The organism is Geodermatophilus sp. FMUSA9-8 (genome assembly GCF_037034165.1).
Taxonomy (GTDB): Bacteria; Actinomycetota; Actinomycetes; order Mycobacteriales; family Geodermatophilaceae; genus Geodermatophilus; species Geodermatophilus nigrescens.
Genome location: NZ_JBAGKE010000001.1, coordinates 1 through 57671, shown reverse-complemented (window position 1 = coordinate 57671; position 57671 = coordinate 1). Strand labels below are relative to the sequence as shown.

Sequence of the window (57671 nt, the reverse complement as noted above, 5' to 3'; positions counted from 1 at the left end):
CGGCCGTCGTCGGTCACGTCGGCGACCAGCCGCCGCCGGCGGCCGCGGGGGCCGACGACCAGCCGGACGGTGATCGTCGAGGCGTCGGCGTGCTTGACGCTGTTGTGCAGCGCCTCGGCGAGCACCCGGTAGACGTCCTCCAGGAGGTCGCCGTCCTGCGCGGACAGCTCGTCGTCGGGGTCGTGCACGTCGAGCGCCACGGCCACCCCGGTGCGGGCGGTCGTGGTGTCGACCAGCGACTGCAGCGCCGAGTGCAGGCCGTCGCCGGTGGTGGCCGCCGGCCGCAGCTCCACGACCATGCCCCGGAGGTCGGCCAGCACGGCCTCGGCGCTCGTGCTGAGGTCGTCGGCCACCTGGGCCACCCGGTCCGGCGTGGGCGGCAGCCCCCGCTCCACGAGCACCCCGAGCGAGCGGGCCTGCATCATCATCGAGAAGACCTGCTGCACGACCGAGTCGTGCAGGTCGCGGGCGAGCTTCTGGCGCTCCTCCCGGCGGGCGACGTCGCGCTCGCGCTGGCGCTGCGCGGCGTGGTCGACGGCCATCGCCGCCTGCTCGGCCATCGCCAGCAGGAACTCCAGCTCGGTGTCGCCGACCACCTGCCCCGGCGCGTAGAAGGCGTTGAGGATGCCCACCGGCTCCCCGCGGGCGAGCAGCGGCACGCTGACGAACCAGTCCCAGCGCGGGTGGCGCAGCAGCTCGTGCAGGGGCGCCCAGGCCGGGTCCCGCATCGTCTGCTCGTACCGGTCGGGCACCACGAGCGGCTCGCGCCGGCGCAGCGCCTCGAGCATCTTGAGCTCGGCGCCCAGGGCGTGGCACTCCATGAGCCGGTCGAAGAAGTCGGCCGCCCGCCCGAAGCCCGCGGCGCCCATGACGTGCAGCCGGTCGCCCGAGGAGTTGACGGTGAGCACCTGGACGCCGGCGAGCGCGTCGGTGCCCGCCACCTCCTGCGCGAGCGCCTCGAGGGTGCCCACCAGCGAGCGCTTGGACGCCACGCTCGACGCCGCCTTGGCGATGGCCGCGAGGCGCCGCTCCCGCAGCCGGCTCAGGGTCACGTCCCGGAAGGAGACGACCCAGCGGTCCTCCCCGGGGACCGGGGCGAGCACGTAGGCGAACTCGCGCCGCTGCCCGGGACCGGGCTCCCAGGCCACGGTCAGCTCCCCCGGCCGGGCGGCGGCGGGGTCGTCCGGCACCGGGAACGGCGACGGGGAACCGGCGACGGCGTCGGGGTCGAGGCCGCACAGCAGCACCGCCGCGGGGTTGGCCTCCACGAAGCGGGCCCGGCCGTCGACCACCGCGAGGCCGTCGGGGGCGCGCCGCACCACCTCCTCCGCGGAGGTGACCGTCCCGGGCGCGGCGGGTCCACCTCGTCGCACGTGTCGCTCCTCCCCGGCCGCACCTCCCGGGCCGTCCGTGACGCGGCTCACCACGGGGGAATGCTGACACGCCGGCACCCGGCCGTCGCCGCCCGCGGCGCGGCGTCCCCGCACCGCCACCCGTCCGGGCCCGCCGACCGCGACGATTGACCCATCCGCTGCTGCCGATCCGGCCCCTGCGGTGCCGTCATGGCACCGTGCCCGGAGGGGCGTGGCGCAGGTCACGATGGACGACGGCAGGTTCCGCCCCACCGTCGGAGGAGAGACCACGTGAAGCGCTCGCTGGCCGTCCGGGACACGACCACCCGGGCCACGCTGCGGCACGCCTTCCAGGGCCTCGGCTACGAGGTGATCCCGTTCAAGAAGACCGAGCAGTCGGTCCTCGCGCACGTGCCGAAGGACGTCCGCCTGACCGTGACGGCCTCGCCGGCCAAGGGCCAGGACGCCACGATCGACCTCGCTGTCGCGCTCGCCGCGCACGGCTACTCGGTGGCCCCGCACCTGTCGGCGCGCCAGGTCCGCGACCGCGCGCACCTCGCCGACGTCGTCGACCGCTGCCGGGAGGCCGGCATCACCGACGTCTTCGTGGTCGGCGGGGACCCCACCGAGGACCCCACGGAGTTCCGGCACGCCCACGACCTGCTGGTCGCCCTGCACGAGCTCGACCACGGCTTCACCGACATCGGGATCGGCGGGCACCCCGAGGGCCACCCGAGCGCGGCCGAGGACGTCATGTTCCAGGCGCTCGTGGACAAGGCGCCGCTGGCCACGCACATCGTCACCCAGATCGTGTTCGACCCGGCGGCCATCCTGCGCTGGGCGCGGGAGCTCAGGACCCGCGGCATCGACCTGCCCGTGCACGTCGGCGTCCCCGGCGCGGTGCACCGGCAGAAGCTGATCCGCGTCTCCGGCGGCCTGGGCATCGGCGAGTCGGCCAAGTTCCTCAAGAAGCAGCAGAACCTGCTCTGGCGCTTCTTCGTCCCCGGCGGCTACCGCCCGGACAAGATCATCAAGGGGCTGGCCCCGCACATCGGGAAGCCGGACAACGCCATCGAGGGCTTCCACGTCTTCACCTTCAACGACCTCGAGCCGACCGAGGCGTGGCGCCGGCGGACGCTGGCCGACCTCGCCTGACGGCGGTCCACGACGCACGCGCCGGCGCGTCCCGCGCGGCCGACCCCCAGGAGGACAGCACGGTGACCGCACGGGTGATCGACGGCAAGGCGGTGGCGCGGCGGGTCCGCGAGGAGGTCGCGGCCGGGGTGGCGGAGCTGGTCGCCGCGGGCGGCACCGCCCCGGGCCTGGCGACCGTGCTGGTCGGGGACGACCCCGCCTCGGAGGTCTACGTCCGCAACAAGCGCCGGCTGTCGGTCGAGGCGGGCATGCGCGACCTCCACCGGCACCTGCCCGCCGACGCCGGCCAGGAGACCGTGGCCGCGCTCGTCGACGAGGTGGCCGCCGACCCGGCGGTGTCCGGGATCCTCCTGCAGCTGCCGCTGCCGGCCCACCTCGACGCCGACGCCCTCGTCGCCCGCATCCCCGCGGCGAAGGACGTCGACGGGCTGACGACGGACAACGCCGGCCTGCTCGCCCGGGGCCGGCCGGGGCTGCGCCCGTGCACGCCGGCCGGGGTGATGGCGCTGCTCGACGAGTACGAGGTCCCCCTCGCGGGCGCCGAGGCCGTCGTCGTCGGCCGGTCGGTGCTGGTCGGCCGGCCGATGGCGCAGCTGCTGCTGGCCCGCAACGCGACCGTGACGATCTGCCACTCGCGCACCCGCGACCTGGCCGAGGTGTGCCGGCGCGCGGACGTGCTCGTCGTCGCGGCGGGCATCCCCGGGCTCGTGGGCGCCGACGCCGTCAAGCCCGGGGCGGTCGTCGTCGACGTGGGCATCCACCGGGGCGAGGACGGGCTGCGCGGCGACGTCGACCACGACCCGGTCGCGGAGGTGGCGGGCGCGCTCACGCCGGTGCCCGGCGGGGTCGGGCCGATGACGATCGCGATGCTGCTCGCCAACACGCTGGCCGCGGCACGGGCGCAGCAGGGCATCGAGCAGGGCGTCGAGCAGGAGGTCCCGCGGGAGGTCCCGGCCTGATGGCCGCCCCCTGGGCACGGTTCGACGACCTGCGCGCCGCGGAGGCGCTGCTGTGCCCGCCGCCGTCCCGGGTGCTCACCGCGGTGCACCCCGACGAGGTCGCCGGGGTGCTGCGGGAGGTGCACGACGCCACCGAGGCCGGCAGCTGGGCCTACGGGTACGTCGCCTACGAGGCCGCCTCCGGCCTGGACCCCCGGCTGCCGGGCGGCCCGACACCGCCGGGGCAGCCGCCGCTGGTGTGGTTCGGCCTGTGCGGCGAGCCCACCCGGGTCGAGCCGGTGCGGCCGCCCGCGGCCGCCGCTGCCCCGGGCCCGGGGTGGCAGCCCGACCGGACCGACGCCGAGCACGCGCACGCGGTCGCGGTCGTCCGCGAGCGGATCGCCGCGGGCGAGACCTACCAGTGCAACCTCACCGACCGGCTCCGCTCCCCCGCCGCCGGCGACCCCGGCGCCCTCTACGCCCGCCTCGCCCTCGCCCAGCGCGGCGCGCACAACGCCTACCTCGACCTCGGCCGCCACGTGGTCGCCGGCGCCAGCCCGGAGCTGTTCTTCGAGTGGGCGGGCGACGTCGTCCGGACCCGCCCGATGAAGGGCACCGCCCCCCGCGGCCGCACCACCGCCGAGGACGCCGAGCGCAGCCGCGCCCTGCTCGCGAGCGCCAAGGAGCGGGCCGAGAACCTGATGATCGTCGACCTGCTGCGCAACGACCTGGGCCGGGTGGCCGAGGTGGGCAGCGTGGTGGTCGACGAGCTGTTCGCCCTCGAGCGCTACCCGACCGTCTGGCAGCTGACCTCGCAGGTGAGCGCCCGGGTGCCCGCCGGGACCACGCTGCTGGACCTGTTCACCGCGCTGTTCCCGTGCGGCTCGGTCACCGGCGCCCCGAAGCGGGCCACCATGCGGCTCATCGGGGAGCTGGAGCCGGCGCCGCGCGGGGTGTACTGCGGCGCCGTCGGCCTGGTCGGGCCGCCGTCGGCCCCGGTCCGGGCGCGCTTCTCCGTCGCGATCCGCACCGCCGTCGTCGACCGCGCCACCGGCGGGGCCGTCTACGGTGCGGGCGGCGGCATCACCTGGGACTCCGACCCCGCCCGCGAGCGGGCCGAGCTGCACGCGAAGGCCGCCGTCCTCACGCACGACGTCACCGAGCACCGGCTGCTCGAGACCCTGGCCCTCACCGCCGGCGGGGAGCTCCGCCACGCCGCCCGGCACCTCGCCCGGATGGGCGACTCGGCCGACTGGGCCGGCTTCCGCTTCGACCCGGCGGCGGCCCTCGCGGCGCTGCACCGGGCGGTCGCGGGGCACGCCGGGCCGGCGCGGGTCCGGCTCCTGCTGTCCCGCGACGGCGACCTCGACGTCGAGGTCGGGCCCGCGCCCCCTCCGCCGGCCGGGCCCGTGCGGCTCGCGCTCAGCGACGACCCCGTGGACGACGCCGACCCGTGGCTGCAGCACAAGAGCACCCGCCGCGACGTCTACCTGACCCGGGCGCTGGCCCACCCGGAGGCCGACGACGTCGTGCTGGTCAACCGCCGCGGCGAGCTCACCGAGACCACCACGGCGAACGTGGCCCTGCGGCTCGGCGGCCGGTGGTGGACCCCGCCGACCTCCTCCGGCTGCCTGCCCGGCGTCGAGCGGGCGCGGCTGCTGGAGCAGGGGCTGCTGGCCGAGCGGGTGCTCACCGTCGCCGACCTGCGCGCCGCCGAGGAGGTCGCGGTGCTCAACTCGCTGCGCGGCCGGCGCCCGGCGCACCTCGTCCCCGCCCGCGAGCCGGCGGTGGCGGCGTCCCCGGGCGGCGGCCCGTGACCGCCGGCCGCTGCGTCGTCATGGGGGTCCTCAACGTCACGCCGGACTCGTTCTCCGACGGCGGCCGCCACGCCACCGCCGAGGCCGCGGTCGCGCACGGACTCGCGCTGACCGCCGACGGCGCCGACTGGGTGGACGTCGGCGGGGAGTCCACGCGGCCCGGCGCCGGGCGGGTGGACGCCGGGGAGGAGTGCCGCCGCGTCCTGCCGGTGGTCGCCGCCCTCGCGCGGGCGGGCGTCGCGGTCAGCGTCGACACGACCCGCGCCGCGGTGGCGACGGCGGCCCTCGGGGCGGGCGCGGCGATGGTCAACGACGTCAGCGGGGGCCTCGCGGACCCGGACATGGCCCGCGTGGTCGCCGACGCCGGCGTGCCCTGGGTGCTCATGCACCGGCGGGGCGAGAGCCGCGACATGTACGCCGGGGCGGCCTACGGGGACGTGGTGGCCGACGTGCGGCGGGAGCTGTGCCGGCGCGTCGACGCGGCCATGGCGGCGGGCGTGGCGGCCGACCGGATCGTCGTCGACCCCGGGCTCGGGTTCGCGAAGCTGCCCGGGCACGACCTCGCGCTGCTGGCCGGGCTGGACCGGATCGCCGACCTCGGCTTCCCCGTCCTCGTCGGCGCCTCCCGCAAGCGCTTCCTCGGCGCCGTGCTGGCGCCACCCGGCGGGCCTCCCCCGCCGCCCGCCCGGCGCGACGCCGCGACCCTGGCCACCACCGTGCTGGCCGCCCGCGCCGGCGCCTGGGGCGTGCGGGTGCACGACGTCGCCGGCAGCGCGGACGCGGTCCGCCTCCTCGCGGCCGTGGACATGGGGCGCCCGCTTCCCGATGCTCGACCGCACAGCACCCACCACGCAGGAGAAGGAAGGGATCGATCCGCATGACGAGCACGATCGACACGGCGGCCCCGGTCACCACGGGGCTCTACATCGGTGGCGAGGCACGGACCACGGCGGAGGTGCTCGAGGTCGTCGACCCGGCCCGGCCGGGCGTCGTCGTCGGCACCGCGGCGGCGGCCACCGCCGACGACGTCGCCGACGCCGTCGCGGCCGCCCGGTCGGCCTACCCCGCCTGGTCGCAGATGCCCGCGACCGAGCGCGCCGCCGCCATGGCCGCCGCGATCGAGGGCCTGGCCGACGAGCGCGACGAGGACGCCCGCGTCCTCTCGCTGGAGAACGGCAAGATCGTCCACGAGGCCTGGGTGGACGCCCTGGTCTTCGAGATCCGGTGGCAGCTCGCGCTCTCCCTCGCCGACGAGGTGGAGGCCACCAAGGTGCTGCCGCCTGCGCCGGGGATCCCCGTGCAGACCACCGTCGCCCACCAGCCGCTCGGCGTGGTGACGATCATCGTGCCGTTCAACTGGCCGATCGCCATCCTCGCCGCGTCGCTCCCGCACGCGCTGCTGGCCGGCAACACCGTCATCGTCAAGCCGCCGCCGTCGACGCCGCTGGCCACCACCCGGCTGGTGCAGCGCGTGGCGGAGAAGCTGCCGCCCGGCGTGGTCAACGTGGTCACCGGCCGGGACAGCGAGATGGCCGGGCTCATCGAGAACCCCGCCGTCGCCAAGGTCTGCTTCACCGGCAGCGTCAACGGCGGCAAGAAGATCATGGAGATGGCCTCGCGGAGCCTCACCCGGGTCACCCTCGAGCTCGGCGGCAACGACCCGGCGATCGTCCGGGCCGACGCCGTCCTCGACGACGAGCACCTGGACCGGCTGTTCAGCGCCGTCTACGACACCACCGGCCAGATCTGCATGAACGCCAAGCGGATCTACGTGCACCGGTCCCGGATGGACGAGCTGGTGGCCGGCCTGTCGGCCCGGCTCGAGCGGACCGTGCTGGGCCACGGGCTGGCCGAGGGCACCACGATGGGCCCGCTGCACCAGCCGGCGCAGAAGGCCTTCGTCGCGGAGATCATCGAGGAGGCGAAGGACTCGGGGGCGACCGTGCTGGAGTTCGGCGAGCTCCCCGGCGGTGAGTTCGCCGAGGGCAACTTCCTGCGCCCGGCCGTCGTCGTCGACCCCGACCCGTCGCTGCGCGTCGTCACCCAGGAGCAGTTCGGCCCGGTCATCCCGGTGCTGCCCTTCGACGACGACGACGAGGCGGTCCGGCTCGCCAACGACACCTGGGCGGGCCTGTGCGCCTCGGTCTGGACCGCGGACGCCGACGCCGCCAACCGGCTGGGCGGGCGGCTCGAGTGCGGCTACGTCTGGGTCAACGACCACGGCGCGGCGCGGCTGGACCTGCGGGCGCCGTTCGGCGGCATGAAGTCCTCGGGCATGGGCCGGGAGCAGGGCATCGAGGGCGTCCGGGCGTTCCAGGACACCCGGTCGATCGCCCACGGCGCGGACGAGACCCGCGAGGCGGGGGCCGCGCACTGAGTCCCGCCGGGCCGGCGGTGCGCATGCCCGCCGGCCCGGCGTCGACACCCGGGCGCACGGACAGGACGGTGCCGGGCGCCGGCAGCGGTACGGTCCCGCCTCGGGCGCCGCGGGACCCGACGCCCTCTCCCCCTGGTCGCCCGAGGAGCTCCCGTGAACCGGACCGGCACGGTCGCTATCACCACCGGCAGCGGGCGCTGCCCTGGCGGCGCCACCCGGCCCACCCGCCGGCCGTCCTCCTCCGTCCCACCGGAGGACGACGCCGGGCGGCAGCTACCGGAGCCCCCGACGTGAGCACCCCGACCGGACTCGACCTCGACGCGCTGGTCGCGATCGACGTCCACGTGCACGTCGAGCAGGACCTGCACGGGCACCGGTCGATGGACGACGAGCTGCTCGACGCCGCCTCGAAGTACTTCAAGGGCGACCCGTACCACCCGACGGTGCCGCAGATCGCCGAGGACTACCGCTCCCGGCAGATGGCCGCGGTGGTCTTCACGGTCGACAGCGAGCTGGCCACGGGGCACCCGACGCTGTCCAACGAGGAGATCGCGGCCGCGGCTGCCGAGCACCCCGACGTGCTCGTCCCGTTCGGGTCGATCGACCCGGCCCGCGGGGTCGCCGGCGTCCGGGCCGCCCGCCGCCTGGTGGAGGACCACGGGATCCGCGGGTTCAAGTTCCACCCCTCGATCCAGGCGTTCGAGCCCAACGACCGGCGGCACTACCCGCTGTACGCCGAGCTGGAGTCCCTGGGCGTCCCGGCGCTCTTCCACACCGGCCAGACGGGTATCGGCTCCGGCCTGCCCGGCGGGCGCGGGATCAAGCTGCGCTACTCCGACCCGATGCTGCTCGACGACGTCGCCGCCGACTTCCCCGGCCTGACGATCATCATGGCCCACCCCTCCGTGCCCTGGCAGGACGCGGCGATCGCCGTCGCCCAGCACAAGGCCAACGTCTACATCGACCTGTCCGGCTGGTCGCCGAAGTACTTCCCGCCGCAGCTGGTCCGCGCCGCCAACAGCCTCCTCAGGAGCAAGGTGCTGTTCGGCTCGGACTACCCGCTCATCCGCCCCGAGCGGTGGATCCGCGACTTCGAGGCCCTGGAGATCAAGGACGAGGTCCGGCCGCTGATCATGAAGGAGAACGCGATCCGCGCCCTGGACCTCGCCCCGGCCGCCCAACGGTGAGGAACGCGGGCCTGGGCTCCTGGCCGGAGCGCCGGCTGCGCATCTCCCCCGAGCGGGACGCGGTCTGGTTCGAGGGGACGACGACGTCGCACGGGCGCTTCGCCGAGCGCGTGCGCCGGGCCGCGGGCGCCCTGGCCGCGCTCGGCGTCGGCCGCGGTGACCGGGTGGCCTGGGTCAGCGGCAACCACCCGTCGGCGCTGGAGACGCTCTACGCCTGCGGGCAGCTCGGCGCGATCTGGGTGCCGGTCAACGCCCGGCTCACCGCGCCGGAGGCCGAGTACGTACTCGGCCACTCCGGCGCCTCCGTCGTCGTCCACGGCCGGGAGCACGGCGGGCTGGCCGACGCGCTCCGCGACCGGCTGCCCGCCGTCCGGGCGTGGGTGGCGGCGGAGCCCCCGCTCTCCGGCGGTGCGGACTCGGCGCCCTACGAGCAGCTGCTCGCCGCCGCCGACCCCGAGACACGTGACGAGCCGGTGTCCCTCGAGGACCCCTGCCTGGTCATGTACACCTCCGGCACCACCGGGCGGCCCAAGGGTGCAGTGCTCACCCACGGCAACATGACGTGGAACGCGGTGAACCAGTCGCTGGGGTTCGACTTCTCCGCCGCCGAGCGCACCCTGGCGCTCGCGCCGCTGTTCCACATCGGCGGGCTCAACGGCACCGTCAACCCGACGCTGCTGCACGGCGGCTGCGCCGTCGTCGTCCGCCGGTTCGACCCGGCCGGGACGCTGGAGGTCGTCGAGCAGCAGCGGGTCACGTCGTTCTTCGCCGTCCCGACGATGCTCGACGCGATGGCCCGCGAGCCCGGGTTCCGGACGCGCGATCTCTCCGCGCTGCGCACCGTCGGGGCGGCCGGCGCATCGGTACCGCTACCCACGCTGCGCACCTGGCTCGACCGCGGGATCACCATGCAGCAGGCCTACGGCATGACCGAGGCCGCGCCCGGCTGCACCGTGCTCGATTCCGCCGACGCCGTGCGCAAGGTCGGCTCGGCCGGGCGGCCGGTGTTCTTCACCGACGTGCGCGTCGTGCGGCCCGACGGCAGCCCGGCCGGCGTCGACGAGGTCGGCGAGGTGGTGGTCTCCGGCCCGAACGTCATGGCCGGCTACTGGGACGACCCCGAGCGCACCGCCGAGGTGCTCGTCGACGGCTGGTACCGCACCGGCGACGCCGGCTCGCTCGACGACGAGGGCTTCCTGTACATCCGCGACCGGTACAAGGACATGATCATCTCCGGCGGGGAGAACGTGTACCCCGCCGAGGTCGAGTCCGCGCTCCTCGAGCTGCCCGGCGTCCTCGAGGCCGCGGTCATCGGCGTGCCGGACGAGACCTGGGGCGAGGTGGGCCTCGCCGTCCTCGTCGTGGCGGAGTCCGCCGACCGCGATCCCGACGCCGTCCGCGCCGCCCTCCGCGAGCGCCTGGCCGCCTTCAAGGTGCCCCGCCACGTCGTCGTCACCGACGACCTCCCCAAGACCGCCACGGGCAAGGTGCGCAAGCCCGTCCTCCGGGCCCGGTTCGCCGCGGGGACCCCCGCCTGACCGCCGCGACCCGAGCCCGTCGCGCACTGACAGGATCGGGCGGTGACCGAGTACGACCTGCCCGGCATGCGGGTGCGCGAGCACACGGTGCCCGTGCCGCTGCACTGGGACGCCGACGACGGCGCGACGATCGACGTCTTCGTGCGGGAGCTCGTCCGCCCGTCCCGGGACGCCGACGACGTGCCGCTGCTGCTGTTCCTGCAGGGCGGGCCCGGCGGCAAGGGACCGCGGCCGGTCGGGCGCGGCGACTGGGTCGACCGGGCGCTGCGGGACTTCCGGGTGGTGCTGCTCGACCAGCGGGGCACCGGCCGCAGCACCCCGGTGACCGCCCGGCGGATCGGCGCCCTCGCCGACCCGGCGGCGGCCGCCCGCTACCTCATGGCCTTCCGGGGCGACTCGATCGTCGCCGACGCCGAGCACGTGCGGGCGACGCTCTACGGCGGCCGCCGCTGGACGACGCTCGGCCAGAGCTACGGCGGCTTCCTCACGCTCACCTACCTCTCGCGCGCCCCGCAGGCCCTCGACCGCTGCCTCGTCACCGGCGGGCTGCCGGGCCTGACGGCGGACGCGCGCGAGGTGTACCGGCGCACCGGCCCGCGGGTGGCCGCGAAGACCCGCCGCTTCTACGAGCGGTTCCCCGGCGACGTCGACCGGGTGGCCGCGGTCGCCGACCTGCTGGCCGCCGGGGACGTCCGGCTCCCCGACGGCGACCGGCTCACCGTGCGCCGGCTGCAGACCCTCGGTCACGCGCTGGGCACCGGGACCGGCGCCGAGCAGCTCCACTGGCTGTTCGACGAGGCGCTGGTCGACGGCGCGCCGTCCGCCGGCTTCCTCGACGACGTCGCGCGCCGGACGTCGTACTGGGACAACCCGCTCTACGCGGTGCTGCACGAGAGCATCTACGGCAGCGGGCCGGGCGCGACCGGCTGGGCCGCCGAGGCCGAGCGCGGGCCCGACCTCTCCCCCGACCTGCGCCCCCTGCCGTTCACCGGCGAGATGGTCTACCCCTGGATGTTCGACGAGATCGCCTCGCTGCGGCCCTTCCGGGACGCCGCGCACGCCCTGGCCGCGCTGCCGGAGCACCCGCCGCTGTACGACCCGGCGCGGCTGGCCGCCAACGAGGTGCCGGTCGACGCCGTCGTCTACTTCGACGACATGTACGTCGACGCGGACCTGTCGCTGCAGACGGCGGACGCCGTCGGCAACGTGCGCACCTGGGTCACCAACGAGTTCGAGCACGACGGCCTGCGCGCCGGCGACGTGCTCGACCGCCTGCTCGGCCTCCGCGACCGCTGACCGACCGACCGGCACGGGCCCGCGCCCGCGCTCAGGTCTGGCAGCGGGGGCACCACCAGGTGTGCCGGCCCTCCGGGTCCTCGCTCCCCTGCTCGCTGAACAGCAGCGCCGTCCCGCACCGCAGGCACGGCTGGTGGGTGCGGCCGTACACCCAGTACCGGCGGCCGGGCCGGGTGTCGCCGGTGGTCACGCGCCCGGGCCCGCCGGGAGCGATCGCGAACCGCATCGCCCGGATCGCCAGCCGCACGAGCGGCTCGGGATCGACCTCGCCGACGGGCGTGCGCGGCAGGTGCCCCCGCAGGAAGCACAGCTCGTTGACCCAGACGTTGCCCAGGCCGGCCACGGTGCGCTGGTCGAGCAGCGCCGTCACGAGGGGCCGGTCCGGCTGCGCCGCCAGCCGGCCGACGGCGTCCGCGACCAGGTCGTCGGCGGAGCGCCCGGGGTCGAGGAGATCGGGGCCCAGGTGCCCGACGACGGACTCCTCCGCGTCGGTGGGCAGCAGCTCGACCACGGGCATGCGCAGCGCGGCCGCCGTGGGCCCGGTCGTCGTCAGCACCACCCGTGCGTCGGCCTGCACGCGGCGGGGCAGGGAGCGCCCGGCCGCGAGGACCGTCCACTCGCCGTCCATCCGCAGGTGCGTGTGCAGCGTCAGCGCCTGGCCCGCGTGGTCGAAGCGGGTGAGCAGGTGCTTGCCCCGGGCGGTCGTCCCGAGCACCGCCGCGCCGGTCAGGTCGGCGGTGGCGTGCCGCGGGACGCGGAAGTCGCTGCCGCGGACGGTGGTGCCCGTCAGGACCCCGAGACGCCGGGCGAGGCGGTGGACGGTGTCGCCCTCGGGCATCGCTCCCCCTCGCGTCGCGGGCGGCAGGACCGGCCGGACCCGCCCCCGGAAGGCCGTCGAGGGCCGCCCCGGATCGCTCCGGAACGGCCCTCGACCTGCTCTGTCGGGCTGACAGGATTTGAACCTGCGACCCCTTGACCCCCAGTCAAGTGCGCTACCAAGCTGCGCTACAGCCCGAGCGCCGGGCGGCTCGCACCGCCCGATCGCTGCGCCGACGAGGTTACCGCACGCCGTCGGCCGCCCTCCGCGGTGGTCGGGGCGGGAATGCGCGGCACCCCGGAGGTGTCACAGTTGCTCGTGACAACCGGTACCCGCGCCGCGGTGGGACTCCGATCCGAGCGCGGGCCCGTGCTCGGGGCGGTCATGCTCAGCACCGCCCTCATCGCGCTCGACAGCACGATCATCGCCACCGCCGTCCCGGCCGTCGTCGACGACCTCGGCGGGTTCAGCCAGTTCCCCTGGCTGTTCAGCGTCTACCTGCTCACGCAGGCGGTGACGGTGCCGGTCTACGGCAAGCTCGCCGACGTGCACGGCCGCAAGCCGGTGCTCCTGTTCGGCATCGCGGTCTTCGTCGCCGCGTCCCTGTTCTGCGGGCTGGCGTGGTCGATGCCCGCGCTGATCGTCGGCCGGGCGCTGCAGGGCATCGGCGCCGGCGCCGTCCAGCCGATGGGCATCACCGTCATCGGCGACATCTACACCGTCGAGGAGCGCGCCCGCGTCCAGGGCTACCTCGCCTCGGTGTGGGGCATCTCCTCGGTGCTCGGCCCCACCCTCGGCGGCCTGTTCAGCGACGCCCTCTCCTGGCGCTGGATCTTCCTGATCAACCTGCCGCTGGGCGCCCTCGCGTTCTGGGCCCTGTCCCGCCGGTGGACGGAGAAGGTCGAGCGCAGCGCCCACCGCCTCGACGTCGCCGGCGCCGTCCTGCTGTCCGCCGGCGCCGCGCTGCTGGTCCTCGGCCTGCTCGAGGGCGGCAACGCCTGGGCGTGGGCGTCCGCGCCCGGCATCGCGGTCCTCGCGACGGCGGTCGCGCTCCTGGCCGCGTTCGCGCTCGTCGAGCGGCGGGCCGCGGAGCCCGTGCTGCCGCTGTGGGTGCTGCGCCGCCGCATCCTGGCCAGCGGCAACGTCGCCGCCCTCGGCCTGGGCGCGCTGCTCATCGGCCTGAGCTCCTACCTGCCCACCTGGGCGCAGGGCGTGCTCGGCGCGAGCGCGCTGGAGGCCGGCTTCGCCCTCGCCGCCCTCACCCTCGGCTGGCCCGTCGCGGCGAGCCTCGCCGGCCGCGTCTACCTGCGGCTGGGGTTCCGCACCACCGCGCTGCTCGGCGTCGCCCTCGTGCTGGTCGGCACGGCCGGGACGGCGTTCCTCGGCCCGGACGCCTCCCTGTGGGAGGTCGGCGCCTGGATGTTCGTCACCGGCCTGGGCCTCGGCCTGTCGTCGTCGCCGCTGATCGTCGCGGTGCAGTCGGTGGTCGGCTGGGACCGCCGCGGCGTCGTCACCGCCACCAACATGTTCTCCCGCTCGATGGGCTCGGCCCTCGGCGCGGCGGTGTTCGGCGCCATCGCCAACACCACCCTCGCCGCGCGCTTCGCCGCCCCGCCGGCCGGGCTCGACGGCGAGGTGCCCACCGACGTCGACAGCACGACGGCGGCGCTCGGGCAGGGCGGGGCCGTCGCCGACTTCGCCCGGGAGAGCCTGCACGCCGCCTCGCACGGGGTGTTCGTCGCGACCGCCGTCACCGCCGTCGTCATCGCGCTGGCGGTGCTGGCCATGCCCCGCCGGACCGAGCCGCTGCGCTTCGACGACGACCCGGCGGACGACCCGGCGGACGACGCGGCGGACGACGCGCAGGACCCGGCCCCGGCGGGCTGACCTCAGCCGCGCTTGTCGTTCCCCCGGCCCTCGCGGACCTTCACCGAGATGTCGATCGGCGTGCCGTGGAAGCCGAAGCGCTCGCGCAGCTTGCGCTCCAGGAACCGGCGGTAGCCGGCCTCGAGGAAGCCGGTGGAGAAGACGACGAACCGCGGCGGCCGGACGTCGGCCTGTGTCACGTACTTGATCTTCGGGGCGCGCCCGCCACGGGCCGGCGGCGGGGTCTCCATGACCAGCTGGCGCACGTAGGCGTTGAGCTCCGCCGTCGGCACTCGGGTCTCCCACGAGGCGAGCGCGGCGCGCAGGTGGTCGGCGAGCTTGCCGACGCCGCGGCCGCTGAGCGCCGAGATGTTCACCCGGCTGGCCCACCTGATGCGGGACAGGTCGCGCTCGATCTCGCGCTCGAGCTGGGCGTGCCGGTCCTCGTCGAGGGTGTCCCACTTGTTGAACGCGATGACCAGCGCGCGCCCGGCCTCGATCACCTGGGTGATCACCCGCTGGTCCTGCTCGCTGATGACCTCGTCGGCGGCCAGCAGGACGACGGCGACCTCGGCGGCCTGGATCGCGGCCTCGGTGCGCAGGCTCGCGTAGTACTCCATGCCGCTGGCGGTGTTCACCTTGCGGCGCAGGCCGGCGGTGTCGACGAACCGCCACTCCTCGCCGCCGAGGGTGATGAGCGAGTCGACCGGGTCGACGGTCGTGCCAGCGACGGAGTCGACGACCGAGCGCTCCTCCTTGGCCAGCCGGTTCAGCAGGCTGGACTTGCCGACGTTGGGCCGCCCGACCAGCGCCACCCGCCGCGGGCCGCCCTCCTCGGGCTGCTCGCGCGGCGCCTCGGGCAGCGCGTCGAGCACCAGGTCGAGCAGGTCACCGCTCCCCCGCCCGTGCAGCGCGCTCACCGGCTGCGGCTCGCCCAGGCCCAGCGACCACAGCTCGGCGGCGTTGGCCTCGCTGCGCTCGTCGTCGACCTTGTTGGCGACGACGATCACCGGCCGGTCGCTGCGGCGCAGGATGCGCGCGGCGGCCAGGTCGGTGTCGGTGGCGCCCACCTGGCTGTCGACGACGAACACGATGACGTCGGCGGTGCGCATCGCGAACTCCGCCTGCCGGCTGATCGACGCGCCCAGCCCCTCGGCCTTGGGGTCCCAGCCGCCGGTGTCGGTGACGGTGAACCGCCGCCCGTTCCACAGCGCCTCGTAGGAGATGCGGTCGCGGGTCACGCCCGGCACGTCCTGCACCACCGCCGCGCGCCGGCCCAGCACGCGGTTCACCAGCGTCGACTTGCCCACGTTCGGCCGGCCGACGATCGCCACCACCGGCAGCGGACCGCCGGTGCCCTCCTCGCTCATGCGTCCACTCCTCGTGCCCCGGCCGCCGCGAGAGCGAGGTCGACCACCCGGTCGACGACGGCCTCGCGGTCGAGGTCGGTGCTGTCCACGACCACCGCGTCCGCGGCGGGCCGCAGCGGGCTGTCCGCGCGGCTGCTGTCGTACTCGTCCCGGCGGCGCAGGTCGGCCGCGAGCGCGGCGACCTCCTCCGGGGTGGTCAGGCCGAGCTGGGCCGCGCGCCGCTGGGCGCGCGCCTCCGGCGCGGCGGTCAGGTAGATCTTCACGGTCGCCCCGGGAAGCACCACGGTGCCGATGTCGCGTCCCTCGACGACGACGGCGTCGGCCGCGGCCACCAGGTCGCGCTGCTGGTCGACCAGCTGACGGCGCACCGCGGGCACCGCCGACACCGCCGACACGGTGCGGGTGACCTCGGCGCCGCGGATGCGCTCGGCGACGTCCGTGCCGTCGACCTCCACGCGCTCGGTCGCAGCCGTCGTCCCCACCTCGATGCGGGCCGCGGCGACCACGCGGGCCACCGCCTCGGCGTCCTCGGGGTCGACCCCGGCGTCGAGCACGGCCACCGTGGCGGCGCGGTACATGGCACCGGTGTCGAGGTAGGCGGCACCGAGCCGGGTGGCCGCGGCGCGCGCGACGCTGCTCTTGCCCGTGCCCGAGGGGCCGTCGAGGGTGACCTGGCCGGCGAAGCGTGCGGCGCTCACTGGGCTCCCGTTCACTGGGCGATGTCCCGTCGCAGCGCCACGGCACCCCGCAGGTACACGTGCTGGATGTCCGCGCGCTCCTTCGGCGTCTCCACGTGCGCCATGAGGCGCAGCACCCGCGGCAGCGCGTGCGGCACGGCGATCTCGGTGGCGCACATCAGCGGGACGTCGCCCATGCCGAGCTCGCGCGCGGCCAGCGCCGGGAACTCCGACACCAGGTCCGGGGTCGCGGTGAACAGGATGCTGATGATGTCGGCGTGGTCGAGGCCGTTGCGCCCGACCACCTCGCTCACCAGCTCCCGGGTGGCCTCGAGCACCTGGTCGCGGTCGTCGGCGTCCACCTGTGTCGCGCCCCGGATGGCCCGTACGGCCACGTGCACCCTCCTCGATCGGTACCGGCTCCCGGATCTGGGGTGCCCGGTCGAGTCTAGGTGCGGCGCGCCACCCGCCTCCCCGCCGTCCGCCGGCCCGTACGGGCCAATAGCGCTACACAGGCCCCTCTCGCCACCTTCGCGCGCGGAGGACCGACCTCGGTGGGGCGGCCACGTGGGGGATAACGGCTCATGGGGCGACGTGCGGCACCACGAGCAGTGCCGTGCGGGTCAGAGCGGGCGGATGCCCCACGTGCCGGTGACCGACTCCCCCGGCGCCAGCCGGCGGACCGCCCCGGTGCGCAGCGCGTCGGGCGCGCAGGTCATCGGCTCGACGGCCAGGCCGTACCGGCGCCGCGACGGCGGCTCGACGACGTCGCCGGTGAACACCTGCACGTGCGTGTAGGAGGCGTCCATCCAGACGGCGGCCCCGTGCCCGTCGGGGCCGGTGAACCGCACCTCGGCGGTGCCGTCGGCGTCGCGGTCGAGGTCGGTGAAGCAGTCGTCGATCCGCAGGTCGCCGAGCACCCGGCCGGCGCGCAGGTCGAACGGCGTCTCGTGCACCGACTCGGTGCCCACGGGCAGCAGCCGGTCGTCGGTGAGCACGCGCGTGGCGGCCGGGAGCACCAGCGTGCAGTCGTCGACCCGCAGGCCGGGTGGCGCGGCGAGGTAGGGGTGGTGGCCCTCGCCGTAGGGGGCGTCGGCGTCGCCCTCGTTGGTGGCCGTCGTCGTCACCCGCAGCCCGCCGGCGGACAGCTCGTAGCCCACCCGCAGGCGCAGCGCGAACGGGTAGCCCGGCTGCGGGTGCAGCAGGTGCTCGAGCACCACGGCGTCCGCCGAGCGGGCGAGCACCCGCCAGGGCACGAAGCGCACCAGCCCGTGGATGGCCGTGCCGAGCGCGCGCTCGGTGACCGGGGTGACGTGCTCGGCGCCGTCCCAGGTGTAGACGCCGTCGCGCAGCCGGTTGGGCCAGGGCGCGAGCACGTGCCCGCGCACGTCCGGCGCCATCTCCCCCTCGGACCACCCGTCGAGGACGTCCCGGTCGCCGGCGGTGTAGGTGCGCAGGCCGCCGCCGACCTCGACGACGACGGCCTCGGCGTCCCCGCTGCGCAGGACGTGCTGCTCGCCGCTGGGGAGCACGCTCACCCGAGGCGCTCGCCGTCCACCGTGGAGAACAGGTGCACGTGGCCGACCCGCGGGGTGACGGCGATCCGGTCGCCCTTCAGAGGCGGACGGCGGCCGTCGACGCGCACGGTGACCGGGTGGCGGTCGTCGCCGACCAGCGCGGTGCCGTAGACGTAGGCGTCGGCGCCGAGCTCCTCGACCACCTCGACCTCCACCGGCAGGCCCGACCCGGTGACCTCGAGGTCCTCCGGCCGGACGCCGAGCACCACCGACGGCGCGTGCGCCTCGCCGAGGACCGAGCGCTCCACCGGGTGCACCTCGCCGCCGAGGCGCACGCCGCCGTCGGCGACCGGCAGGGTCAGCAGGTTCATGGCCGGCGAGCCGATGAACCCGGCGACGAAGACGTTGCGCGGCCGGTCGTAGAGCTCGCGGGGCCGACCCACCTGCATGAGCAGGCCGTCCTTGAGCACCGCCACGCGGTCGCCCATCGTCATCGCCTCGGTCTGGTCGTGGGTGACGTAGACCGTGGTGATGCCCAGGCGGCGCTGCAGGGAGGCGATCTGGGTGCGGGTCTGCACCCGGAGCTTGGCGTCGAGGTTCGACAGCGGCTCGTCCATGAGGAAGACCTGCGGCTGGCGGACGATCGCCCGGCCCATGGCCACGCGCTGCCGCTGACCGCCGGACAGGGCCTTGGGGCGCCGGTCGAGGTACTGCTCGAGGTCGAGCAGGCGGGCGGCCTCGCGCACCCGCTCGGCCGCCTCGGCCCTGCCGACGCGCGCCATCTTGAGCGCGAAGCCCATGTTCTCCGCGACGGTCATGTGCGGGTAGAGCGCGTAGTTCTGGAACACCATGGCGATGTCGCGGTCCTTGGCGGCGACGCCGGTGACGTCGCGGTCGCCGATGAGGATGCGCCCGCCGTCGACGTCCTCGAGGCCGGCGAGCATGCGCAGCGACGTGGACTTGCCGCAGCCCGAGGGCCCGACCAGGACGAGGAACTCGCCGTCGGCGACCTCGAGGTCGAGCGCGTCGACCGCCGGGCGGTCCGCGCCGGCGTAGACCCGGGTCGCCGCGTCGTAGGTGACGGTGGCCAAGACGGTTCCTCTCTACTTGCCGAAACCGGCGGTGAGTCCGCTGAGCAGGTAGCGGCGGCCCACGAGGTACAGGACGAAGATGGGGACGACGGACAGTGTGACCGCCGCCAGCAGGCCCGGGACGTTGGTGCCGAACTGGCCCTGGAAGTCCCAGAGGCCGAGGGTGAGCACCCGGGTGTCGCGGGACTGGGTGAGGACCAGCGGGAAGAGGAAGCCGTTCCACGCGTTGAGCGCGGTGAACACCGCGACCGTGGTGATCGCGGGCTTGGCCAGCGGCAGCACCAGGTGGCGCAGCACCGCCAGCGGCCCGGCGCCGTCGAGGGTCTGGGCCTCGTAGAGCTCCGCCGGGATGTCGCGGAGGCTGTTGGTCATCACCAGCAGCGCGACCGGCAGGGCGAACGCCGCCGTCGGCAGGATGATCGCCAGCAGGGTGTCGTACAGGCGCATCTGGGTGATGAGCAGGTAGACCGGGATGATCGTCGCCTGCGCCGGGATGGCCAGCCCGATGAGCATGACCGAGAAGATCCGCTGCACGGTCCGGCCGGCGTTGCGGGCCACGGTGTAGGCCGCCGGCACGGTCACCGCGACCACGATCGCGACCGTCGCGACCGTGACGATCACGTTGTTGAGCAGGTACTGGGCGAACCCGCCCGAGAGCACGGTGGAGTAGTTCTCCCCCGTGGGCTCACCGGTCGGGGTGAGCGGGCTGGTGCTCAGGTAGTCCTGCCGCGTGCGCAGGCTCGCCGAGACCAGGTAGTACAGCGGGACGGCGACGATGACCAGCCAGATGGTCGCCAGGACGCCGGCCAGCCAGTTCGGCTTCTCCCGCCGGCCGGCGGGGCGGCCGCGCCGGACCCGCCGCGGGGCGGCCGGGGGCACGGCGCCCGGCTCGGCCAGGGCTGCGGTGGTGGCCACGGTCAGGCCCCTTCCTGCTGGCTCTGCATGCTGCGGAAGCCGGTCGCCCGGGTGACGACGAGCGAGAGGCCGGCGCCCAGGACGAGCAGCAGCGTGGCGATCGCGCTGGCGTAGCCGAACTCGAAGCCGCTGAACCCGCGGATGTACATGTACAGCGGCGCGATGCGGGTGGCGTCCCCGGGACCGCCGCCGGTGAGGATGAGGATCGTGTCGAAGGTCGTGAACGACCCGACCAGCTGCAGCACCGTCGAGGTGACGACCGTGTACTTGAGCAGCGGCAGCGTGATGGTGAAGAACTGCCGGTAGCGGCCGGCGCCGTCGATGGTGGCCGCCTCGTAGAGGCTGGCCGGGATCCCGCGGGCCGCGGCCTGGAACAGCAGCGTGTGGAACGGGATGTACTGCCAGGCGATCACGAAGACGACCGTGTAGACGACGACGTCGGTGTCACCGAGGAAGTTGAACCGGTCCAGCAGCGGCAGCGACTGGGTGACGCCGAAGTTCGGGTCGAGCACCGAGCGCCACAGCAGCGCGATGGCCGCCGTCGACAGCAGGAGCGGCAGGAAGAACAGCGAGCTGAGGACGGCGCGGTTGCGCTGCCGCCCGGCCGCCCAGACCCCGATCAGGATGGCGATCGGGGTCTGGACGACCCAGGACAGGACCATGAACAGGAGGGTCAGCCCCAGTGCGTCACGCGCCTCGGTGTCCTCCACCAGGCGGCTCCAGTTGCCCGCCCCGGACAGCTCGGGGAACCCGAAGCCCGACCAGTCGGTGAAGCTGAGGAAGACGACCAGCACCATCGGCACCACGGCGAACAGCCCGAAGAAGGCGACTGCCGGCACCGCGTACCACGCGGACGGACGCTGCTGCGCCGCCGGCGCGGAGGTCCGCTGCTGTGTCGTCGGTGCGGACGGACGCTTCTGCGTCGACACCGCGGACGACCCTCGGATGGCCACGATCCGTCGTACTCCGTTCGGTCAGGCAGCCAGGGCGTCGACGAAGCCCTGGGCGTCGATCTCGCCGAGGAAGAAGCGCGACAGCTGCTCGAGCATGACGGTGGCCTCGTCCGCGCTCAGGTCCTGGTCCCAGGAGAGCTGGAAGTTGGCCGCCTCGACCGTCTGGTCGTAGATGAAGGTCGAGTACTCGGCGTTGTCGGTCTCCTGCAGCTGCTCACGGACACCCTGCACCGGCGGGACGTCACCGGCCTCGATGAGGTCGGAGATGTACTCCTCGTCGGTCAGCGCGGTGGTGAGGAACTCCTCGGCCGCCTCGCGGTTCGGGGAGTCGGCGGTGAGCGAGTAGAAGTTCGACACGTTGCCGACCAGGTTCGTCGGGTCGCCCGCGCCGCCGGTCACGGCCGGGAACGGCGCCCAGCCGAGGCCGCCGCCGGTGACGAAGTCGGGGCTCTGGCCGAGCTGGTTGGTGAACTCCCACGAGCCCATCAGGTGGAACCCGGCGTCGCCCTGGGCGAGGATCGTCGAGGCGCCGCCGACGTCGTAGCCGACGGAGGCGAAGTCCTCGCCGAACGCGCCGCGCTCGATGAGGTCCTGCAGCAGACCCATGGCCTCGAGCACCTCGGGCTGCTGCCAGCCGCCGTTCTCGCCGTCGCGGATGTTCTGGAAGACCTCCGGGCCGCCGACGCGGTCGAGCAGGTACTCGGCCCACATGAGCTCGGTCCAGGCCTGGCTGCCGGCCAGGGCGATCGGGGTGACGCCCGAGGCCTTGAGGCCGTCGACGGCGGCCAGCATCTCGTCCCAGGTGGTGGGGACGGCGACGCCCGCGGCGTCCAGGACGTCCTTGTTGTAGAAGAGGACGACCGGCTGCATGCCGCGCATGGGCAGCCCGTAGACGCTGCCGTCGAGCTCGGCGCCGGCGAGCACGCTGGGCAGGAAGGCGTCGCGCAGCTCGGGGTTCTCGTCGAGCAGCGGGGTCAGGTCCTCGATCCGGCCCGCGTCGACGTACTCCTTGAGGTTGCCGCCGCCCCAGTTGAAGAACAGGTCGGGGGCCTGCGGGGAGTTGATCGCGGTGCGCAGCCGCTGCTTGTACGGGTCGTTGCCGAACGTCGCCAGCTCGAAGTCGCCGGCCTCGGAGGACTCGTTGAAGCGGTCGATCGACGCCTGCTCGATCGGGTTGAGGACCGTGTCCTGCAGGGCCCACACCTGGGCGGCGTCGCCGCCGCCACCGCCGCCGCCGGCAGGGCCGGAGGAGCCGCAGGCGACCAGGCTCGCTGCGAGGAGGAGAGCGCCGGCAGTCGCGGTGCCTCGGGTCAGACGCCGGGATGTCATCCCATGGCCGCCTTTCTGTTTCGACGTTGAAGACCGAAAGTTTCGGGGTGGTGCGAGAACGTAAGGCAGGTCACCGGACGTGTCAACGCCGGGGTCCCGATGCGGACGGCGTGTCGCGGGTCACGATCCGGCCTCGTCGCGCGGGCGCGCGGACCGACCAGCGCGGATGGGTCGGGGCTAGCGGTTTCGGAGATGTTTCGATAGCTTCTCGGACCACGATCGTCCGGCACCGACGCCGGTGGGCGGTGTGCCGCTCCCCGTCGCAGGCCGGACCCCGGCGAACCGACGGAGGACGGACAGTGACCGAGCAGACGGCCGGCCGCCCCACCCTCGCGAGCATCGCAGCCGCGGCCGGCGTCTCGCTGCCCACCGTCTCCAAGGTCGTCAACGGCAAGACCGACGTCGCCCCTGCCACCCGGCAGCGCGTCCTGGCCCTGCTCGACCAGTACGACTACGTGCCGCAGGCCCGCCGCGCGGTCGCCGAGCCCGAGAGCCCGCTGGTCGACGTCGTCTTCACCGCCCTGGACAGCCCGTGGGCGGTGGAGCTGCTGCGCGGCATCACCGAGAGCGGGCTGGAGATCGTCCTCGACTCCCTCGCCGCACGGCCGCAGGGCGGGGACTGGGTGCGCTCGCTCATCGCCGGCGGCCGCCGCGGCGCCATCGTCGTCGCCTCCCGGATCACCGCCGCCGACCAGCGCCGGCTGGGCCGCTCGCACCTGCCCGTCGTGGTCATCGACCCGGCCGACATGCCCGGCCCCGACGTGCCCAGCGTCGGCGCCACCAACTGGTCGGGCGGGATGGCCGCCACCGAGCACCTGATCGAGCTGGGCCACCGGCGGATCGCGGTGATCGGCGGGCCCGAGGACTACCTGTGCAGCCGGGCGCGCATCGACGGCTACCGGGCCGCCCTCGACCGCGCCGGCATCCCCGCCGACCCGGCGCTGGTCCGGCACGGGAACTTCCACCACGACGGCGGCTACGAGCGGGCCCGCGAGCTGCTCGAGCTGCCCGACCGCCCGACGGCGGTGTTCGCCGGCAGCGACGAGCAGGCCTTCGGGGTCCTCGAGGCCGCGCGGCAGGCCGGCCTGTCGGTGCCCGACGACCTCTCGGTGGTCGGCTTCGACGACCTGCCGATGGCCCGCTGGTCCTCCCCTCCCCTGACCACCGTCCGCCAGCCGCTGGTCGACATGGGCCGCATGGCCGGCCGGATGCTGCTCGAGCTGATCCACGGCCAGGAGCTCGCCAGCCAGCGCGTCGAGCTGGCCACCGCCCTGGTGCCGCGCGCCTCCACGGCCCGGCGTCCCTGACCTCCCTCCCCCGGCCGGGCGGCACCAGCCCCGGCCGTCCTCCCCGCACGTCTGGAGTCCCCGCGTGACCGACCGTTCCCTGCTCGACGCACCCCCCGCCGGCGACTGGCGGGACCCGGCCCGGCCACTGGCCGAGCGGGTGCGCGAGCTGATGGCGCAGATGACCCTCGAGGAGAAGGTCGCCCAGCTCTACGGCGTCTGGACGACGATCGACCAGGGCTCCGACGGCGGCGCCGACGTCGCGCCGAACCAGCACGAGTTCTCCGAGCCGCTGCCGCCGTGGGAGGAGCTCACCCGGCCGGGCCTGGGCCAGCTGACCCGCGTGTTCGGCACCGTGCCGGTCGAGCCGCTCACCGGCGCGAGGGTGCTCGCCGCCACCCAGCGCGGCATCGTCGAGGGCTCGCGGCTGGGCATCCCGGCGCTCGCCCACGAGGAGTGCCTCACCGGCCTGGCCGCCTGGCAGGCCACCGTCTTCCCGACCCCGCTGGCCTGGGGCGCCACCTTCGACCCGGCCACCGTGCAGCGGATGGCCGCCGGCATCGGCGAGCTCATGCGCTCCATCGGCGTCCACCAGGGCCTCGCGCCGGTCCTCGACGTCACCATGGACGCCCGCTGGGGCCGCACCGAGGAGACCATCGGCGAGGACCCGTACCTGGTCGCGGCGCTCGGCACCGCCTACGTGCGCGGCCTCGAGGGCGCCGGGATCGTCTCCACCCTCAAGCACTTCGCCGGTTACGCAGCCTCCGGGGCCGGGCGCAACCACGCCCCGGTGCGGATGGGCGCCCGCGAGCTCGCCGACGTCGTCCTGCCGCCGTTCGAGACGGCGCTGCGCGAGGGCGGCGCCCGCTCGGTCATGCACTCCTACGCCGCCGTCGACGGCGTCCCGCCCGCCGCCGACCCGGGCCTGCTCACCGACCTGCTGCGCGGCACGCTCGGCTTCGACGGCGTCGTGGTGGCCGACTACTTCGGCGTCTCGTTCCTCGAGACCACCCAGTCCGTGGCCGGCTCCCCCGGCGAGGCCGCGGAGCTCGCGCTGACCGCCGGCGTCGACGTCGAGCTGCCCACCGTGCGCTGCTATGGCGAGCCGCTGCTGGAGCGGCTGCGCTCGGGCGCGGTGCCCGTGGAGCTCGTGGACCGGGCCGTGGAGCGCGTGCTGCTGCAGAAGGGCGAGCTCGGCCTGCTCGACGCCGGGTGGGACCCCGAGCCGCCGGTGCTGCGCGACGGCGGCGCGCTGGACCTCGACCCGCCGCACCTGCGCGAGCTGGCCCGGGTCCTCGCCGAGCGCTCGGTCGTGCTGCTCGACAACCCCGGGGGCGTGCTGCCGCTGGCCGCGCCCGGCCGCCTCGCCGTCGTCGGCCCGTGCGCCGACGAGGTGCTCTCGCTGATGGGCTGCTACGCCTTCCCCAACCACGTGGGCGTCCAGCACCCCGACGTGCCGCTGGGCCTGGAGGTGCCGACCCTGCTCGACGCCCTGCGGGCCGAGTTCCCCGGCGCGACGGTCGACACCGCGCGGGGCTGCCCGGTCCAGGAGATCGACCGCAGCGGGATCGCCGACGCCGTGCGCGCCGCCCGGGAGGCCGACGTCTGCGTCGCCGTCGTCGGCGACAGCTCCGGCCTGTTCGGCCGCGGCACCTCCGGCGAGGGCTGCGACGCCGCGGACCTGGCGCTGCCCGGCGTGCAGCAGGAGTTGCTCGACGCGCTGCTGGAGACCGGCACCCCGGTCGTCGTCGTGCTGCTCACCGGCCGGCCCTACGCGCTCGGCGCGGTCGCCGGCCGAGCCGCGGCGGTCGTGCAGGCCTTCTTCCCGGGCGAGGAGGGCGCCGGCGCGGTCGCGGGCGTGCTCAGCGGCCGGGTGTCGCCCTCGGGGCGGCTGCCGGTGTCGGTGCCGCGCGGCCCGGGCGGGTCGCCGGCCACGTACCTCGCCCCGACGCTGGGCCGCGCCGGCGGGATCAGCTCGGCCGACCCGACGCCGCTGTGGCCCTTCGGGCACGGCCTGGGCTACACCACCGTCGAGTACTCCGGGCTGGAGCTCTCCGGTGACGCCTGGGCCACCGACGGCGAGGTCACCGTCTCCTGCACGGTCCGCAACACCGGCGCCCGCGACGGCGCCGAGGTGGTGCAGCTGTACCTGTCCGACCCGGTGGCGAGCACCGTGCAGCCGCTGCGCCGGCTGGTCGGGTTCGCCCGGGTGGAGCTGCCGGCCGGGGCGTCGGCGCGGGTGTCGTTCCGCCTGCACGCCGACCGGGCGTCCTTCACCGGCCGCGACCTGCGCCGCGTGGTGGAGGCCGGCGACGTCGTCCTGGCCGTCGGCGCGTCGAGCGAGGACCTGCGGCTGCGGGCGACCGTGCCGCTGACCGGCCCGGACCGCGTCGTCGGCGCCGACCGCGTGCTCAGCACCCCGGTGACGGTGGAGACGACGGCCGCGCCGCTGCGGGAGTCCCTGCCCCGCTGAGCGGGCCCCTGCTCCCCCGCCCCGGCCGCGCTCCGGCCGGGGCGGGGTGCCCTCCCGGGCCTCCTAGAGGCCGACGAGCTCCTCGAGCGCCCCGACCTCGGCGCGGCTGAGCCGGCGGATCGAGCCGGTGCGCATGCGCTGCAGCGAGATGGGGCCGACGGCGGTGCGGGTCAGCCGCGAGACCGGCAGGCCGACGGCGGCCAGCAGCCGGCGCACGATGTGCTTGCGGCCCTCGTGCAGCACGACCTCGACGACCGACTGGCCGGCGTGGGTGTCGACCACGCGGAACGAGTCGACCTTGACCGGGCCGTCGTCGAGCTCGATGCCGCCGCGCAGCCGGCGGTGCAGGTCGCGGCCGACCGAGCCCGACACCTGCGCGAGGTAGGTCTTCTTCACGCCGTAGCTCGGGTGGGCCAGCCGGTGGGCGAGCTCGCCGTCGTTGGTGACGATCAGCAGGCCCTCGGTGTCCTGGTCGAGCCGGCCGACGTGCACCAGGCCCGGCGCCAGGTCGCCGATCATGTCGCCGATGGTCGGCCGGTCGCGGTCGTCGCTCATCGCGGTGATCACGCCGAAGGGCTTGTTCAGGGCGTAGGTGACGCGGTCGTCGCGCAGCTCGATGCGCTGCCCGTCGACGGCGATCTTGTCGGTGGCCGGGTCGACGCGCATGCCCTGCACGCGCACGACCGAGCCGTTCACGCTGATCCGGCCGGCGTCGATCATGTCCTCGCAGACGCGGCGGGAGCCGACGCCGGCGCGGGCGAGCACCTTCTGCAGGCGCTCCCCCTCGCGCTCGTCGGGTGCGGCGGCGGGCTCGCGGTCGCCGGGGTGGGCGGGGGCGAGCTCCATGTCCTCCGACCAGCCCTCACCGCCGGGGGTGGCGGGGAGGTCGTCGGGATGCGGTGCGGTGTCCATCCCCCCCATCCTCCCACCCCGGCGCACCCCGGCCGCCTCCGGCGGCGGGCGCCGGAGGGGTCAGCAGTTCTCCTGGCCGAAGGTGTCGACGGCCTCACCGGCGGACACGAGGTCGCCCTGCAGCCGGGTGGCCTCCTCGGCGAGGTCGGTGTTGGCCGACGGGTCGCTCAGGTCGGCCGACTCGATGAGGTCGGTGAAGGCCCGCCAGGAGCTCACCAGGTCGCCCCAGACCTCCTCGGCGTCGGCCGGGGGCTGCACCTCCTCCAGCTTCCCGACGGCCTCGTTCAGCACGTCGGGCGCGCTCTGCGGGTCGGAGTAGACGGCGTTGACGTCGTCGGTGATGTCCGACAGCAGGTCGGGCACCTGCTCGCAGAACGCCTCCAGGCGCTGCTCGTCCGCCGAGGCGCCGCAGCCGGTCAGCAGCAGGGCCGGGACGGCGAGCGAGGCGGCGAGCGTGCGGGCGGCGGTCGTCCGGGCGGTGCGGCGCGAGGTCATGAGCCGACCGTAGCCACGGCGGCACCCGGTGCCACCGGCGGCCTCAGCCCTCCTGCTGCTCCCGGGCGAGCGCGGTCGCGTCGGGCAGCAGCGGGGCCAGCGGCGGCAGCTCGTGCAGCCCGGTGAGCCCCATGCGCTCGAGGAACAGCGGCGTCGTGCCGTAGAGCCCGCCGCCGCTGTCGGGGTCGGTGCCCACCTCGACGACCAGGCCGCGGGTGAGCAGGGTGCGCATGACGCCGTCGACGCCGACGCCGCGGATCGCCGAGATGCGCGCCCGGGTGACCGGCTGCCGGTAGGCGATGACGGCGAGGGTCTCCAGCGCGGCCTGGGTGAGCCGGCTGCGCCCGCCGCCGGTCAGCGAGCGCTCGACGACCGGCGCGAACTCCTCGCGGGTGTAGAGCCGCCAGCCCTCCCCCGCCCGGCGCAGCGCGATGCCGGCCCGCCGGGCGTCGTAGCCCTCGGAGAGCTCGGCCAGCGCCGCCCGCACGCGGGGCACGCCGACCCGCAGCGTGGCCGCCAGCGTCTCCTCGCCGGCCGGGCCCTCGGCGACGAACAGCAGCGCCTCGACCCCGCCGCGCACCTCGTCGTCGTCGAGGTCGTCGTCGAGGTCGTTGTCGAGGCCGGCCTCCGGCTCGGGCGCGGGCGGCTCCGGCATGCCGGGCAGCACCAGCGGCTCGTCGGGGACGGCCGGGACGTCGTCGGCCGGCGGGGCGGGCCGGTCGGCCACCCGTGCGGCGAGCCGCGCGGCGACGGCGTCCCAGACGGCCGGGTCGGCGCCGGCGGCCTCCTCGTCGTCGTCGCGCGTGGCCTCCAGCTCGGCGGCCAGCGCCTCCCAGGAGATCGGCCCGCGCTCGTCCTCCCGCTCGCTCACGAGGCGACCCGCTCGTCGGCGCGGTCGTCCCCCGCTCCCCCGAGGTCGGAGACGGCGGAGACGGTGGCCGGGCCGGTCCACTGCACCTGCAGCTCGCCGAGGGGGGTGGGCTGGTCGAACACGACCCGCTGCTGGCGGTAGAGCTCGAGCAGGGCGAGGAAGCGGGCCACGACCTCCAGCGTGGAGGAGCAGTCGACGGTGAGCGCCCGGAAGCTGACCGCCCCGGCGCCGAGCAGGGCCGCGCGGACGGCGAGAAGCTGCTCGGCCACGCTGACCGGCGGCGCGTGCAGGTGGGTCACGCCGACGGTCGGCGGCTCCTTGGGCGCGAGCGCCCGCGCGGCCAGGGCGGCGAAGCGCTCGGGGGTGATGCCGAGCAGCACCTCGGGCAGCAGGCCGGCGAACCGGGGCTCCAGCGGCGCCGAGCGCGGGAAGCGCCGGACGCCCTCGGCCTCCCGCTCGCGCAGCACCCCCGCGGCCTCCTTGTAGGCGCGGTACTGCAGCAGCCGGGCGAACAGCAGGTCGCGGGCCTCGAGCAGCTCGAGGTCCTCCTCGTCCTCCACCTCGGCGGCGGGCAGCAGCCGGGCGGCCTTGAGGTCGAGCAGGGTGGCCGCGACGACGAGGAACTCGCTGGCCTGGTCGAGGTCGAGCTCGTCGCCGAGCGCCCGCAGGTGGGCGATGAAGTCGTCGGTGACGACCGACAGCGCGATCTCGGTGACGTCGAGCTGGTGGCGGCCGATCAGCTGCAGCAGCAGGTCGAACGGGCCCTCGAAGTTGGTGAGCCGCACGGTGAACCGGCCGGGGTCGGCGACCTCCGGCGCGGCTGCGACCGCGTGCGTTCCCGTGCTCACGGAACGCAAGGCTATCCGCTCCCACCGACAGTTCCGGTCACCCGCGCGGGAGGCGGACTCCGCCGGCCTCCGGACGGCGGCCGGGCGGGGCCTGTGTAGCGCTGATGGCCCCTGGGTCGCCTCCCGCATGCGGGAGGCGGGCCCGGACGTCAGCCCTTCAGGCGGCGGACGAGGACGGAGTCCTCGCCGTTGTCGGCGAGGTCGGCCAGCAGCACCGAGATCGCCTCGCGGACGATCCGGCCGCGGTCGGCGGCGACGCCGTGCTCGGCGCGCAGCGACAGCCGGGCGCTCTCCAGCGCCAGGAGGTCCTCGGCCGAGATGTAGACGGTGATCTTCTCGTCGTGCCGGGTGCGGCCGGCGCCGGCGGCGCGGGCGGCCTTGCCGCGGGTGCGCGCGCCCGGGGCGGGCAGCGTCGCGGGCGCGCGGTAGGCGGCCAGCGGGTCGGCGGGCGCGCCGCCGGGGACGAGGGTGAGCGGGGTCGCGGGCTGCTCGACCTCCGCCTCGGGCTCGGGCTCCGGACGGCGGCGCGGCGAGCGCAGCGCCGGGGAGGCCGTGGCCGACGACAGGTTGGGCAGCTCGGTGACCTCCGCCGCGGGCGGGGTGTCGGTGCGCCGGAACAGCTCCGCAGCGCCCGGGAGCACGGGACGGCGGGTCACGCGACCTCCTCGCTGGCGCTCGTCGGACGCGCTCCGCGACGTCCGCTTGTCATCGGTGAGCTCGCGAGCTCGCTCACAGTGAGATGACCTCCTTCGCCAGGTCGCGGTAGGCGGCCGCACCCGAGGAGGTGGGCGCCCAGGTGGTGATCGGCTGGCCGGCGACGGTGGTCTCCGGGAACCGCACGGTGCGCTGGATGACGGTCCGGAAGACGGTGTCGCCGAAGGCCTCGACCACCCGGCTGAAGACCTCGCGGCAGTGCACGGTCCGCGAGTCGTACATCGTGGCGAGGATGCCGTCGATCTCCAGCGACGGGTTGAGCCGCTCCTTGACCTTGTCGATCGTGTCCACGAGCAGGGCCACGCCGCGCAGGGAGAAGAACTCGCACTCCAGCGGGATCACCACGCCGTGCGCCGCGGTCAGGGCGTTGACCGTGAGCAGGCCGAGCGAGGGCTGGCAGTCGATGAGGATGTAGTCGTACTCGTCGCGCACGGAGTCCAGGGCGCGCAGCAGGGTCTGCTCGCGGGCGACCTCGCTGACCAGCTGGACCTCGGCGGCGGACAGGTCGATGTTGCTGGGCACCAGGTCCAGGCCGGGCACGTCGGTGCCCACGCGGACGTCGGCCAGCGTGGTGCGCCGCTCCATGAGGGCGTTGTAGATCGTGCGGTCGAGCTGCTGCGCGGGGACGCCGAGGCCGACCGACAGCGCGCCCTGCGGGTCGAGGTCGACCAGCAGCACGCGGCGGCCGTACTCCACCAGCGAGGCGCCCAGGTTGATCGTCGACGTCGTCTTGCCGACGCCGCCCTTCTGGTTGCACATCGCGATGACGCGCGCCGGGCCGTGCTGCTTCAGCGGCGGGGGCTCCGGCAGCTTGCGCTGACGCGCGCGGGCCGGGTCCAGCCGCGAGGCGGCCGCACCCATCTCGCCGCCGTCGGCCGGGAGTGCGAGAGCCTGACCGGCCACGTCCCCTCGGATCGCCATGAGTCGCCCTTCCTCCGTGCTCCCCGGCGGTGCCGGCCGCGGTCGGCCGGCCCGGTCCGCTCGGGTCCGGGCACGACGGTAGGGAGATCACCTGCCCCGATCCACGGGACACGCCGGTCGCTGGCGGATCTCGCCCAGGTTCCCGCGTACCGGCGAGTAGCCGTGGGCAGGACCTGCCGAACAGGGCGCCCCGCCGTCGTCAGGACAGGGCCCGCGGGTGGCTGCCCGCGTAGACCTCGCGCAGCTTGTCGACCGTGACGAGCGTGTAGACCTGCGTCGTCGTCACCGACGCGTGGCCGAGCAGCTCCTGCACCACGCGCACGTCGGCGCCGCCGTCGAGCAGGTGGGTGGCGAACGAGTGGCGCAGCGTGTGCGGGGAGACGTGCTCGGCCAGGGACGCGTCGCCGGTGCGCTCCGCCGCCGAGCGCAGGATCGCCCAGGCGCTCTGCCGCGACAGCGGTCCGCCGCGGGCGTTGAGGAACAGCCGCCCGCCCCGGACGCCGCCCCTCCCGGCGGCGGCCAGGGCCGGGCGGGCGCGCACCAGGTACTCCTCGACGGCGCGCAGCGCGAAGCTGCCCACCGGGACGATCCGCTCCTTGCCGCCCTTGCCCGCCAGCCGCACCACCGCCTGGCCGCGGTCGAGGTCGTCGACGGCCAGCCCCACCGCCTCGGAGATGCGCGCCCCGGTGCCGTACAGCACCTCCAGCAGCGCCCGGTCGCGCAGCCCGCGCGGCCCCTCGACCGACCCCGCCGCCTCGATGAGCGCCACCACCGCCTCCACCGGCACCGCCTTGGGCAGCCGCCGCGCCGGGGCCGGCGGACGGACTTCGGCGGCGACGTCGCCGGTGACCAGCCCGTCGAGCAGCGCGAACCGGTGCAGCCCGCGGACGGCGACGACGGCGCGCGCCGCCGAGGTGGCCGACAGCGGCGGGTGCTCGTCGTCCCCGGCGCGCAGAGCGGCGAGGAACCCGGCGACGTCGCTCTCGGCCACCTCCCCCAGCCCGCGCACGCCGGCGCCGGTGAGGAACTGCGTGTACCGCCGCAGGTCGCGGCGGTAGGAGGCGATGGTGTTGGCGGCCAGGCCGCGCTCGACGGTGAGGTGGTCGAGGTAGCCGGACACCACCCGCTCGACGGCGGGACCGGGCGACAGGACGGCGGTCAGGACAGCAGCTCCTCCCACGGCACGGCGGTCATGCCGTGCGCCTCCGCGACCTCCGGCAGCACCACCTCGCCGGCCACGACGTTGACCCCGTGGGCCAGCGCCGGGTCGTCGGCGACCGCCGCCCGCGTGCCCTTCCCGGCCAGGGCCATGACGTAGGGCAGCGTCACGTTGGTCAGTGCGTAGGTGGAGGTGTTGGGGACCGCGCCCGGCATGTTCGCCACGCAGTAGAACACCGACCCGTGCACGCGGAAGGTCGGCTCGTCGTGTGTCGTGGGCCGGCTGTCCTCGAAGCAGCCGCCCTGGTCGACGGCGATGTCCACGAGCACCGAGCCCGGCTTCATCCGCGAGACCAGCTCGTTGCTCACCAGCGTCGGCGCCTTGGCGCCGGGGACGAGCACGGCGCCGATCACCAGGTCGGCGTCGAGGACGGCCCGCTCCACCTCGTAGGAGTTGGAGGTGACCGTCTGCAGGTGCCCGCGGTAGATGGCGTCGGCGGCGCGCAGCTTGTCGACGTCGCGGTCGAGGACGACGACCTCGGCCTGCATGCCCAGCGCGATGGTGGCGGCGTTCATCCCCGACACCCCGGCGCCGATGACGACGACCTTCGCCGCGTAGACGCCCGACACCCCGCCGAGCAGCACGCCGCGGCCGCCGTGCGCCCGCTCCAGGCTGTGCGCCCCGACCTGCGGCGCCATCCGGCCGGCGACCTCGCTCATCGGCGCGAGCAGCGGCAGGGCGCCGTTCGCCGTCTGCACCGTCTCGTAGGCGATGGCGGTGGTGCCCGAGGCCACGAGCGCGTCGGTGCACGCCTTCGACGCCGCCAGGTGCAGATAGGTGAACAGCGTCTGCCCCGCGCGGAGCCGGCCGTACTCCTCCTCGACCGGCTCCTTGACCTTGAGCAGCAGGTCGGCGTCGGCCCAGACGTCGTCGGCGCTGCCGACGATCCGCGCGCCGGCGGCGGTGAAGTCGGCGTCCGGGATGGAGCTCCCCTCGCCGGCGCCCCGCTCGACGAGCACCGTGTGCCCGGCCCGGGTCAGCTCGGTGACCCCGGCGGGGGTCAGCGCGACCCGGTACTCCCTGTTCTTGACCTCGCGAGGCACCCCGACGTGCATGCGATCCGCTCCCGTTCTGCGACGGCCGGGCCGAGGTCGTCGGTCCCGCGCCTGTGACGTGGCTCCCGGTGGGGAACCAGATCGGACCCTAGCCAGCGCCCGCGCTGCCGCCAGTCCGCGCAGCGCCGACGATGGCCCGAGTCCCCGTGCGTCCACCCGGAAGGCTGATCCATGCGCCTGTACGCCGCCCGACCCGACCACCGGCTGCGCCAGCTGCTCGCCGACGCGGGCCTGCTGGCCTGGGTCGTGCTGTGGGTGGTCGTGGCGCGCACGGTGCACGGGGCGGTGCTGGTGCTCGCCGAGCCCGGCCGCGCGGTGGAGGACCTCGGCTCCTCGGTGGCCGACAGCATGGGCTCGGCGGCCGACGCGGCGCAGGACGTGCCGGTGGTCGGCGACGAGCTGTCGTCGCCGTTCGACGCGCTCGGCGACGCCGCGGGCTCGGTGCGCGGCGCGGGGCAGGCCGCGCAGGACGCCGTCGGCACGCTGGCGTTCGTGCTCGCCGTCGTGCTCGTGGTGCTGCCGGTCGGCTGGGCGCTGCTGCGCTGGCTGCCGTGGCGGCTGGGCTGGATCCGCGAGGCGACGGCGGTGACCCGGCTGGCCGGCGGCCGGCACCCGGACCTGCACCTGCTGGCCGCCCGCGCCGTCGCCACCGCTCCCCTGCCCCGGCTGGCCGCCCTTCCGCCGGGCACCGGGGAGGCGTGGCGGGCCGGCGACCCGGCCGCCGTGCGCGCCCTGGCGGCGCTGGAGGCCGGGCGGCTGGGCCTGCGGCTGCCCGCCCCGGACGGCCCCGGGTCGGGCGCCACCACCCCTGGTCCCGGCGCCACCGCTCCCCCGTTCTCGGGTTGACATCGCTCCCGCCGGTGCCGATGTCCCGGGCGGATCGGGAGGTGTCGGTGGGACGAGCGGGACGCACGCGGGGACGACGGCGGGGCCGCCGGGGCGCGTCGGCCGCCGGGATCGCCGGGCGCGTGACCGCCGCCGCGGCCGTCGGGCTGGTGGCGCTGTCGGCGCCCGCCACCGAGATCGCCGCGGAGGTCAGCGCGTCCTGGGCGCCGTTCCGCAACGCCGGCACCGCCGACGGCCCGGAACCCGCGCCGGTGCTCACCCCGCAGGCGGTCACGGCCCTGCCGGAGCCCGCCGTCGACACGCCCGTGCTCGCCCTGCCGGTGCCGCGCCGGATGGACGTCCAGCTGCCCGCGCCGATGGTCCCCCGCGGCGAGCCGCTGGAGGTCACGCCGCCGCCCGCGCAGTGCGGCGGCTACGGCAGCCTGCGGCAGATGCCGCCGGGCGTCGTCCCGGGCCCGGGCTCCGCCACCGTCACCTGGCAGGCCGACGGCCGCGAGACCGTGCAGGGCTACCGCGTGACCGCGGTCAGCCAGCGGCTGGTGGCCGGCGAGCAGCCGGCGCCCCCGCGGGTGGACGCGGCGCAGCGCGCCGACTGCGGCGAGGTGAGCGCGGTGCTCACCGGGCTGACGCCGGGCACGCCGTACGTGTTCTGGCTCGAGGAGGCCGTCCTCGACCTCGACACCCAGGTGGTCGAGTACGTGCAGGTCGGCTGGTCGAGCCCGGTCGTCGTCGGCTGAGCGGCGCCCGCTCACGCGCCGGGCCCCGCCGGCCGGCAGGTCCTCACGCCGACGCTCGTGCCCTGCACACGGTGGTGTGCAGAGCACGAGCGTCAGAGGGAGGAGACCTCAGGTGGCGTCGAGGGGACGCAGCCGCGGCCGCGCGGCGCGGTGCTGGGCGGCGGCCAGCAGGCCGATGACGGCCGCCGAGTTGCGGATCGCGCCGTCGAACACCCGCTGCACCGCGTCGGCCAGCGGCACCCGCTCGATCGTCATGTCGAGCTCCTCGTGCTCGACGGTGAAGCCCTCGGGCCGGCCGACGTCGGACAGGCCCTCGGCGAGGTAGACCAGCACCTGCTCGTCGCAGAAGCCGGGCGTGCTGAAGGTCGTCGTCAGCAGTGACCAGCGCTCCGCCGACAGCAGCGCCTCCTCGGCGAGCTCGCGCTGCCCGGTGAGCAGCGGGGCCTCGCCGTCGGCGTCGCGCAGCCCGGCCGGCAGCTCCCACAGGTAGCCGCCCACCGGGTGCCGGTACTGCCGGACCAGGACGACGTTGTCGTCGTCGTCGAGCGCGACGACGGCGACCGCGCCGGGGTGGCGGACCACCTCGCGCACGCTGTCCCCGCCGCCGGGCATCGCGACGGTGTCCTTGACCAGCCGGATCACCCGGCCCTCGTAGACGGTCTCGGTGCCGAGGACGCGGTAGTCGCCCTCGGCGGCCGGCTCCGTCATCAGATGCCCACCTTCTCGGCCTCGTCGAGCGGCACGGGGAGCCGCGCGGACTCCTGGCGCTCGATCGCCGCGGCCACGAACGCGGCGAACAGCGGGTGCGGGCGGGTCGGGCGGCTCTTGAGCTCCGGGTGGGCCTGGGTGCCGACGAAGAACGGGTGCACCTCGCGCGGCAGCTCGGCGAACTCGACCAGCAGGCCGTCGGGCGAGGTGCCGCTGAACACCAGGCCGGCCTCGGAGAGCCGGTCGCGGTAGGCGTTGGCCACCTCGTAGCGGTGCCGGTGCCGCTCGGTGATCTCCGTGGCGCCGTAGGCGGCCGCGGCCTGCGAGCCCTTGAGCAGCGCCGCCGGGTAGCTGCCCAGCCGCATCGTGCCGCCGAGGCCGCGCTCGCCGGCGATGACGTCGACCTGGCTGGCCATGGTCGCGATCACCGCGTCCGGGGTGTCGGGGTCGAACTCGGCGGAGTTCGCCTGCTCGAGGCCGGCGACGTCGCGGGCGTACTCGATGACCATGCACTGCAGGCCCAGGCACAGGCCCAGCGTCGGGATGCCGTTGGTGCGGCTGTAGCGGATGGCGCCGAGCTTGCCCTCGATGCCGCGTACGCCGAACCCGCCGGGGATGCAGACGCCGTCGACGTCGCCGAGCGCGGCCGCCGCGCCCTCGGGGGTCTGGCACTCGTCCGACGGCACCCAGCGGATCTGCACCCGGCTGCGGTGGGCGAACCCGCCGGCCCGCAGCGCCTCGCTGACCGACAGGTAGGCGTCGGGCAGGTCGACGTACTTGCCGACCAGCGCGATGGTCACCGTCTGCTTCGGCCGGTGGACGCGGTCGAGCAGGTCGCCCCACACCGTCCAGTCGACGTCGCGGAACGGCAGGCCCAGGCGGCGCACGACGTAGGCGTCGAGGCCCTCGCGGTGCAGCACCTTCGGGATGTCGTAGATCGACGGCGCGTCGGGGCAGGCGATGACGCCCTCGGTGTCGACGTCGCACATCAGGCTGATCTTGCGCTTGAGCGCGGTGCCGATCTCGCGGTCGGCGCGGCAGACCAGCGCGTCGGGCTGGATGCCGATGTTGCGCAGCGCGGCCACCGAGTGCTGCGTCGGCTTGGTCTTCAGCTCGCCGGAGGGCGCGATGTAGGGCACCAGCGAGATGTGCAGGAAGAAGCAGTTGTCGCGGCCGATCTCGTGGCGCACCTGCCGGGCGGCCTCGAGGAAGGGCAGCGACTCGATGTCGCCGACGGTGCCGCCGATCTCGGTGATGACGACGTCCACGCCGCCGTCGTCGCCGTCACCGTCGCCGTCCCCTGCCGCGCCGGTCTCGGCGGCGGCGAGGATGCGCGCCTTGATCTCGTTGGTGATGTGCGGGATCACCTGCACGGTGTCCCCGAGGTACTCCCCGCGCCGCTCCTTGGCGATGACGTCGGAGTACACCTGCCCGGTGGTGACGTTCGAGCGCGCGCCGAGGTCGGTGTCGAGGAACCGCTCGTAGTGACCGACGTCGAGGTCGGTCTCGGCGCCGTCCTCGGTGACGAAGACCTCGCCGTGCTGGAACGGGTTCATCGTCCCGGGATCGACGTTCAGGTACGGGTCCAGCTTCTGCATGGTCACCCGCAGGCCTCGGGCGGACAGCAGCGCGCCGAGCGAGCTGGCCGTCAGGCCCTTGCCGAGAGAGGAGACAACTCCACCGGTGACGAAGACGAACTTCGTCGGCTGGGAGTTGTGGAGGAGCCCGCGATCACGTGTTCCAGGTCGACCCACGGGAGGCAACCGTAACACCACCGTCGTCCTCGCCCGCGGTGCCGTCGGCCACGTCCCCCCGGGCGGGGGACGTCGCCGCCAGCGCCACCAGCAGCGGCACCAGCAGCGCCGCGGCGGTGGCCGGCAGCGCCACCCCGGAGTCGTTGACGGCGGCCCCCAGGGCGAGGCTCAGGGCGGTGGCGACCAGCCCCGCGCGCAGCACCGCGGCGTCGGCACGGGCCAGCCCCGAGCCGCCGTCGCGCAGCAGCCCCGGTCCCCGCAGCGGCCCGCGGCCCAGCCGGCCGCGGACCAGCCCGCTGCGGACCAGCCACAGCGCGGCCACCAGCGCCACGGGCAGCAGCCAGGACAGTGCGCTGCCGAGCAGGATGTCGACGTTGGCCTGCGCCTTGCGGCTGACCACCGTCCACGCCTCGCCGGTGAGCAGCTGCTCGACGAACCGGCCGAGGTGGCTGCGCTCGTCGGCCGGGCGCGTCCAGTCGAGGACGGCGAGCGCGCCGACGGCGACCACCCCGGCGGCGAGCACCGCGCCGAGCCGGACGAGGGTCACCCGCACGCCGGTGAGCAGCATCGCCAGCAGCAGGAAGCCGGGCAGCGCCGCGAGCACGCCGCCGAAGTCGCGGCCCAGCGACGGCGTGCCGACGAGCACGGTGGCGAGCGCCCCGGCGCCGAGGACGACCGCCCCGGTGATCCGCCGCTGCCGCCGCCCGCCGTCGTCCCGCCCGCCGTCGTCGCGGCCCCGGCCGGCGCGGCGGCCGGCGGCGGTGGCGAGCACCGCGGTGGACAGCAGCGCGGCGGCGGCGAGCAGGCCGGAGCTCAGGTTGCCGTAGCCGGTGAACCGCCCGGCGACGATCGCGTCGTACCCGAGCAGGCCGTCGAGCTCCAGCGGCGAGCCGGCGAGCACGTCGCCGACGAGGGTGGCCAGGGTGATGCCGAGGACGACCAGCGGCGGGCCGAGCCGGCGGCGCCGCCACGGGCCGAGGAGCGCGAGCGCGGCCACGACGGCGGTGGCCAGCAGCACCGACCCGGCCAGCGCCCACCGCGGCGCGCCGGTGCGCTCCCAGGGCAGCAGCCCGGCGAGGTAGGTGGCCACCGGCAGCGACGCGGCGGCCAGCGCGGCGGCCTCCAGGAGCGGCCGCAGCCGGGGCCGCGCCCGCCCGCGCAGGCCCAGCACGAGCAGGCCGAGGGCGACGACGGCGGCGTCGACGGCGACCAGCCCGACGAAGAAGGTGCCGGTGCTGCGGTGGTGGGTGACGGCGGCGGTGTTGGCCCGCTCGAGCGCGGCGACGGCCTCGGCGGTGCCCGGCCGGCCCTCGGCGACGGCCAGCGGCTGCCCGTTGACCGACGCCGGCCGCTCGGCGTCGAGGGCCCGCAGCACGGTGGGCGCGACGTCGATGAGCTGGGTGAACGGCGCCCGGCCGGTGCTCGCGGAGGTCAGCCAGCCCGGCTCGGTGAACCCCGGCCCGGACGCGATGGCCACGTGCAGCTGCGGGCGGCCGTCGTTGACCTCCGACACGCCGTGGAGGAGCAGCAGCGTCTCGCCGGGCAGGGCGGCGACGGCGGCCCGCAGCCGCGCGACGGCGTCGTCGATGCCGGCCAGCGCCGCCTCGCGGGAGGCGGGCTCGGTGCCGGTCTCGCTGCCCTCGGGGGCGGGGACGCCGGCGTCGACCAGCCCGTCCAGGGACACCAGCGTGAGCGGGCAGGGCTCGAGCAGCGCGGCGACGGCGGCCGGGTCCTCCGGCAGCGCCTCCTCGCGGGTCAGCCCCACCCCCGGCGCGGCCACGGCCAGCGTGGCGGCCCGCCCGACGGCGGTGGCGCAGCCGACGGCGGTGCCCAGGGCGCCGGGTTCGGCGCCGAAGCGGGTCGTGGCCGGGTCCTCGGCGACGGCCCGCACGGCGGTCAGCGGGTCGGCCAGGCCCACCTGCGCGAGCCGCTCCTGCAGGCCGCAGTGCGACAGCTCGGGGCTGGCCGGCGGGCCGGCGGGCACCGGCTCGGGCGACGGCGTGGCGTCGGGCCCGGCCCCCGGCGTCTCCCCGGGCAGCGGCACGGTGGGCAGCGGGACCGGCGGCGCGGCCTCGTCGGGCGCGGGGAAGCGGGCGCGGTTGCCGGCGCCGAGGGTGGCCCAGCCGTCGAGCAGGCAGGTCGTGGAGCGCGCCGCCCGCACCGACCCGGCGCCGATCGGCGAGGTGTCGGCCAGCTCCCAGAGCGCGGGGGTCGCCCCGGGGTCGACGTCGTCCCAGACGAGCCCCGGCACGCCGACGACGAGCACCCGGTCGGCCGAGGGGTCGCCGGCCGCCGCCGCGGAGCCGGCGCCCGGCAGCGCGAGCGCCAGCACCCCCAGCACCGCGAGCAGCAGGACGGCGGCCCGCCTCATGCCGCGCCGCTCTCCGGCGGGCCCAGCAGCTCGCGGTAGACGGCGGCCAGCGTGCGGGCGGTGGCCGCCTCGTCGGGCCAGCCGGCGGCCCGCTCGCGCCCGGCGGCGGCCAGGTCGGCGGCGCGGGCCGGGTCGGCGAGCAGGTCGCGGACCGCGGACGCGAGCGCCGCGGCGTCGCCGGGCGGGACGAGCACCGCGGCGTCGCCGAGCAGCCCGGGCAGCCCGCCGGCGCGGGTGGCCACCAGCGGCGTGCCGGCCCGCAGCGCCTCCTGGGCGGTGAGCGAGCGGGCCTCCCAGCGGGAGGGCAGCACCACGAGGTCGGCGGCGGCGAGCAGGTCGGCGACGTCGTCGCGCCGGCCGAGCAGCGCCACCGGCAGGGACTCGTGGGCGATCCGTGCCGACAGCTCCGCCTCCAGCGGCCCGTCGCCGGCGATCGCGACCAGCGGCCGCGGCTCCCCCGTCCAGGTCGCCGCGGCGTCGAGCAGGACGTCGTAGCCCTTCTGCGGGTGCAGCCGGCCGACGGCGAGGACCAGCGGGCGGCCGTCGGCGAGGCCGAGGCCGGCGCGGACCTCCTCGCGGGTGCGGGTGGGCGGGGGCAGCGCGGGCGCCGACACGGGCGCCACCCGGACGTCGCGGGCGCCGAGGCGGTGCGCGTTCTCCGCGAGGTCGGCCGAGGCCGCCAGCACGACGTCGGCGGCGCGGACGGTGGCCCGCTCGGCCCGCGCGAGCACGCGGCGCAGCGGGCCGGCGCGGTCGGGCAGGGCGTTGTGCAGGGTGACGACGAGCCGGCGCGGCGGCCCGGTGCGCACCGCGGCGGAGGCCACCAGCCCCGCGCGCAGGCCGTGGGCGTGCACCAGGTCGGCGCCGCCCAGCGCGCGGCGCAGGGCCCGCACGGCGCGGGCGTCGGCGAGCGGGTCGAGGCCGGCGGAGATCTCGACCGGGGTGAAGCGGGCGGCGGCGGAGAAGCCGAACAGGGCGTCGGTGGCGGCGGGCCCGCAGACGGTGACCGCGGCCCCCGCTCCGGCGAGCGCGGGCAGCACCGAGCGCAGGTGGGTGCCCACGCCGCCGGTGCTCGTGGCCAGCACCTCGGCGACACGGCGGCCGGCGAGCGGTGCCGGTGCGCCTCCCGCGTCAGTCACCGTGCACCTCCGTCCCCCCGGGCGTCCGCAGCCCGCGCACCGCCGCCAGCAGGGGCCGGCGCGCCGTCCCCATCATGACCGCCGCCGCCACGGCGGTCACGGCCGCGGCGGCGAGCACCCCGGCCCCGACCGCACCGGGCAGCGACCCGCCGGGCACGGGGTCGGCGTCCAGCGCGCGGGCGGTGAGCAGCCCGGCGGCGGCGCCGGCCAGCGCCGCGAGCAGGGCGGGCAGGCCGGTGCGGGCGACGCCGGCCAGCCCGCCGGGCGCCACCCGGGCGGTGACGGCGAGCAGTGCGAGCCCCGCCACGGTGACGCCGGTGCTGTGCCCGGCGGCCAGCGCCAGCGCCCGGTCGGCGGGCGGCAGCAGCGCGGAGAGGACGACGTCGGCGGCGACGGCGAGCAGCCACCCGCCGAGCACGCACGCGGTGGGCGCCTTCCACAGCCCCCGGGCGTACAGCGCGCGGGTGAGCACGGCGACCAGCCCGTAGCCCGCCAGGCCCGGGGCGAAGCCGAGGATCGTGTCGCGCAGCGCGGCGACGTCGGCGTCGGGCCCGCCGACGAGGAACACCCGCGCCATGGGCCCGGCGACGGCGGCGAGCACCGCGGCGGTGCCGAGCGAGGCGACGAGCACCAGCGTGGTCACCGGCGCCAGCGCGCGGCGGTAGCCGGCCTCGTCGCCGGTGCCGGCCCGCTCGGCCAGCAGCGGGTAGGCCGACGTGGCCAGCGGGACCGCGACCGCGGCCCACGGCACCAGGAACAGCGTCAGGCCGGCGGTGTAGGCCACCTGGGTGCCGTCGGGGGCGCCGCTGGCCAGCCGGATCGCCACGGCGGCCACCAGCTGCTGCCCGGCCAGGGTGAGCACCCCGGCCAGCGCCAGCCGGCGCACGCGCGGCGCCGCGCCGACCGGGAAGCGCAGCGACGGGCGCAGGCCCAGCCGCAGCCGGCGCAGCGGCAGCAGCAGCGGCAGGGTCAGCGCGACCACGCCGAGCGTCGTCCCCACCCCGAGGACCAGCTCCGCCGGCGTCGAGAGCCCCTCGACGTCCCGGGAGCCGCCCAGCCACGCGAACAGCGCGTACGCCCCGGCGACGACGACGCTCGACACCAGCGGCGCGACGGCGGGGGCGGCGAACCGGCGGTGCGCCTGCAGCACGCCGGTGAGCACGACGGCGAGCCCGTAGAGCACCACCTGCGGGGCGAAGACGAGTAGGAAGCGGGCGGCCAGCGCCACCTCGGCGTCGGTGCCGGCGCCGAGCAGCAGCCGGGCGATCGGCTCGGCGAGCAGCGCGAGCAGCGCGGCCAGCGGCACGAGCACCAGCAGCGTCCAGCCGAGCAGCGCGCTCGCCGTGCGGCGGACCTGCTCGCGGTCGCCGGTGGCGATGCCGCCGGCGAGCATGGGCACCACGAGGGAGGCCAGCGCTCCCCCGGCCACCACCTCGAAGACGATGTTCGGGACGGTGTTGGCGGCGGTGTAGGTGTCGCCGGTGCTGTCCAGCCCGACGGCGTTGGTGAAGACCAGCGTGCGGCCGAACCCGGCCAGCCGGGCGAGCACGGTGAGGACGGCGATGAGGAGCGCCGCGCCGGCCACGCCCTGGGCGACCCGGCGTCCGGTCGTCGCCGGCCCCGCGGTGCTCACGCCGGCCCCGCGGTGCTCACGCCGGGCGGCGGCCGAGCCGGTCCAGCTCGCGCAGCCCGGGGGTGGCCTCGATGACCCGGGTGAAGCTGACCCGCTCGCTCGCGAGCGTGAGGGCGGTGACGACGGCGAGCGCGCCCGCCCGCGCGGGCCGCGAGGGCACCTGCGACAGCCGCAGGCCCAGCAGCGCGCCGAGCGCGTTGGCACCGGCGTCGCCGAGCATCACCCTCTCGCCGAGGTCGTCGGGCAGCACGGCGAGCGCGGCCCCGAGCGGGCCGGCCACCAGCCCGCCCGCGGGACCGCCGAGGCCGGCCGCGGCGGCGATCGCCCCGGCCTTGGCCGCGCGGCCGGGGCGAAGGTCGAGCAGGTTGACGAGGTTGGCGGTCCCGGCCACCAGGCCGGTGGTGAGGACGGCGTCGGCGAGCCCCCGCTCGCGGCGGGTCAGCAGCGCGGTCACGGCGGCCGCCGCGCCGATGCCGGCGACCTTGACCGCCCCGGCCGACACCCGCCCGGCGCGCAGCGCCCGCAGGTGCCCGGCCAGGCCCTTGTCCCGGGCCTGCTCGGGCCGGGCACCGGCGAGGTCGTCGTAGCCGCCGACCAGACCCGACACAGCGCCCGCCACGACGGCGGCGACGCGGGTGCCGGCCGGCGCGCCGAGGGCGGCACCGGCGGTCGCGGCGGCGGCCAGTGCCGGCCCGCCGAGCAGGGTCACCGGGCGGCCGGCGTAGTTGGTGCGCCGCCAGGGCGCGCCGGCAGGGCGGGCGTCCAGCGCGCGGCCCGCGGCCAGGCCGGCCCGGGCGGCGGCCGCCCCGGCCAGCGCCGCCAGGACCGGGCGGGCGGTCACGGGGTCGTGTCCGGCACCGGCGGCACCGGCTGGGCGTCCTCCCCGGTGCCGTAGGCGCCGGAGGTGCCCTCGCTCTCGCTGCCCAGCGCCAGCACGGTGCTGACCTGGCCCGAGGGGCTGGTCACGTTGTCCACGGTGGAGACGGCCGCGGCGGTCTCGGGGTCGGCGCGCACCACGCCGACCAGACCGTCCTCGCCCGCCGACGCGGCGTCGCCGGCCACCACGGCGCCCGAGCCCGCGGCGTCGAGGGCGGTGACCAGGTCGAGCAGCACGCCGTTGCGGTCGGCGGCGTCGTCGCCGGAGACCGTGCCGGAGGTGAGCACCACGGCGAAGTCGGCCGGGGTGAGCGAGGCGGAGTCCTGGGTGAGGACGTCGAGCGCCTGCAGCCCGGCGACCACCGTGGACACCCCCGCGGCGTCGGGCGCGGGCCCGCCGGCCGGGACCATGAGCACCTCGGCGAGCAGCGCGCCGACCAGGCGGCCGGTGTCGTCGGTCTCGGGCAGCTCGACGCCGGCGGGGCGGCCGGCGGGCGTGGTCACGTAGCTCTGCAGCGCCGGCTCGCTGGCGGGGTCGCTGTACTCCGGCGCCAGGGTGAGCTGGCCGGCCACCGTGCCGCCGGCCTCGGTCACCAGCGCGGTGACCTCCTCGACGGTGTCGGTGGTGACGTCCTCGGAGGCCACGACGAACAGGACGCTGCGGCCGGCCAGGGCGCCCTGCACGAGGGCGGGGGCGACGGCGGACTCGAACGCCTGGCTGCCGTCGACCTGGGCCTGCAGGCCCTGGGTGGTGTCCTCGAGCTCGCGCTTGTCCTCCTGCAGCGAGGTGACCTGGCCCTGGAGGTTGTCCAGCAGCGGGCCCGACAGCTGGGTCGCGCCGATCACCAGCCCCAGGGCGATCGCGAGGAACACCGCGATCAGGGAGACCAGGTGGTAGCGGAAGTCGATCACGAGAAGAGGTTCTCCAACCAGAACACGAAGCTGTCCCACTGGTCGACCAGCAGGTCGAGGTAGATGCGCCCGGCGGTGGTGACGGCCACGGCGGCGACGATGGCGACCAGCGCGGCGAGCACGAGCACGACGAGCGCGGCGGTCGAGATGCGGCTGCGGTACAGGCGGCTCACGCCCTTGGCGTCGACGAGCTTGCCGCCCAGGCGCAGCCGGGTGAGGAACGTCGAGGCCATGCCGCCGCGGCCCTTGTCGAGGAACTCCACGAGGGTGGCGTGCGTGCCGACGGCGACGATCAGCTTGGCGCCCTTCTCGTCGGCCAGCAGCATCGCGATGTCCTCGCTGGTGGCCGCGGCCGGGAACGTGATCGCGTCGACGCCGAGGTCCTGCACGCGCTGCAGGCCGGGGGCGCGGCCGTCGGCGTAGGCGTGCACGACCACCTCGGCGCCGCTGCGCAGGACGTGGTCGCTGACCGAGTCCATGTCGCCGATGATCATGTCCGGCTGGTAGCCGGCCTCGACCAGCGCGTCCGCGCCGCCGTCGACGCCGACCAGCACCGGCCGGTAGTCGCGGATGTAGGACCGCAGCGCCTGCAGGTCCTCCTTGTAGTCGTACCCGCGGACGACGACGAGGACGTGCCGGCCCTCGATCGCCGTCCTGACGTCGGGGACGCCGACGCCGTCGAGCAGCAGCGCGCGCTCGCGCTTCATGTACTCCATCGTGTTGGTGGCGAACGCCTCCAACTGCGTGGACAGCCCGGCCTTCGCCTCGGCCATGGCGGCGGCGACGGTGTCCGGGGTCTGCTCGGTGCCGGTGGCCGCCTGCTGGCCGTCGGGGCCGTAGAGGACGTTGCCCTCGACGCGGACCTGCGCGCCCTCCTTGAGCGCGGCGAAGACCTCCTTGCCGACGCCGTCGACGAGCGGGATCCCCGCGGCGGTGAGGATCTCCGGGCCGAGGTTCGGATAGCGGCCGGAGATGCTCGGCGCGGCGTTGACCACGGCACCGACCCGGGCGGCGACGAGGGAGTCGGCGCTCACGCGGTCGATGTCGACGTGGTCGATGACGGCGATGTCGCCGGGCCGCAGGCGCTTGGTGAGGTTCTTCGTGCGACGGTCCAGCCGGACGGTGCCGCTCACCCCGGGTTCCGTCTCCTGGGCCCGGCTCCGTCGCAGGGTGCCGATGCGCATTGACCGATGCTCCCACGCACGCCTGGAGGGGCCGACCTCCGACGCGCATCGGCGACGACCTGCTCACGGAGGGTGTCCGACACCACGGACAGCGCGACACGCCCGGCGCGTACGCCCCACCCGCACCGCCGACACCGCCCCGATCGCTGTCTAGCGTTCGTCGCTGTGACTCGTGGGGCTCCAGCCGTCAGCGTCCCGGCGACCCGACCCGGGGCCGCGGACGGGGGCGCGGGCGGGAGCTCGGGCGGGGGCGTGGGCGGGAGCTCGGGCGGGGGCACGGAGGGGACCGCAGGCGGGGGCGTGGGCAGCGGCTCGGCGCTCGTCCGCGCGGTGCCGGGTGCCCGCCCGGCGCCGGCCCCGGCCACGTCCCCGGCCACGTCCCCGGCCACGTCCCCGGCCGCGTCCCCGCGGGGCCCGGCCGCTCCCCCGGTGGACCGGACCCCGCCCGCCGTCGAGGCGCCCGCGCCGGCCCCGCCGCCCGCCGTCGACGCCCCCGCGCCCTCCCCGCTGGCCGCGCCGCCGGGCGGCCGGCCCGCCCCGGAGCCCGCGGACGGCGGCCGCGCGGCCCGGCGTCGTGAGCGGCGGGAGCGGCGCGGCCCCGGCGTCCGGGAGCGGCGCCGGCTGGAGACCCACGACCGGATCGTCGAGGCCGCCGCGGCGCTGTTCGCCGAGCGCGGCTTCGACGCGGTCAGCGTCGTCGAGATCGCTCAGCGGGCCGGCGTCGTCGAGAAGACGGTGTTCAACCACTTCCCGGTCAAGGAGGGGCTGGTGCTGGCCACCGACCCGCCGATGCGCCGGGCGCTGCTGGCCGCCGTGGCCGGCCGTCCGGCGGGCGAGTCGGCGGCCGCCGCGGCCGGCACGTTCGTCGTCACGGCGATGACCTCGCTGGGCGATCCCGAGGCCGCCGCCGGGGTGGCCGCGATGGCGCGCATCGTGCGCGGCTCGCGGACCCTGCAGGCGCGCGAGCGGGAGATCCTCGGGGAGATCACCGCGGCGCTGGCCGCGCAGCTCCGGGAGGAGACGGGGTCCGACGACGGCTCGGTCGAGCCGGAGCTCACCGCGGCGGCGGTCACCGCGCTGTACGGGCGGCTCCTGGAGCTGGCGCGCGACCGGGTGCTGGCCGGGGTGACCGGGCCGGAGCTCGGCGCGGAGCTGCGGGCCGCCGGCCGCCGCGGGCTGTCCCTGCTGCAGTTCGGCCTGGCCGGGTACGCGAAACGCCGCTGACGGGGAGTTCCGGAACGGGGCCGCGTCTGCCAGGGTGCGCGGCGTGCGCCTGCGCCGGTCTGCCCTGCTCGTGCCCTGCGCGGTGCTGGCCACCTCCGGCTGCGCGCTGCTGACCGCCGTCGCCACCCCGGACGAGGAGCCCCCGGTGGCCGTGCCGGCGCCGACGCCGTCGGTCCACGCCCCGCCGCCCGGGCCGGTCGAGGTGGGCGCGGCGCGGCTGTCCGACCGCTCCGGCGACCTGCTGTTCACCGCGTCGGTGCGGGCGACCCGCTCGCCGGTGTCGGTCGGCCTCCCGCCGCTGCCGGGGTCCTTCGCCGCCGACTGCGCGCTGCCCGACGACGGCTCGGTGCGCTCCCTCGTCGTCGAGGTCGGGTTCGCGAGCGACTCCCCCGCCATGGCCGGGCTGGCGGCGACCGTCGAGCTCACCGCGGCCGACGGCGGTGCCGCACGGGCGGGCACGGCGGTGTTCGTCGCCTCCTCGGCGCCGGGCACCCGCTGGTGCCAGGACGGGACGACGTCGCCCAGCCGCGACGGCTTCGGCCTGTCCGCCGGGGCCGGGGGCGACGCCTCGGCGAGCGTCCACGTCGTCGCGCGCGACGCGGCGCCGACCAGCGACCTGGTGCTGCGGATCTCCGGCCTGCGCAACGAGGCGGGCTCGAACGCCACCGGGCCGTGGGACCGGGTGACCGTGGCCGCCGGGGCCTGCGCCGACGACCCGGCGGCGCTCTGCGTGCCCCTGGGCTGAGCCGTCAGGTCCCGAGCCGTCAGGTCCCGGAGCCGTCGGGCCCCGGAGCCGTCGGGCCCCGGAGCCGTCAGGCCGGCAGCTGCAGGGCGTGCAGCAGCTGCTCGCCGCGGTCACCGGGGAGGTCGGGGTCCCGGGTGAACAGGGCGACGGCGACCATGTACTCGTCGTCGCCGGCCCAGCCGCGGCCCTCGGCGACGATCCGGCGGATCTGCTCGCGCACCTTCGGCTCGCTGCTGTAGGGGCCGTAGTCCAGGCCCATCGCGAGGAAGTTGACCACCCGGTAGCCGAGGTCCGCGGCGGTGCCCACGGTGGTGACCGGGTCGGCGTAGCTCGCGACCGCGGTGACCACGTGGTCGTAGCCGGCCTTGAGCAGCTGCAGCGTCAGGTCGTTGCCGCGCTCCCCGCCCCACAGCTCGGGCATGAGGATGTCGCGGTCGGGCGCCGGGATGTACGGCGGGTTGGAGATCGCCGTGGTCACCGGCTCCCCGCCGGCCGCGTCGGCCTGGTCGAAGAAGTCGCCCAGCTCGACGGTGTAGCGGTCGGCGACGCCGCGCTCGGCCACGTTGGCCCGCGCCTTGCGCACCGAGTCCTCGCTGATGTCGTAGCTGCGGATGCGCAGGCCGGGCAGGCCCGCGACGACGTCGGCGATCGCCGAGGCGTCACCGGTGCCGAGCTCCACCACCGGCGCGGACTCCCAGCCCAGCTGCTCCCGGTACTGCTGCAGCAGCATGCAGACCGAGAAGCCGTAGTGCGCCGACTCGTCGGCCGAGCTGAAGCAGCTCATCGGGCGCCGCCGGCGGGACGTCGGGAGGCGGTTCGGGACGGGGCATCGGTGCGCACACCTCAGGCCTACCCGGCGACCGCGATCGACACTCCTGCGTTCCGTCACCCGATCGCCCACGACCGAGCGGCGCGGCAACTACTCCGCTCGGGCGGTGGCGGCGACGGCGAGCAACTCCCGGGCGTGCGCCTGGCCGGTGTCGCTGTCGGCGAGGCCGGACAGCATCCGGGCCAGCTCGCGCACCCGGTCCTCGCCGTCGACGGCGCGGATGTCGGTGGCGGTGACGCCGGCGGCGGTGTCCGGGGACTTGTCGACGACCAGGTGGGTGTCGGCGAAGGCGGCCACCTGCGCGAGGTGGGTGACGACGACGACCTGGTGGTCGCGCGCCAGCCGCGCCAGCCGCCGCCCGATCTCGCCGGCCGCCTGCCCGCCGACGCCCGCATCGACCTCGTCGAACACCATCACCGGCACCGGGTCGGCGCCGGCGAAGACCACCTCGATGGCCAGCATCACCCGCGAGAGCTCACCGCCGGACGCCCCGCGGTGCACCGGCCGCGGCGGAGCGCCGGGGTGGGCGGCCATGAGCAGCGCGACCTCGTCGATGCCGTCGGCGCCGGGCTCGCCGGGGTGACTGTCGATCGAGAAGGACACCCGGGCGCTCTTCATCGCGAGGCCCGCCAGCTCGCGGCCCACCTCGGCGGCGAACCCGTCGGCGGCGGCGCGGCGGCCGGCGGAGATCCGGCCGGCGAGGTCGTCGACCTCGGCGCGGGCGGTGTCGCGGGCGGCCTCCAGCGCCTCGAGCGCCTCGTCGGAGACGTCGAGCGTGGACAGCTTGGCCCGGGCGTCGTCGGCCCAGGCGAGCACCCCGGCGAGCCCCTCGCCCGGGTCGGCGTACTTGCGCACCAGAGCGGTGAGCGCGGCCCGCCGGTCGAGGACCTCGGCCAGCCGCGCCGGGTCGGCGTCGAGGTCGGCGACGTAGCCCGCGAGCTGGACGCTGACGTCGGACACGACCGCGACGGCGTCGGCGAGGTCGCGGGCCAGGAGCACCAGCGCGGGGTCGTCGGTGGAGGACAGCGCCCGCTCGGCGGCGGCCAGGGCGGCGGTGGCGTCCTGCGGCAGGCCCTCGCCGCCGAGGTCGCCGGTGACGTCGCCGACCAGCGCCGTGCGCGCCTCGTCGACGGCGGCCCGCAGCGCGTCGGCGTCGCCGAGCCGCTTGGCCTGCGCGTCGAGGGCCTCGTCCTCGCCGGGCTCGGGCGCCAGGCCCTCGATCTCCTCCAGGCCGTGGCGCAGCACCTCGGCGGCCTGGGCGAGCTCGCGGGCCTGGCCGCGGCGGCGGTCGAGGTCGGCCGACAGCTCGCGCCAGCCGGCGTAGGCGGCGCGGTAGGTCTCCAGCAGCTGCAGGTGCGCGGGCCCGGCGTAGCGGTCGAGGGCGTGCCGCTGCTCGGCGGGGCGCGACAGCCGCAGCTGGTCGCTCTGCCCGTGCACGGCGAGCAGGCCCTCGGCGAGCTCGGCCACGACGCCGACCGGCACGCTGCGCCCGCCCAGGTGCGCCCGGGACCGGCCCTCGGCACTGACGGTGCGGGCGAGGATGAGCGACCCGTCGTCGTCGGGCTCGGCCCCGGCCTCGGCGGCGCGCTCCCACACCGGGGAGCCCTCCGGCAGCTCCAGGCGGCCCTCGACGCCGGCCCGCCCGGTGGCGCGCACGCGGCCGGGGTCGGCGCGGCCGCCGAACAGCAGGGTCAGCCCGGTGACCACCATCGTCTTGCCCGCGCCCGTCTCGCCGGTGACCACGGTCAGGCCGCGGCCGAGCTCGAGGGTGACGTCGTCGATGGCGCCCAGGCCGCGGATGCGCAGCTCGGTCAGGCGGCCCCGGCCGTGCGGCGCGCGGGGCGCCGAGGTCCGGCCGTCGCCGGCGGGCGCGTCCCGCCCGGCCGGCGTCGCGCCCTGGGCGGGGCGGGTGTCCGCGGCCGGCGCGGTGCCGGCCGGGGCCGCGCCGTCGGGGGCGTTGTCCGCGGGCGCCGAGGTGCGCCTGGCGCGGGGGCCGCGCTCACGCGTCGGGGTCCGCGGAGCCACCGCGCACCTCCTCCCGTGCCGGGCCGCGGCCGGGAGCCGGCGGCAGCGACACCACGTCGCGGGCCAGCACGTTGCGGGACGGCGTGAGCTCGTGACCCGGGTCGTGCCGGCGCACCTCGCGGAAGCCGCGCACGGGCAGTCCGAACTTGGCCACCAGCCGGTCGCCGAAGGTGGCGGGGTGCACGCGGGCGATGCGCACGGGCCGGGCGGCGCGCCGCACGTCGACGCGGCCGCCCTCGGGCACGTCGAAGGCGCGGCGGCCGTCGGCGGACACGCGGGCACGGTTGCCGTCGGGCGGGATCGAGACCGACAGGACGGCGTCCGGCGAGGTCACCAGCGGCCGGGCGAACAGGGCGTGCGCGTTCGTGGGCACGACCAGCATCGCCTCGACGTCGGGCCACACGACCGGACCGCCGGCGGAGAAGGCGTAGGCGGTCGAGCCGGTGGGCGTGGCGAACAGGACGCCGTCGCAGCCGAAGCTGGTCAGCGGCCGGCCGTCGACGGAGATGATGACGTCGAGGACGCGCGAGCGCTGCGCCTTCTCCACCGACACCTCGTTGAGCCCCCAGGTGCCGCCCACGACCGCGCCGGTGGCGTCGATGACGTCGACCTCCACCGCCAGCCGCTTCTCCACCGAGTACTCGCAGCGCTCGATGGCCGTGAGGGTCTCCTCGACGGCCTCGGGCTCGGTCTCGGCGAGGAAGCCGACCCGGCCGAGGTTGACGCCCATGAGCGCGGCGTGGCTGTAGCGGGCGAGCTCGGCGGCGCGCAGGAAGGTGCCGTCGCCGCCGAAGACCATGACGATCTCCGCACCGCGGGCGGCCTCGGCGTCGGGGGCCACCACCTCGGCACCCTCGATGCCCAGGTCCTTCGCCTCGTCCTCGAGGACGCGCACCGTGATGCCGGCGCGCGCCAGCCGCGCGGCGGAGCTGCGGGCCAGCTCGACGATGTCCTCCCGCCCGGTGTGCACGGCGAGCAGCACGTGCCGCGTACCCCCGGGACGCCATCCGCCCTGCCCGGCCTCGCTCATCGGTCCTCCCTGCTCGTCGCTGTCCTCCGGCGGCTGCTGCGGCCGCGTCCCGTCCCAGCGTCCCCCGGGATCGCCGCCCGCGCCCGGCCCGGTCACCGCGGCCCCTCCTCGACGGCGCGGACGACGTCGGCCTCCTCCGGCGGCGGCGCGTCGCGGCGCAGCCACAGGAAGAACTCGACGTTGCCCGACGGCCCTGGCAGCGGGCTGGCCACCACCCCGGCGGTGCCCCAGCCCAGCTCCGCGGCCGCGCGGGCGACGGTGAGCACGGCGTCGGCGCGGTGCGCCGGGTCCCGCACGACCCCGCCGGCGCCGAGCCGCTCGCGCCCGACCTCGAACTGGGGCTTGACCATGGGCAGCAGGTCGGCCTCCGCCGTCGCGCAGGCGGTGAGCGCCGGCAGCACCAGGCGCAGCGAGATGAACGACAGGTCGGCGACGACCAGCTCGGCCGGCCCGCCGACGTCCTCCGGCGTGAGCGTGCGGACGTTGGTGCGCTCGTGCACCCGCACCCGCTCGTCGGTGCGCAGCGACCAGGCGAGCTCGCCGTAGCCGACGTCGACGGCGACCACCTCGCGCGCGCCGCGGGACAGCAGCACCTCGGTGAAACCGCCGGTGGACGCGCCGGCGTCCAGCGCGCGGCGGCCGGCGACCTGCACCGGGAACGCCTCGAGGGCGCCGAGCAGCTTGTGCGCGCCCCGGGACACCCAGCGCTGCTCGTCGGGGTCGGTGCGCACGACCACCGGGGTGGCGGGGTCGACGCCGGTGGCCGGCTTGGTGGCGGCCTGCCCGGCCACGGCGACCCGCCCCTCGCTGATCAGCGCGACGGCGTGCTCGCGGGAGCGGGCCAGGCCCCGCCGCACGAGCTCGGCGTCGAGTCGGCTGCGGCGCGGCATCAGAGCTGGTCGATCGTGGCGAGCTCGCGGGCCAGACGGTCGTGCTCGGCCTCGAAGACGGCCACGTGCTCGGCGACCGGCCGCTCGTCCAGGCCCCCGAGCAGGCCCCCGAGCAGGCCCTCGAGCACCGACGCGGACGCGCGGGCCGGGTCCGCGGCCGGACCGGGCCGCGGCGGGCCCGGGACCGGTCGCGGTCGGCTCGGCTCGGTCATCGCGGAGACCTTCCGGGAGAGAGGGAGGAGGCCGGGCGGGCGTCCCGGAGAGCGGGGGCCTCGGCGGAGGGGACGCGGTGTCCCCGGGCCGCGAGACTACCGGCCGGGGACGACACCGCCGCCCACCCGCGGGAGCCGGCCGGTGCTCCCGGGGCCGCCCCGCAGGACGCCCTCCCGACCCTCCTCACCGCGGCTCCAGGTCCCAGCCGGCCAGCGCTGCCCGGGCGCGCTCGTCCCCCGCCCGCACCCGGACGCCGTCGGCTCCGCTCTCCCGCGACCAGGCCGCCACGCACAGCGCCCGCAGCCCGTCGAGCCCGTCGCCGTCCCGGTCGTCCCCGTCCGGCTCGGCGCTGTCCGGCTCGGCGCTGTCCGGCTCGGCGCTGTCCGCTGTGCGCAGGACCAGCGTGCCGTCGCCGTCGGCGGCCGCCACCCAGCCGCCACAGCGCCAGCCGCCGTCCGCGGCCGTGACCGGCGGATGCGCGACCAGCACGCCCCGGGCGTCGGGTGCGAGCAGGTCGGGCCGGTGGTCCGGGCGGGCGGCCAGCAGCGTCGCCGGCCCGGTGACGCCGCTGAGCACCAGCAGGCTCGCGGCGCCCGCGCGGTGGCTGCCCTCGATGTCGGTGTCCAGGCGGTCGCCGACCACGAGGGGCCGCTGTGCCCCGGTGCGGCGCACGCACTCGGCGTGCATCGCCGGGTCGGGCTTGCCGGTGACCAGCGGCTCGACGCCCGTGACGTCCCGCACCACCCCGACCATCGCCCCGTTGCCCGGCAGCGGCCCGCGCGGTGAGGGGATGGTCGCGTCGGCGTTGGTGGCCACGTGCCGGGCACCGCGCCGGACGGCCACGACCGCCTCGGCGACCTGCAGCCACCCGACCTCGCGGCCGTAGCCCTGCACGACGGCCACCGGCTCGTCCTCGGCCCGCTCGACCACCGTCAGCCCGGCCGCGCGCAGGGCCGCCGCCACCCCGGGGCCACCGACCGGGAGCACGCGCGCGCCGGCGCCGAACGTCTCGGCGACCACCGTGGCCGCGGCCTGCGAGCTGGTGATCACCTCGTCGGGGACGGCCGGCACGCCGAGCTCGCTGAGGTGCGCGGCCACCTCCTCGGGCGGGCGGGCCGCGTTGTTGGTGACGAACCCGAGGCGCATGCCGGCCGCGCGGGCGGCCGCCAGCCCCTCCGGGACCCCGGGCACCGCATCGGGGCCGACGTAGACGACCCCGTCGAGGTCGAGGAGCGCCACGTCGAAGAGCTCGGCCGGCGGGCGGGTGCTGCCGGCGGCCAGCGCCGGCGGGCGTCCGGTGCTCACGCCGCCCCCGGCCCGGAACCGCGGCGGGCGCGCACGCCGCGCAGTGCACGGGCGTAGTGCGGCAGGTCCGGCCGCATGGCGACCGCCAGGGCCAGGTGCTCGGCCGCCGTCTCCAGGTCGCCGGCCCGGCTCGCGGCCAGGCCGAGGCCGAACTGGGCGTAGTCGTCGGTGGGGTTCACGGCGGCCAGCTCCCCGAAGCTGTCGACGGCCTCCCGGTAGCGGCCGGCGTCGTACTGCGCGCGGGCGAGGGCCTCGAGCACGCTCCGCGAGCCGGGCTCGGCCTCGGCGGCGCGGCTGAGCAGCGTGGCCGCGGCGGCCGGGTCCCCGCTGCCCAGCAGGTCCAGCCCCCGGCGGTACCACTCGTAGACCCCGCCCTCGGGCCCGGTGCGGCCGGCCGCCCCCTCGGGCGTGGTCTCCGCCCCGGCGTCCTCCGGCGGTCCTGCTGTCGACACCGATGCCCTCCCGATCTCCCGCGGTCGCCCTCGCCCGCCCCCGGTGACCGGTCGCGTCGGCGGGCCGGGGACGGCGGCTCCTACGATCCGGTGGTGCAGTCGTCGCCGGCGGGTCCCCCGCTCCCCGTCGCGACGGGGCTCGACGTCCGGCCCTTCCGGGCTCTCACCTACCGGGAGCAGGACCCCGGGCACCTGGCCCGGGTGAGCTCGCCAGCCTACGACCTGGTGACGCCCGACGGCGCCGAGCGGCTGGCGGCCGCCGACCCGCACAACATCGTGCGCCTGATCCTGCCCGGGGGCACGTCCGGTCCGGGGACCGCCGGCGCCGGTGGCCCGGTCGCGGCCGGGGACGTCGCCGCCCGCGCCGCCGCCACCCTGCGCGACTGGGAGCGCGATGGCGTCCTGGTCCGGGACGGCGAGCCGGCCCTGTGGCGCTACGAGATGCGGCCGGCGGCGGGGACGCCGACGGTCGGCTGGCTCGGCGCCGTCGCGGTGTCCGCCGCGGGCGGCCGGGCGGTGCTGCCGCACGAGGACACCTTCCCCGCCGCCGTCGAGGGTCGCCGCGCGCTGCTCGCGGCGACCGCCACCGACCTCGAGCCCATCGTGCTGGCGCACGACCCCGAGCCGCAGGTCGCGGCCCTCACGGCCGCCGTGGCGGGCGCCGCCCCGGACCTGCAGGTCGTCGACGACGACGGTGTCGCGCACCTGCTCTGGCGCGTCGCCGATCCGGACGTGCTGCGGGAGCTGACCGGCGCACTGGGCCGCACCGGCGCGGTGATCGCCGACGGGCACCACCGCTTCGCCGCCGCGCAGGCCCTGCACCGCACCCATCCCGACGGCGACTGCCGCGTCCTGGCCCTGCTCACCCCCATGGGCACCGGCGGGCTGCGCGTCGAGTCCATCCACCGGGTCGTGCCCGACCTGGAGCTGCGGGAGGCCGCCGACGCCGCCGCGCGCGGGTTCACGGTCGCCGAGGTGCCCGTCCCCGGCGGACCCGGCGCCGTGTCCGCCCACGTGGCGTCGCTGCTGCCCGACCTCGACGGGTTCCTCGTCACCGACGGGGAGCGCCTCCTGCACCTGACCGGCCCCAGCGCAGAGGTGCGCGCCACGGTGCCGGCGGAGGCCCCGCCGGCCTGGCGCGGGCTCGACGTCGTGCTGGCCACCACGGGCCTGGTCGGCGCCATGTGGGGCCGCAGCGACGAGCCGGGGTCGCTGCTCGTGGCCCACAGCGTCCCGGAGGCGCTCCGCCTGGCCGGGGCGCGGTCGGGGGTGGCCGTGCTGCTGCGCCCGCCCTCCCCCGCCGACGTGGCGGCCGTGGCCCGCGCGGGCGCCCGCATGCCGCGCAAGTCGACGCTGTTCGTGCCCAAGCCGCGCACCGGCCTGGTGCTCCGCCCGCACGGCGGCTGACCCGCGGGCGATCACGCCGTCCGGGCGCCGCTGCCGGCCGACGACCGCGGCACCTTCCGCCCCCGGCGGCAGTTGACCTCGCACACGGAGGCGGTGCCGGCGCCCGTGCGCCAGAAGCGCCGCTGCAGCGCCCCCTCCACCTCCACGACGTCACCGGCCTCCCAGGCGGCGACGCGGCGCTGCAGCGCCCGGTCGTAGGTGATGCAGGTGAGGACGTCGACCGAGGACCCGCGCGCCCGCGGCTCGGGCCGGCGGACGACGAGCCGGAAGGTCACCAGCGGGTCGCCGCTCGGCAGGGTGCGGAGCTCCGCGGGAGCCGAGAGGCGCCCGCGGAGCACGACGTCGTTGCGGTCGATCACAGCCACGCTCATGACGGCAGCGTGCGGCCGCCTCCTCCCCGGCGGTGGGCCGACAGGGTGGCTGTGGACGGGAGACGCCGGTGTGGACGGCGCCGCGGTGACTGTCGGCGGTCAGTGCCCGGGCTGGTCCCCCGCCGGCGGGTCGACCTCACCGAGCAGCTCGGCCACCTCGCGCTCGACATCGGACTCGAAGTCGAGCTCGTCGCCCGCGTCTTCCGCGTCGTCTGCGTCGTCGCCGAGAGCCGCGTCGCCGTCCGAGTCGTCCTCGTCGTCCGCGTCCGCGTCCTCGTCGCCGTCCGACACCGCTGCCTGAGCGGTCGGGGCCGGCTCCGGCTCGTCGTCCACCGCCAGCTCGGCGAGCGGGACCTCCTCCTCGCCGAAGGCGATGTCCTCGGCCTCCGGCTCGGCGGCGGTGACGACCTCGCGCCACGCGTCCGCGGACGGGTCCCCGGACGCCGCGAGCAGGTCGGCGTAGGCGGAGGCGAGGCGCAGGGTGCCCTCGTCGCGCAGGTCCACCCGGCCCGGGGCCGGGCGGCCGCCCAGGGCGCCCTCGAGCACCAGCCGCGCCGCGGCGACCTCGCCGAGGTCCTGGCGCGCCCCGGCCTCGACGAGCTGCAGCTCGACGGTCTCCTGGCGGTCCGGACGGTCGGCGAGTGCCTCGCGCACCAGCCGCAGCGCGACCTCGGGCCGGCCCAGGGCCCGCTCGCAGTCGGCGAGGACGGCGCGGTAGCCCTCCTCGCCGCTCATCCGCCGGTAGGCCCGCAGCTCGCGGGACGCCTCGGCGTAGTCCCCGGCGTGGTACGCGGCGACGCCCACGGCCTCCCGGACGACGGCGAGACGCGACGCGCGGTCACGGGCGGCACAGGCGTGCGCCAGCGCGAGCTCGGGGTCCTCGTCGACGAGCGTCCCGGCGACGACCAGGTGCTTGGCGACCTTCTCCGCGTTGCGCGAGTCGAGCCCCCGTAGGGCGGTACGCACGGACGGGTCGAGCTCGCGCGGGTCGGCCCAGTCGGGCAGGTCGGGACCGGGCGTGGCCGGCGGGGTGCGGTCGCGGTCCGGGCGGGGACGGCGGTCGTCGGTGGGCCGGCGGTCGCGCCAGTCACGGCCCCCGGCGCGGTCGGGCCGCCCGCCGGCACCGCGCGGCTCCGGACGGCCCCTGCCGCCCTCGTAGCCACCGGCGCGTGCGGGACGCTCCCCCTGCGGACGCCGGTCCCGCCACTCGGGGCGCGCGTCGCCGTCCTGGCGCCGCGGACGGTCCTCGTACGGCCGGGCGCCGCGCGCGGCGTCGTCGCGGCGGGCCGGACGTCCGCCCTCGACGCGGTCGCCGCCCGGGCGACGGTCCCTCCAGCCACCGGCGGACCGGTCCCGGCCCGGGCCCACGTCGCTGCGACGGTCCTGCCACGAACCCGACGACCGCTCGCCCTCCGGACGCCGGTCGCGCCAGCCTCCCCCTCCCCCGCCGGTGGGGCGGCGGTCCTGCCGGTCGCCCGCCGGGCGGTCGCCGCCGGGCCGACGGTCGCGCCAGTCCCCGGAGGACCGGGCCGGACGGCGGTCCTGACGGTCGTCCCCGCTGCGGTCGCTGTCGGGGCGCCGGTCCCGCCAGTTGCCGCCGGCGCGGTCGGTCCCCGGACGGCGGTCGCGCCAGTCCCCGGCGCCGCGGCTCCCGGCGACCGGGCGACCGGCGCGGTCACCCTGGGGACGGTCCCCGCGGGCACCCTGAGCGCCGCGGGCGGACCCGCCCTCGCGGCCACCGCTGGTTTCGTCACGTCGGGAGCCGTCGCCGCCCGATCCGCGTCCCGCAGCCGAGGGGCGCCCACCCGATCGCGGACCCTGGCGGTCGTCGCGGCCGGATCGGCCCTGCCCGCGACCGTCCTGGCCGTCGGGCCGGCCACGGCCGGCGGAGCCTCGTCGGGGAGATGTCATGGAGTCCTGAGTACCTCGTACGGCGGGGAGCACTCCCGTGAGCGCTCCGTGGGATGGGATCTGCGGACAACGCACGAAAACGGGGGCCGGAGCCAATGGCTCCGACCCCCGTCTCGAATG

General features: G+C 76.6%; 51 protein-coding genes and 1 tRNA gene (1 of these 52 running past the window's edge). 16 read left to right on the top strand and 36 right to left on the bottom strand.

The window, feature by feature from the left end:
- On the bottom strand, positions 1–1373 hold the 5' portion of the coding sequence (locus WA616_RS00260; RefSeq protein ID WP_336026234.1) for an ATP-binding protein. Its footprint begins 229 nt before the window's first position; only the first 1373 of its 1602 coding nucleotides appear in the window; its start codon is at positions 1371–1373; the stop codon falls past the left edge of the window.
- 270 nt (positions 1374–1643) lie between these two features.
- On the opposite strand from WA616_RS00260, the gene WA616_RS00255 reads away from it, so the two are divergent.
- From WA616_RS00255 to WA616_RS00220, 8 genes are all read left to right on the top strand, one after another.
- Positions 1644–2507: a methylenetetrahydrofolate reductase gene (locus tag WA616_RS00255; protein WP_336026233.1), complete on the top strand. Its 864-nt coding sequence runs from the start codon at positions 1644–1646 to the stop codon at positions 2505–2507.
- Positions 2508–2569: 62 nt separating this feature from the next.
- Positions 2570–3466 (top strand): bifunctional methylenetetrahydrofolate dehydrogenase/methenyltetrahydrofolate cyclohydrolase FolD, encoded by an 897-nt coding sequence (gene folD / locus WA616_RS00250; RefSeq protein ID WP_336026230.1) that lies wholly within the window; start codon positions 2570–2572, stop codon positions 3464–3466.
- The gene (pabB, locus tag WA616_RS00245; RefSeq protein WP_336026228.1) at positions 3466–5262 is read left to right on the top strand and encodes an aminodeoxychorismate synthase component I; all 1797 of its coding nucleotides are present in this window, start codon (positions 3466–3468) and stop codon (positions 5260–5262) included. Before folD ends, pabB begins: the two co-directional genes overlap by 1 nt.
- Positions 5259–6143, top strand: a complete 885-nt coding sequence (folP, locus tag WA616_RS00240; protein WP_336026227.1) for a dihydropteroate synthase — start codon at positions 5259–5261, stop codon at positions 6141–6143. The genes pabB and folP overlap by 4 nt, the downstream gene beginning before the upstream one ends.
- Positions 6140–7639: an aldehyde dehydrogenase family protein gene (locus tag WA616_RS00235; protein ID WP_336026226.1), complete on the top strand. Its 1500-nt coding sequence runs from the start codon at positions 6140–6142 to the stop codon at positions 7637–7639. Before folP ends, WA616_RS00235 begins: the two co-directional genes overlap by 4 nt.
- A 290-nt stretch (positions 7640–7929) precedes the next feature.
- On the top strand, positions 7930–8826 hold the full coding sequence (locus WA616_RS00230) for an amidohydrolase family protein (RefSeq protein WP_336026224.1): 897 nt from the start codon (positions 7930–7932) through the stop codon (positions 8824–8826).
- Complete coding sequence (locus WA616_RS00225) at positions 8823–10364, top strand: acyl-CoA synthetase (protein WP_336026223.1); 1542 nt, start codon at positions 8823–8825, stop codon at positions 10362–10364. Before WA616_RS00230 ends, WA616_RS00225 begins: the two co-directional genes overlap by 4 nt.
- Positions 10365–10406: 42 nt before the next feature.
- A complete protein-coding gene (locus tag WA616_RS00220) occupies positions 10407–11660 on the top strand; it encodes an alpha/beta fold hydrolase (protein ID WP_336026222.1) in 1254 nt (417 codons plus the stop codon).
- 31 nt (positions 11661–11691) lie between these two features.
- Here WA616_RS00220 and WA616_RS00215 read toward each other — a convergent pair whose 3' ends face one another.
- Positions 11692–12498 carry a DNA-formamidopyrimidine glycosylase family protein gene (locus tag WA616_RS00215; RefSeq protein WP_336026220.1) on the bottom strand — a complete coding sequence of 269 codons (807 nt, stop codon included), beginning with the start codon at positions 12496–12498 and terminating at the stop codon, positions 11692–11694.
- Positions 12499–12601: 103 nt separating this feature from the next.
- Positions 12602–12675: transfer RNA gene (locus tag WA616_RS00210), tRNA-Pro, on the bottom strand.
- 144 nt (positions 12676–12819) lie between these two features.
- Between WA616_RS00210 and WA616_RS00205 the strand changes: the two genes are divergently transcribed.
- Positions 12820–14364, top strand: coding sequence for an MDR family MFS transporter (locus WA616_RS00205; protein ID WP_336026218.1), 1545 nt, complete (start codon positions 12820–12822; stop codon positions 14362–14364).
- A 2-nt stretch (positions 14365–14366) separates the two neighbouring features.
- On the opposite strand, the gene der is transcribed toward WA616_RS00205, so the two are convergent.
- The 8 genes from der to WA616_RS00165 all read right to left on the bottom strand — a co-directional run bounded on the left by der (position 14367) and on the right by WA616_RS00165 (position 22195).
- Complete coding sequence (der, locus tag WA616_RS00200; RefSeq protein ID WP_336026216.1) at positions 14367–15713, bottom strand: ribosome biogenesis GTPase Der; 1347 nt, start codon at positions 15711–15713, stop codon at positions 14367–14369.
- Positions 15710–16411, bottom strand: a complete 702-nt coding sequence (gene cmk / locus WA616_RS00195) for a (d)CMP kinase (protein WP_336026214.1) — start codon at positions 16409–16411, stop codon at positions 15710–15712. Before cmk ends, der begins: the two co-directional genes overlap by 4 nt.
- A gap of 11 nt (positions 16412–16422) precedes the next feature.
- Positions 16423–16785: a chorismate mutase gene (gene aroH / locus WA616_RS00190; RefSeq protein WP_073419679.1), complete on the bottom strand. Its 363-nt coding sequence runs from the start codon at positions 16783–16785 to the stop codon at positions 16423–16425.
- A gap of 228 nt (positions 16786–17013) precedes the next feature.
- Positions 17014–17928, bottom strand: coding sequence for an aldose 1-epimerase family protein (locus WA616_RS00185; protein WP_336026213.1), 915 nt, complete (start codon positions 17926–17928; stop codon positions 17014–17016).
- Entirely contained in the window at positions 17925–18998 is a 1074-nt protein-coding gene (locus tag WA616_RS00180) for an ABC transporter ATP-binding protein (protein ID WP_336026211.1), read from the bottom strand. The genes WA616_RS00185 and WA616_RS00180 overlap by 4 nt, the downstream gene beginning before the upstream one ends.
- Positions 18999–19010: 12 nt before the next feature.
- Positions 19011–19913: a carbohydrate ABC transporter permease gene (locus WA616_RS00175; RefSeq protein WP_336026209.1), complete on the bottom strand. Its 903-nt coding sequence runs from the start codon at positions 19911–19913 to the stop codon at positions 19011–19013.
- Between the two features lie 2 nt (positions 19914–19915).
- A complete protein-coding gene (locus WA616_RS00170) occupies positions 19916–20752 on the bottom strand; it encodes a carbohydrate ABC transporter permease (protein WP_245794427.1) in 837 nt (278 codons plus the stop codon).
- 135 nt (positions 20753–20887) lie between these two features.
- Complete coding sequence (locus WA616_RS00165) at positions 20888–22195, bottom strand: extracellular solute-binding protein (RefSeq protein WP_336026204.1); 1308 nt, start codon at positions 22193–22195, stop codon at positions 20888–20890.
- A 299-nt stretch (positions 22196–22494) separates the two neighbouring features.
- Here WA616_RS00165 and WA616_RS00160 point away from each other — a divergent pair, with 299 nt between their 5' ends.
- Together WA616_RS00160 and WA616_RS00155 are read left to right on the top strand one after the other, a co-directional pair.
- Positions 22495–23502: a LacI family DNA-binding transcriptional regulator gene (locus WA616_RS00160; protein WP_336026203.1), complete on the top strand. Its 1008-nt coding sequence runs from the start codon at positions 22495–22497 to the stop codon at positions 23500–23502.
- A gap of 64 nt (positions 23503–23566) precedes the next feature.
- On the top strand, positions 23567–25954 hold the full coding sequence (locus tag WA616_RS00155) for a glycoside hydrolase family 3 N-terminal domain-containing protein (protein WP_336026202.1): 2388 nt from the start codon (positions 23567–23569) through the stop codon (positions 25952–25954).
- 63 nt (positions 25955–26017) lie between these two features.
- On the opposite strand, the gene WA616_RS00150 is transcribed toward WA616_RS00155, so the two are convergent.
- From WA616_RS00150 to ald, 8 genes are all read right to left on the bottom strand, one after another.
- Positions 26018–26866 carry a pseudouridine synthase gene (locus WA616_RS00150; RefSeq protein ID WP_336026201.1) on the bottom strand — a complete coding sequence of 283 codons (849 nt, stop codon included), beginning with the start codon at positions 26864–26866 and terminating at the stop codon, positions 26018–26020.
- A gap of 60 nt (positions 26867–26926) precedes the next feature.
- On the bottom strand, positions 26927–27361 hold the full coding sequence (locus WA616_RS00145) for a hypothetical protein (protein WP_336026198.1): 435 nt from the start codon (positions 27359–27361) through the stop codon (positions 26927–26929).
- A 43-nt stretch (positions 27362–27404) separates the two neighbouring features.
- On the bottom strand, positions 27405–28232 hold the full coding sequence (gene scpB, locus WA616_RS00140; RefSeq protein ID WP_336026197.1) for an SMC-Scp complex subunit ScpB: 828 nt from the start codon (positions 28230–28232) through the stop codon (positions 27405–27407).
- Positions 28229–29080: a segregation and condensation protein A gene (locus tag WA616_RS00135; protein ID WP_336026195.1), complete on the bottom strand. Its 852-nt coding sequence runs from the start codon at positions 29078–29080 to the stop codon at positions 28229–28231. Before WA616_RS00135 ends, scpB begins: the two co-directional genes overlap by 4 nt.
- 149 nt (positions 29081–29229) lie before the next feature.
- Positions 29230–29736, bottom strand: coding sequence for a hypothetical protein (locus tag WA616_RS00130; protein WP_336026193.1), 507 nt, complete (start codon positions 29734–29736; stop codon positions 29230–29232).
- Positions 29737–29809: 73 nt separating this feature from the next.
- Complete coding sequence (locus WA616_RS00125; protein WP_073419668.1) at positions 29810–30715, bottom strand: ParA family protein; 906 nt, start codon at positions 30713–30715, stop codon at positions 29810–29812.
- Positions 30716–30914: 199 nt separating this feature from the next.
- Positions 30915–31895 carry a site-specific tyrosine recombinase XerD gene (locus WA616_RS00120; RefSeq protein ID WP_336026190.1) on the bottom strand — a complete coding sequence of 327 codons (981 nt, stop codon included), beginning with the start codon at positions 31893–31895 and terminating at the stop codon, positions 30915–30917.
- Positions 31874–32977 carry an alanine dehydrogenase gene (gene ald / locus WA616_RS00115; RefSeq protein WP_442901956.1) on the bottom strand — a complete coding sequence of 368 codons (1104 nt, stop codon included), beginning with the start codon at positions 32975–32977 and terminating at the stop codon, positions 31874–31876. The genes WA616_RS00120 and ald overlap by 22 nt, the downstream gene beginning before the upstream one ends.
- 183 nt (positions 32978–33160) lie before the next feature.
- Here ald and WA616_RS00110 point away from each other — a divergent pair, with 183 nt between their 5' ends.
- Both WA616_RS00110 and WA616_RS00105 read left to right on the top strand, forming a co-directional pair.
- Entirely contained in the window at positions 33161–33835 is a 675-nt protein-coding gene (locus WA616_RS00110; protein WP_336026185.1) for a hypothetical protein, read from the top strand.
- 122 nt (positions 33836–33957) lie between these two features.
- Positions 33958–34572: a fibronectin type III domain-containing protein gene (locus WA616_RS00105; RefSeq protein WP_336026184.1), complete on the top strand. Its 615-nt coding sequence runs from the start codon at positions 33958–33960 to the stop codon at positions 34570–34572.
- A 108-nt stretch (positions 34573–34680) separates the two neighbouring features.
- Here the strand turns inward: WA616_RS00105 and WA616_RS00100 are convergent, their stop codons facing one another.
- From WA616_RS00100 to steA, 8 genes are read right to left on the bottom strand one after another with little or no spacing between them, the layout of a single operon-like run.
- The gene (locus WA616_RS00100; protein WP_336026182.1) at positions 34681–35280 is read right to left on the bottom strand and encodes an NUDIX hydrolase; all 600 of its coding nucleotides are present in this window, start codon (positions 35278–35280) and stop codon (positions 34681–34683) included.
- The gene (locus tag WA616_RS00095) at positions 35280–37034 is read right to left on the bottom strand and encodes a CTP synthase (RefSeq protein ID WP_336026181.1); all 1755 of its coding nucleotides are present in this window, start codon (positions 37032–37034) and stop codon (positions 35280–35282) included. The genes WA616_RS00100 and WA616_RS00095 overlap by 1 nt, the downstream gene beginning before the upstream one ends.
- Positions 37012–39405 (bottom strand): hypothetical protein, encoded by a 2394-nt coding sequence (locus tag WA616_RS00090; protein ID WP_336026180.1) that lies wholly within the window; start codon positions 39403–39405, stop codon positions 37012–37014. Before WA616_RS00090 ends, WA616_RS00095 begins: the two co-directional genes overlap by 23 nt.
- Entirely contained in the window at positions 39402–40544 is a 1143-nt protein-coding gene (locus WA616_RS00085; protein ID WP_336026178.1) for a glycosyltransferase family 4 protein, read from the bottom strand. The genes WA616_RS00090 and WA616_RS00085 overlap by 4 nt, the downstream gene beginning before the upstream one ends.
- Positions 40537–42177 carry a murein biosynthesis integral membrane protein MurJ gene (gene murJ / locus WA616_RS00080; protein WP_336026176.1) on the bottom strand — a complete coding sequence of 547 codons (1641 nt, stop codon included), beginning with the start codon at positions 42175–42177 and terminating at the stop codon, positions 40537–40539. The genes WA616_RS00085 and murJ overlap by 8 nt, the downstream gene beginning before the upstream one ends.
- A 16-nt stretch (positions 42178–42193) precedes the next feature.
- Positions 42194–43018, bottom strand: a complete 825-nt coding sequence (locus WA616_RS00075) for a hypothetical protein (RefSeq protein WP_336026173.1) — start codon at positions 43016–43018, stop codon at positions 42194–42196.
- Positions 43015–43965 carry a copper transporter gene (locus WA616_RS00070; protein ID WP_336026172.1) on the bottom strand — a complete coding sequence of 317 codons (951 nt, stop codon included), beginning with the start codon at positions 43963–43965 and terminating at the stop codon, positions 43015–43017. The genes WA616_RS00075 and WA616_RS00070 overlap by 4 nt, the downstream gene beginning before the upstream one ends.
- On the bottom strand, positions 43962–45098 hold the full coding sequence (gene steA / locus WA616_RS00065) for a putative cytokinetic ring protein SteA (RefSeq protein WP_336026170.1): 1137 nt from the start codon (positions 45096–45098) through the stop codon (positions 43962–43964). The genes WA616_RS00070 and steA overlap by 4 nt, the downstream gene beginning before the upstream one ends.
- A 480-nt stretch (positions 45099–45578) precedes the next feature.
- Between steA and WA616_RS00060 the strand changes: the two genes are divergently transcribed.
- Entirely contained in the window at positions 45579–46373 is a 795-nt protein-coding gene (locus WA616_RS00060) for a TetR/AcrR family transcriptional regulator (protein WP_336026167.1), read from the top strand.
- Between the two features lie 43 nt (positions 46374–46416).
- A complete protein-coding gene (locus tag WA616_RS00055; RefSeq protein ID WP_336026165.1) occupies positions 46417–47118 on the top strand; it encodes a hypothetical protein in 702 nt (233 codons plus the stop codon).
- A 67-nt stretch (positions 47119–47185) separates the two neighbouring features.
- Here the strand turns inward: WA616_RS00055 and WA616_RS00050 are convergent, their stop codons facing one another.
- The 7 genes from WA616_RS00050 to WA616_RS00020 form a co-directional block, all read right to left on the bottom strand.
- On the bottom strand, positions 47186–47902 hold the full coding sequence (locus WA616_RS00050; protein ID WP_336026163.1) for a methylase: 717 nt from the start codon (positions 47900–47902) through the stop codon (positions 47186–47188).
- 135 nt (positions 47903–48037) lie between these two features.
- Positions 48038–49972 (bottom strand): DNA repair protein RecN, encoded by a 1935-nt coding sequence (gene recN, locus WA616_RS00045; protein ID WP_336026161.1) that lies wholly within the window; start codon positions 49970–49972, stop codon positions 48038–48040.
- Positions 49947–51098 (bottom strand): NAD kinase, encoded by a 1152-nt coding sequence (locus WA616_RS00040; protein ID WP_336026159.1) that lies wholly within the window; start codon positions 51096–51098, stop codon positions 49947–49949. The genes recN and WA616_RS00040 overlap by 26 nt, the downstream gene beginning before the upstream one ends.
- Positions 51095–51892, bottom strand: a complete 798-nt coding sequence (locus WA616_RS00035) for a TlyA family RNA methyltransferase (protein ID WP_336026157.1) — start codon at positions 51890–51892, stop codon at positions 51095–51097. The genes WA616_RS00040 and WA616_RS00035 overlap by 4 nt, the downstream gene beginning before the upstream one ends.
- The gene (locus WA616_RS00030; RefSeq protein ID WP_336026155.1) at positions 51892–52104 is read right to left on the bottom strand and encodes a hypothetical protein; all 213 of its coding nucleotides are present in this window, start codon (positions 52102–52104) and stop codon (positions 51892–51894) included. Before WA616_RS00030 ends, WA616_RS00035 begins: the two co-directional genes overlap by 1 nt.
- 184 nt (positions 52105–52288) lie before the next feature.
- The gene (locus WA616_RS00025; RefSeq protein WP_336026153.1) at positions 52289–53410 is read right to left on the bottom strand and encodes an HAD-IIA family hydrolase; all 1122 of its coding nucleotides are present in this window, start codon (positions 53408–53410) and stop codon (positions 52289–52291) included.
- Positions 53407–53862 carry a tetratricopeptide repeat protein gene (locus WA616_RS00020; protein WP_073419651.1) on the bottom strand — a complete coding sequence of 152 codons (456 nt, stop codon included), beginning with the start codon at positions 53860–53862 and terminating at the stop codon, positions 53407–53409. The genes WA616_RS00025 and WA616_RS00020 overlap by 4 nt, the downstream gene beginning before the upstream one ends.
- A gap of 93 nt (positions 53863–53955) precedes the next feature.
- On the opposite strand from WA616_RS00020, the gene WA616_RS00015 reads away from it, so the two are divergent.
- Entirely contained in the window at positions 53956–55269 is a 1314-nt protein-coding gene (locus tag WA616_RS00015) for a DUF1015 domain-containing protein (RefSeq protein WP_336026148.1), read from the top strand.
- An 11-nt stretch (positions 55270–55280) separates the two neighbouring features.
- Here the strand turns inward: WA616_RS00015 and WA616_RS00010 are convergent, their stop codons facing one another.
- Together WA616_RS00010 and WA616_RS00005 are read right to left on the bottom strand one after the other, a co-directional pair.
- Positions 55281–55640 carry a single-stranded DNA-binding protein gene (locus WA616_RS00010; protein ID WP_336026147.1) on the bottom strand — a complete coding sequence of 120 codons (360 nt, stop codon included), beginning with the start codon at positions 55638–55640 and terminating at the stop codon, positions 55281–55283.
- Positions 55641–55739: 99 nt separating this feature from the next.
- Complete coding sequence (locus WA616_RS00005) at positions 55740–56606, bottom strand: hypothetical protein (RefSeq protein ID WP_336026145.1); 867 nt, start codon at positions 56604–56606, stop codon at positions 55740–55742.
- Positions 56607–57671: the final 1065 nt, after the last annotated feature.

Coding starts and splice junctions, on each gene's coding strand:
- pabB (WP_336026228.1), top strand. CDS start 3,466: ATGGCCGCCCCCTGGGCACGGTTCGACGACCTGCGCGCCGCGGAGGCG.
- WA616_RS00235 (WP_336026226.1), top strand. CDS start 6,140: ATGACGAGCACGATCGACACGGCGGCCCCGGTCACCACGGGGCTCTAC.
- WA616_RS00215 (WP_336026220.1), bottom strand. CDS start 12,498: ATGCCCGAGGGCGACACCGTCCACCGCCTCGCCCGGCGTCTCGGGGTC.
- der (WP_336026216.1), bottom strand. CDS start 15,713: ATGAGCGAGGAGGGCACCGGCGGTCCGCTGCCGGTGGTGGCGATCGTC.
- WA616_RS00165 (WP_336026204.1), bottom strand. CDS start 22,195: ATGACATCCCGGCGTCTGACCCGAGGCACCGCGACTGCCGGCGCTCTC.
- WA616_RS00150 (WP_336026201.1), bottom strand. CDS start 26,866: ATGGACACCGCACCGCATCCCGACGACCTCCCCGCCACCCCCGGCGGT.
- WA616_RS00145 (WP_336026198.1), bottom strand. CDS start 27,361: ATGACCTCGCGCCGCACCGCCCGGACGACCGCCGCCCGCACGCTCGCC.
- WA616_RS00125 (WP_073419668.1), bottom strand. CDS start 30,715: ATGGCGATCCGAGGGGACGTGGCCGGTCAGGCTCTCGCACTCCCGGCC.
- WA616_RS00110 (WP_336026185.1), top strand. CDS start 33,161: ATGCGCCTGTACGCCGCCCGACCCGACCACCGGCTGCGCCAGCTGCTC.
- WA616_RS00100 (WP_336026182.1), bottom strand. CDS start 35,280: ATGACGGAGCCGGCCGCCGAGGGCGACTACCGCGTCCTCGGCACCGAG.
- WA616_RS00090 (WP_336026180.1), bottom strand. CDS start 39,405: ATGAGGCGGGCCGCCGTCCTGCTGCTCGCGGTGCTGGGGGTGCTGGCG.
- WA616_RS00050 (WP_336026163.1), bottom strand. CDS start 47,902: ATGAGCTGCTTCAGCTCGGCCGACGAGTCGGCGCACTACGGCTTCTCG.
- WA616_RS00035 (WP_336026157.1), bottom strand. CDS start 51,892: ATGCCGCGCCGCAGCCGACTCGACGCCGAGCTCGTGCGGCGGGGCCTG.
- WA616_RS00030 (WP_336026155.1), bottom strand. CDS start 52,104: ATGACCGAGCCGAGCCGACCGCGACCGGTCCCGGGCCCGCCGCGGCCC.
- WA616_RS00010 (WP_336026147.1), bottom strand. CDS start 55,640: ATGAGCGTGGCTGTGATCGACCGCAACGACGTCGTGCTCCGCGGGCGC.